The following is a 52,284-nucleotide window of genomic DNA, read 5'->3' as shown; positions in this document are numbered from 1 at the left end:
CAGCATCCACGCAAGAACAAAACGGCCATCAACATCGAATACATGAAAGCCAGCATCCGGGCCAAGGTGGAGCACCCGTTTCGCATCATCAAGCGACAGTTCGGCTTCGTGAAAGCCAGATACAAGGGGTTGCTGAAAAACGATAACCAACTGGCGATGTTATTCACGCTGGCCAACCTGTTTCGGGCGGACCAAATGATACGTCAGTGGGAGAGATCTCACTAAAAACTGGGAATAACGCCTTAAATGGCGAAGAAACGGTCTAAATAGGCTGATTCAAGGCATTTACGGGAGAAAAAATCGGCTCAAACATGAAGAAATGAAATGACTGAGTCAGCCGAGAAGAATTTCCCCGCTTATTCGCACCTTCCCTAGTAAAGTTTGTGGGGAAAAAACATTACTCTGTCCCTCGTAGAATTGAAGACTATCCAAGAGTAATGGTGGATTTAATAAATGACATTCAAACGCTGAAAAATACAATTATAAAAGACAAGCAAACATCAACAAGACTAGAGAGAAAAGAACTTACTTTAACAAAGTTTGGCGCAGACTTTATCAGGACAGTTTGCCGAAATGAATGCTAATAAAATATTCAACATGAAATAATGGCGCCTCTCAACCTTCAAGGTGAATAATGAGCAGAGTAATATTAAAAGGATTTATTATCGTCCCCCCCAACGATTTGGCTGCGGTCAAGGATGAACTTGATAACCATATCCAGTTAACCCGATCTGAAACCGGCTGTCTGATCTTTAAGGTGAACCAAGATCCTCTCAATCCCTGCCGCTTCGATGTCTACGAAGATTTTGTTGATGAGGCGGCTTTTCAAGCGCATCAGGCCAGAGTCAAATCTTCCCGCTGGGGAGATATAACCGTCAATGTCGAGCGCTTTTATACAGTGACAGAAAGTACGGTAACCGGCATGACGGCGACACAGATTACATAAATCACAGCCTTGCCGTTTTGGCCAAGGTGGCGAACCGGGTGGCGCGCAGCACTCTTCCTCCTCTCGCTACCGCGAATGCCGATTACGCTGCGCTCATCGAGCCTACGTTACTTCCACTCTTTGTTATTAAGGCCACTATGATCCGCCCATTATTAACAGCCGATCTGGATGCCGCCGTCGAGCTCTGGTATCAGGCATCGGCGCAAGCCCACGACTTTATTCCCGCCGCTTTTTGGCTCGAGCAACGGGCGGCGATGAGGGATATTTACCTGCCCGCCAGCAAGAGCTGGGTCTATGAGGAGGATGGTCAGCTGCTGGGCTTTATCTCCTGGTATCAGGGGTCTGTCGCCGCACTGTTTATCTCCCCTGGCTATCAGTCACACGGGCTGGGTCGCCGACTGCTCGATCACCTCAAGGCACACTATGACCGGCTCGAGTTGACGGTCTACGCCGAGAATAAGCAGGCGCGGCGCTTCTATTGCCGCAACGGTTTCAAAGAGGGTGAGCAGCAGTTGTGCGCGCATAGCGGCCGCCCCGAGCTGGTGATGCATTGGCAACGGGGATAAGCGGAGCGCCCATAGCGATGGCGAGCGCTCTTTACCTGTTTTTTGGCTGCCTTGAATGCCATGGCGGCATTCTCTACAATGACCCACTTTTTATTCATTTCGGGTTATATCGATGAGCGATACCAGCACCAAACCGGCTCTGCCGGATCACCTCTCCTGCAATCCCCGCAGCCCTCACTATGTGGCTGCCTGCTTCGAGCACCCGATCGGTATTCGCCTGAACGGCAAAGAGCGCACCGATGTCGAGGAGTACTGCATCAGCGAAGGTTGGGTGAAGATCCCCTCCCCCAAGGCGCTGGATCGCCGTGGTCAGCCCATCCTGATCAAGCTCAAGGGCACCGTTGAAGCTTTCTACAGCTAAACCGCGCACTGCAGTTTGATAAACAACAAGGCCACCCTCGCGGTGGCCTCGTTGTTTCCGGCATTGCTGCTGGCATCTGCGCTCGCAGAGCGGCAAGCACCAGCACGCATCTCTCGCCGGGCGGCCCTTATACCCCCAACCGGTCGCGCAGGGTATACCAGGCGGCGCCCGCGGCGGTGAAGGGGATACGGAACAGCCGACCACCCGGGAAAGGGTAGTGCGGCAGTTTGGCAAAGGCATCGAAGCGCTCCGCCTGACCGCTCAGCACCTCGGAGAGCAGCTTGCCCGCCAGATGGGTGCAGGTGACGCCGTGGCCGCTGTAGCCCTGCATGTAGTAGATGTTGGGGCCGATGCGACCAAATTGCGGCAGCCGCGACAGGGTGAGCAGGAAGTTGCCGGTCCAGGTGTACTCCACCTTGACCCCCGCCAGTTGCGGGAAAGTTTTCAGCATCTTGGGGATGATCAGCCGCTCGATATCCGCCGGATCCCGCGCGCCATAGACCACGCCGCCGCCATAGAGCAGCCGGTGATCGCCGGAGGTGCGGTAGTAGTCGAGCAGGTAGTTGCAATCCTCCAGACAGTAGTTTTGCGGCAACAGTGAACGGGCCCGCTCCTCCCCCAGCACTTCGGTGGCGATCACTTGCGTGCCGCAGGGCATGCTCTTGCCCGCCAGCTCGGGTACCAAATTGCCGAGGTAGGCGTTGCCCGCCACCACCACAAAGCGCGCCTTCACCGCCCCCTTGGCGGTCTTGATCAGTGCCGGCTGCCCCGGGGTGATGCTGGTGACGGCGGACTGCTCGAAGATCTGCCCCCCCTGCATGCGGATCGCTTCGGCCTCCCCCAACGCCAGATTGAGGGGATGAATGTGGCCGCCGCTCTTGTCGAGCAGGGCGCCGACGTAGCGATCGCTCGCGACCACCTCGCGCACCCCCTTGGCATCGAGCAGCTCCAGCTGGTCGTTGCCCCACTTCTGCCAGCGGGCGTATTGGGATTTGAGCTCGTGCAGCTGCTTCTCGGTCTCGGCGGCAAAGACGCCCCCCTCCTGCAGATCGCACTGGATGTTGTAGCGCTTGATCCGCTCGCGGATAATCTGGCCCCCCTCAAACAACATGGAACCGAGCAGCCTGGCCTGATCCGGCGGGCAGTTCGCTTCTATGGTGTCGATGTCGCGGCTGTAGGAGTTGACGATCTGGCCGCCGTTGCGGCCGCTGGCGCCAAAGCCGACCCGGGCCGCCTCCAGCACCACCACCTTGTAGCCCTTCTCCACCAGATGCAGGGCGCTGGAGAGGCCGGTATAACCTGCCCCGATGACGCAGACGTCACACTCCAGCTGCTCGGTCAATGTCGGGTAGGGCGCGTGTTTATTGGCGCTGGCTGCGTAGTAACTGTTTACATGTTCGGTCATGATCCCTGTTTCCTTACCGGTTCGGTTGCCAAACTACTGCCTGGATTAAAAACTGGCCGGGGTGTGGGCGCTGACGATGCGACAGGTCTCCCCCGACGGATTGCTGAAGCTGTGGGGCTCGCCGGTGTCGATCACATAGCTGTCGCCCGCCTCCAGCTGATAACTCTGGCCCGCCACCGTCAGGATCACCGACCCCTCCAGCACAGTGCCGACCTCTTCCCCCTGATGGGTCACCTGACCTCCGGTGTCGGTGCCGGGGGGATAGGTCTCCAGCATAAAGCCGAGCTGGCGACGGTTGTTGCCGTTGTGCACCAGCTTGAGGGAGACCCCCTGACTGCCCAGCTCGATCAGCTGATCAGCCTTGATCACCACCTCCGGAGTGCGGCTCTCCTCCTCGGCGAAGAAGCGCGACAGCGGCAGGCCGTAGATGGTGAGCAGCTTTTGCAGGGAAGCGACCGAGGGGCTCACCTTGTCCTGCTCGATCATGCAGATGGCGCCGTGGGTCAGGCCGCTCAGCTCGGCCGCTCGCCGCTGGGAGAGCCCCAGCTGATGGCGCACCGCCGCCAATCGTTCCCCCATGGTGTGCGCCCCAGCGTCTGCCGCACCCAGCCCACGGGCCACGCTCTCCCTGCTCTGTGGCCCGCTCATGGCAAGCCCCCTCTTGCTGCGCTATCTCTGCATCCTTGCATCATCAGCCTCCCCTGCTCGCGCGTGATCGCCTCGGATCACGCGTGGCCTGTTTACCCTACTGGTTAAAATAGCCGACCAGCTTTCCCTTGCCGTTCACTATGTTACACAGCGCAACCGTTCATTATTTTGCACACCTGATTTACCGTCTCCCGGTCGCTTGCCCACTTGCAGCCAGCAAGCGAACGGGGAAAAACGCGCTACACAGCCCATTTTCTAGCATGACGCCCCCCGGCAATTCAAATATATTTAACACTTGAAAAACATTTCAGCTCAAATTATGGTCTTCCTGTGCTTATTATTTTATACGGCAGCGGCGCAGGAAGGGTCGGCTCACTCCGGCAACCAGCTGCTCTGACCCACACTCGAGGCTTCTCATGTCAGGAACAACATCTCACTCCAGCTTGATCACATCCCGCGCCTATATAGATGGACAGTGGTGCCATGCCGCCAGCGGCCGCACCTTCGAGGTCACCAACCCCGCCAGCGGCACCGTCATTACCCAGGTGCCCGACATGGATGCCGAGGATACCCGCCGCGCCATCGCGGCGGCCCACGCGGCGCAACCCGCCTGGGCCGCGCTGACCGCCAAAGAGCGCAGCAACAAGCTCTACGCCTGGTTTGCCGCCATCACCGCCCACAGCGACGAGCTGGCCCGCATCATGACCTGCGAGCAGGGCAAGCCGCTGGCGGAAGCCAAGGGCGAGGTGGCCTACGGCGCCAGCTTTATCCAGTGGTTCGCCGAGGAGGGCAAACGCGCCTATGGCCGCACCATCCCGGGCTTTAGCGGTGATCGCCGGCTGGCCACCATCAAGCAGCCGGTCGGGGTCGTCGCCGCCATCACCCCGTGGAACTTCCCGATTGCCATGATCACCCGCAAGGCGGGCCCGGCGCTGGCCGCCGGTTGCACCATCGTCATCAAGCCCGCCGCCGAGACCCCGCTCTGCGCGCTGGCACTGGCGCTGCTTGCCGAGCAGGCAGGGATCCCCGCCGGGGTCATCAACATCGTCACCAGCCATCAGGCGAGCGCGGTGGGCAACGAGCTGTGCAACAACCCGACTGTGCGCAAGCTCTCCTTCACCGGCTCCACCCGCATCGGCAAGCTGCTGATGCGCCAGTGCGCCGACACAATGAAAAAGCTGTCGCTGGAGCTGGGTGGCAACGCCCCCTTTATCGTCTTTGACGACGCCGACCTCGATGCCGCGGTGGCCGGGGCGCTCGCCTCCAAATACCGCAACGCCGGGCAGACCTGCGTCTGCGCCAACCGCATTCTGGTGCAGGCCAGCGTCTACGACGCCTTTGCCGAGAAACTGACCGCTGCCGTCAGTGCCTTCAAGGTGGGGGATGGCATGGCAGAGGGCACCCAGATTGGCCCGCTGATCAACCCCGCCGCCGCCAGCAAGGTGGCCGAACTGGTGCAGCAATCGGTCGCCGCCGGTGCCGAGCTGCTGCTGGGGGGCGAAGCCCATCCCGCCGGCCCCCTCTTCTACCAACCCACCATTTTGGGCAAGGTGGCTAAAACCAACCCCATCCTGCAGGAGGAGATCTTCGGCCCGGTCGCGCCGCTGGTGCGCTTCGAGACCGAAGCCGAGGCCATCGCCATTGCCAACGACACCCCCTACGGGCTCGCCGCCTACTTCTATGGCCGCGACATCGCCCGGGTGTGGCGGGTGGCCGAGCAGCTGGAATACGGCATGGTCGGCATCAACGAGGGGATCATCTCAACCGAGCTGGCCCCCTTTGGTGGCATCAAGGAGTCGGGTCTGGGCCGGGAAGGGGCCGCCGAGGGGCTGGAGGAGTATCTGGAGACCAAATACCTCTGCTTTGGCGCCATTCGCTAGGGCAGCAGAGAGCCAAGGCATCCCATTCACAGATGCCTTGGCCACTCAATCCATCGCTTTGATAGATAGATGCAGCAGCTCACCCTAGGCGGCAGGGGGCTAAATGTGGCCCACTGTTCACCTCAAGAGGGCTGCTGCAGAGCAAACCACAGGCTGCCGATCTGCACCGATCGGCGGCAATGGGCGCCAGATCGCCCGCCACATGTTCAGGGAATATCGGGGCTGCGGCCCCTCAGGGAGGAAAGATGAGTCAGTCAGAATCAAACAAGGCGTGGCAAGCGCGCCGCGAAGCGGCCGTGGTCAACGGCGTCGGCACCCTGCTGCCGGTCTTTATCGACCGGGCGCAAAATGCCGAGCTGTGGGATGTGGAGGGCAACCGCTATATCGACTTTGCCTCCGGCATCGCCGTGCTCAACACCGGCCACAACCACCCCAAAGTGTTGGCGGCAGTGCGTGAACAGCTGGAAAAATTCAGCCACACCTGCTTCCAGGTCACCCCCTATCCCGGCTATATCGAGCTGGCAGAAAAGCTCAACGCCCTGGTGCCCGGCCCGACGCCGAAGCGCACCCTGTTTCTCTCCACTGGCGCCGAGGCGGTCGAGAACGCCATCAAGATTGCCCGTGCCCACACCGGCCGTAGCGGCACCATCGCCTTCAAGGGGGGCTTTCACGGCCGCACCATGATGGGGATGGCGCTCACCGGCAAAGTGGTGCCCTACAAGACCGGCTTTGGCCCCTTCCCGGGGGAGGTCTACCACATCCCCTTCCCCGCCGACTATCTCGGGGTGAGTGAAGAGGATGCCCTGCACGCCCTCGACCTCTGCTTCAGCGCCGATATCGAGCCGAGTCGCGTGGCCGCCATCATCATCGAACCGGTGCAGGGTGAAGGGGGCTTCTATCCCGCCTCCCCGAGCTTTATGCAAAAACTGCGCAGCGTCTGCGACCAGCACGGCATTCTGCTGATTTGCGACGAGATCCAGAGCGGTTTCTGCCGCACCGGCAAGACCTTCGCCACCGAGTATTCGGGGGTTGAACCCGACATCATGACCCTGGCCAAGAGTCTGGCGGGGGGCTTCCCCCTCTCCGCCGTGGTGGGCAAGGCGGAGATCATGAACTCGGCCAAGCCGGGCGGCCTGGGTGGCACCTATGCGGGATCCCCCATCGCCTGCGCCGCGGCACTGGCGGTATTGCAGGTGATCGATGAGGAAAAACTCAACCAGAAAGCGCTGGATCAGGGCGAGCAGATCAAGGCAGGGCTGGAACGCATAGCCGAGCGTTTTGACTGCATAGGTCAAATTCGCGGCCCCGGTGCCATGGTGGCCATGGAGCTGGTGAAACAGCGCGATGCCAGCCAGCCCGATCCCGACCTCACCAAACGACTGGTGGCCGAGGCGGGCAAGCGCGGTCTGGTCCTGCTCTCATGCGGGGTGCGCGCAAATGTCATCCGTTTTCTCGCCCCCCTGACTGCCCCTGCGGCAGTGATTGACGAGGGGCTGCAACTCCTTGAAAAATCACTGGAGGCCGTGCTGGCCTGACCAGCAGGAAAGTGACCGCTCACCTGTGCAAATAAATGCAATTTTGCCCCCTTTTTTTCTTGTCAAGGGGGCCCTGCAAATGCACAATGCGCCGCCACTGAAAGAACCGATGTAAAACAATGGCATCGGTTCTTTTTTAACCAGTGAACAAACCCATAAACGAGGCCGGATCACCCCCGGAAAAGATAGCGAGATTGGCAGCAATCTCCCGACACCACATTCTGTGAGGAACAACATGGGGCATCTCAATGCTTTCCAACCGGCCATGGCCGGTGTGCGCCGCCCTGGCGCCCTTGATTCCCGGGCCTCTCTCCCGGTTTCGTTGATGGACCGTGCCACTCTGGCACTGCATGAGGAACATGCATAATGGCGGCCCAACAGGTTGGTCTGAAAAAGACCCTCAAGCTGTGGCAAGTCGTGGTTATGGGACTGGCGTACCTCACCCCCATGGCGGTGTTCGACACCTTCGGCATCGTCACCGAGATCACCGAAGGCCATGTGCCGACCGCCTACCTGTTTGCCCTGATCGGCATGCTGTTCACTGCCCTGAGCTACGGCCATCTGGTGCGCAAGTTCCCGTCAGCCGGCTCCGCCTATACCTATGCCCAAAAGGTGTTTCACCCCTATGTCGGCTTTATGGTGGGCTGGACCTCCCTGCTCGACTACATGTTCATGCCGATGATCAACATGCTGCTGGCCAAGATCTATCTGGGCGCCCTGTTCCCTGAGGTAGAGCCCTGGACCTATATCTTCGGTCTGGCGGTGGTGATGACCGCCCTCAACCTGCGCGGCATCAAGCTGGTGGCCAACTTCAACAGCCTGATTGTGGTGATGCAGTTCAGCATCATCGCCATCTTCATCGGACTGATCGCCTGGGGCGTTCACAACGGTGAGGGGCTGGGCACCGTGGCGAGCAGCCGTCCCTTCTTCTCCGGGCAGATCCAGGTGTCGCCGCTGCTGATGGGGGCCTCCATCCTCTGTCTGTCGTTCCTCGGCTTTGACGCCATCAGTACCCTGTCGGAAGAGACCCCGGACGCGGATCGGGTGATCCCCCGCGCCATCGTGCTGACGGCGCTGATCGGCGGCGTGCTGTTTGTCACCACCTCCTACTTCCTGCAGCTCTACTTCCCGGACATCTCTCGCTTCCAGCATCCGGATGCGGTACTGCCGGAGATCGCCCTCTATGTCGGCGGCAAGCTGTTCCAGGCGGTGGTACTGGTCTGCACTACTGTGGCAGTGCTGGCCTCGGGGCTCGCCTCCCACGCCGGTGTATCGCGCCTGCTCTACGTGATGGGTCGTGATCGCGCCCTGCCCGCCCGCTTCTTCGGTTACATCCATCCGAAGTGGCAGACTCCGGCGTTCAACGTGTTGCTGGTCGGCCTGCTGGCCCTCTCTGCGGTGTCGCTGGATCTGGAGATGGCGCTGGCGCTGATCAACTTCGGCGCTCTGGTGGCCTTCACCTTCGTCAATCTGGCGGTGATTGCCCACTTCTATGTGAAGCTCGGTCGCAACAAGTGTCTCAAGGATCACCTGATGTATCTGCTGCTGCCGCTCTGTGGCGCCGCCTGCATCGGGGTACTGTGGCTCAACCTCGAGCCCTCCTCCTTCGAGCTGGGGCTGATCTGGGCGGCGCTGGGGGCCATCTACCTGTTCCTGCGCCTCACCGTATTCCGCATCCCGCTGCATACTGCCGACAAGGTGGAGATCGCCCAGTAATCGCTGGCACCCTCCTCCGATAAACAACCAAGGAGCCTGCGGGCTCCTTGTTGTTTCTGCGGTGCGCGGGTTTCCCGAAGTGCAGTTTTTGCGAGAAGTGTGACTGATTTCAAATAACTACCCACCCGCATAGTTCGCCATGCCACGGCCGTGGCCAAACTGCGCCATGAGCATAGTCATTAAAGTGAATGGATATGCAGGCAATATTTCCCTCCACGTCCCCCTCTATCTCACCCGTCAGCCGATAACATGGCATGACCCGCTCACGGGCAGGCCATGGCAAATATGATCAGGATCAATGTTGAGGCTTTATGCACCCTGCAGCGCAGATTTGCCGTTTTTTCATACGCAACGGAAGGGGACGTTTACCCCCCCGAAAAAGGGGGGGAGGCCCGGGACGAGCCGCAGGGGGCGAGTGACCACTTACCTGCCACCCGGTTATGCAAAAAAAATGCGGTTTTTCGGCCATTATTGCTTGTCAAGGGGGCTGACCGAATGCACAATACGCCGCCAATAAAGGACCGATGTTCACTGCGACATCGGTTTTTCTATTTTGAAGTGCAGTACAAACCCACCACAAGAGGCCGGAACGTTTCCGGAAGTGATATTCGAGATTGCCAAACAATCTCCCGACGTTGAGAGGATAACAATGGGGCGTTTTAATGCTTTCCTGCCGGTACAGCCCGGTATGCGCCTCCCCGGCGCCCTTGATGTACAGGCTTGCGAATCCATCGTATCCCTGCGCTCGTTGCAAGCACGTGCTGCGGCACTGATTGAGGAGAAAGCGTAATGGCATCGCAAAACGCCAAGCTGCTCAAGACCCTTACCCTGACACAAGTGATTGTGATGGGTCTGGCCTATCTGACCCCCATGGCTGTCTTCGACACCTTCGCCATCGTCGGTGACATCACCGAAGGCCGGGTCGCCACCGCCTATCTGCTGGCTCTGGGTGGCATCCTGCTCACCGCCTTCAGCTACGGTCATCTGGTACGCAAGTTCCCCTCTGCGGGCTCCGCCTATACCTATGCCCAGAAGGTGTTCAACCCCTACGTCGGTTTCATGGTCGGCTGGTCATCCCTGCTCGACTACATGTTCATGCCGATGATCAACATCCTCCTGGCCAAGATCTACCTGACCGCCATGTTCCCGGGCGTCGAGCCCTGGGTGTTCATCTTCGGTCTGGTGACCGTGATGACCTTCCTGAACCTGCGCGGCATCAATCTGGTGGCCAACTTCAACGGTCTGATCGTGGTGATCCAGCTCGCCATCATCACCCTCTTTATCGGCCTGATGGCGTGGGGCATCTACCACGGTGAAGGCGCGGGCACCCTGATGAGCAGCCGTCCGTTCCACTTCGACTCTGCCCAGATGGTGCCGCTCTTTACCGGTGCGACCATCCTCTGCTTCTCGTTCCTCGGCTTTGACGGTCTGAGCTCCCTCTCCGAAGAGACTCCAAACGCCGGCAAGGTGATCCCCAAGGCGATCGTGCTGACGGCCCTCATCGGTGGCGTCATCTTCGTGGTGGTCTCTTACTGCCTGCAGCTCTACTTCCCGAGCCTCTCCCGCTTCCAGCATCCGGATGCGGTACTGCCGGAGATCGCGCTCTACGTTGGCGGCACCTTCTTCCAGTCCGTGGTACTGGTCTGCACCACCGTTGCAGTGCTGGCCTCCGGCATGGCGGCTCACGCCGGTGTCTCGCGCATCCTCTACGTGATGGGACGTGACCGGATGATCCCGGAGCGGGTGTTTGGCTACATCCACCCGAAATACCGCACCCCGGCCATCAACGTGCTGATGGTGGGCGGTCTGGCCCTCTCCGCCGTGTCGTTTGATCTGGATACCGCGCTGGCGCTGGTCAACTTCGGGGCGCTGGTGGCGTTCAGCTTCGTCAACCTGTCGGTGATCGGTCAGTTCTGGGTGCGCGAGAAGCGCAACAAGACCCTCAAGGATCACCTCATCTACCTGTTGATGCCGCTGCTCGGCGCCGCCACCATCGGTGCCCTGTGGATCAACCTGGAGCAGAGCTCGCTGGAGCTGGGCCTGATCTGGGCTGGCCTCGGCGTGACCTATCTGTTCCTGCGTCTGGCGGTGTTCCGTATCCCGTTCCGTCAGTACGAGGAAGCGGCTGACGCCTGATCCTCTGCGGATAACGGATACACAGAAGGGGAGCCATGGCTCCCCTTCTGCTATTTCACCGGCGCTATATCGCCGATTGTCGATGACCCGCTGGCGGCCCTTGCCGCCGCCCCCCGGCAGCAAGCCGGAAGGCTGACTCATCAACCGTTATTGATCACCGCGGTCGCAGCCGCCTTAAGCGGATCATTGGCCACCGCTTTGACATCCTTGTGGGCTTTTTTCAGCTGATCTTCAGCCTTGTCGGCCTTGCGCTGGGTCGCGTTGACATCATCGCGGACGCCCTGCACGCTGTCGCTCGCCTTGTCGCGCAGATCGGCGGTGCCATTTTTCAGCTCGTCCTTCGCCTTCTCTTTCTGCTGACGCATCAGCATCTCGGTATCACAACGACCCTTGACCCCGACGGAGGCACCCATCGCCTCGTTCTTCAGCGCCTTGTCCAGATTGCACTCCGGCTGCAGCACTGACTTGGCCTGCACACCGACTGACAACAACCCGAGGGAAAGAGAGATAACCCATGCTCGCATCACGCTTATTACTCCACGACTCAAAAGAAACGCCGCAGCATAGCGTCCCGCCCGAGGATCACAAGCCTTATTGTGTCGATAGTCACCTGGCCGCCAGATTATCGGCCTGATCCGTCACCTCTTGTCGAACCGGCCCCGAAAAACCGCAGTCATCAAACCATCACAAAAGTGTCACTTTGTCATATTTCTGTCATTTACCACTGATTAAATGCGCGGGTCATCAACTACCCAAGACGGAACGACCGTCCCAAGAGGCTTTATGCAACACCATCACTCCTTGTCACAGCCGCCCGCGACCCGCGCCCTGTTCAACTGGATGAGTGTCATCGTACTGGTCTACCTGATCCTGGTCGCCGTGGCCGCCATCTCCCACGGCTTCAAAGATTTCTCCGGCGGCGCCGAGGGTGCAGCCCGGATCTTCGCCTTTGCCAACAACCCCTTTGTCGCCCTGCTGCTCGGCATTCTCGCTACCGCGCTGGTGCAATCCTCCAGCACCGTCACCTCGGTGATCGTCGGTCTGGTGGCGGGCGGCCTGCCCATCGGCATGGCCATCCCCATGGTAATGGGGGCCAACCTCGGCACCACCATCACCAACACCATCGTCTCCATGGGTCATATCCGTGACAGATCCGAGTTCCGCCGCGCCTTCGCCGCCGCCACCGTGCACGACTTCTTCAACCTGCTGGCGGTGTTTATCTTCCTGCCGCTGGAGCTGATGTTCGGCCTGCTGCAACACAGCGCCGAGTGGCTGGCCAACCTGCTGGTGGGCTCCGCCGACATGTCGATGAAGGGCATGGATTTCATGAAGCCGCTGACCGCACCGGCCCAGCAGCTGATCGATAGCGCCGTCGCCTTCCTGCCGGGCAAGGGTGCCGCCATCGCCACCATCGTCATCGGTATCCTGCTGATCCTCGCCTGCGTCACCTGGCTCGGCAAAGTGCTGCAACAGGTACTGGTCGGCCGCGCCAAAGAGCTGCTGCACAAGGCGCTGAGCCGTGGCCCGCTGACCGGCATCACCTCGGGTGCATTGGTGACCATCATGGTGCAGTCCTCCTCCACCACCACCAGCCTGATGATCCCGCTGGCCGGTGGCGGCGTGTTCAGCACTCGTCAGCTCTACCCCTTCACCCTGGGGGCAAATATCGGCACCACCATCACCGCCCTGCTCGCTGCCACCGCCATCAGCGGAGCCGGTGCCCAGCTGGCCATGACCATTGCGCTGGTCCACGTGCTGTTCAACGTCTTCGCCGTGGTGCTCATCTATGGCATCCCCTTGCTGCGTGACCTGCCGGTGCGCGCCGCAGAGGGGCTGGCCCGGGTAGGCAGCGAGAACAAGCTGCTGGCACTGGGTTATGTGGCGGGTCTCTTCTTCGCCCTGCCCGCCCTGATGATGGTGGCCGCCAAGTAAGCGCCGCCGCCATGACAAGGGGCGAGTCACCGACTCGCCCCTTTTTGCGTCTACGTCGCCGGGCTTTGCCTGCCCGCTCACATCCTCCCGCCCTGTGGCTCGCCATCAGGAGCGGTGCGCGATAAGATGGCGCCCTCATTGCACTTTTTACATTTCATGGAACAGGAAAAACCGATGAAATTCATACTGATCGCGCTGCTCATTGCCGGTGTGGCCTACTACTTCTACTCCAGCAGCAACAGCAAAAAACAGGCTGTTGAGAACGTGCGGATTGGCGCCGAGTTCCTCGCCAGCAACAAGGAGAAGCCGCTGGTGACCACTACCGCCTCCGGCCTGCAGTACGAAGTGCTGACCCCGGGCACCGGCACCGTTCATCCCACCGCCACCAGCAAGGTGAAGGTGCACTACGAGGGCAAGCTGCTGGACGGTACCGTCTTTGACAGCTCGGTCGCTCGTGGCGAGCCCATCGAGTTTGGTCTCAATCAGGTGATCGCTGGCTGGACCGAAGGGGTACAGCTGATGGTGGAAGGTGAGAAGACCCGTTTCTACATCCCCGCCAACCTCGCCTACGGCGACCGCGCCGCGGGCAAAATCCCGCCGGGATCGGTGCTGATCTTCGACGTAGAGTTGTTGGGTATCCAGTAACCGCGCAGAACGCCCCTGTGGCAATATCCCACTAAGCCTTCGTGCTGATTTTTGATGTGGAGCTGCCGGGCATTCAGTAACAGCGCGTGGCTCATTTCAAAACAGCCTGACTAAACCTGAAAGGGCCGACAAATCACTTGTCGGCCCTCTCTTTTTGCAGCCTTCCTTGCCCCCATCCCTTTCTGCATAACGGCCACCCGCCCATCTGTTGCCCACAAAAAAACCGCCCGAAGGCGGTTTTTACGATGGGATGGCAGAGGCCAAACAGGCGCAAGTCCGGTTAGATGGACTGCTCCTCGCCACCCAGGGCGGCAAACAGCGCCGGGATAAACTGGGCCAGCTCGGAGGTGACCAGCGCGAAGTCGGCATCCAGACGGGCGGCCGGATCTTCGCTGGTGACGTCGTCGTTCTGTTCGCGCAGCTCTTCGCTGAATTTCAGGCGCTTGATGGAGAGATCATCCCCCAGCACGAAGCTGACAGTCTCGCCCCAGTTGAGGGCCAGCTTGGTCACCAGCTTGTCGTTGGCCAAGTGGTTTTTGATCTCGTCGGTCATCAGATCCTGCTGTTTGCAGCGGATGATGCCGCCGTGCTCCATGGCACTGCGCAGCTCGGCTTCGTCTTCCAGAGTGAAGGAAGCGGGCAGATTGCCCTCGTTCAACCACTCGGTCATGGTGATCTCGGGCGGGTTCTTGAGGGCCACCGGCACCACCGGCAGGGAGCCGATGGATTTGCGCAACAGCGCCAGCAGATCGTCCGCCTTCTTGGCAGAACCTGCGTCCACCACCATTAAATTGTCGGCCGGATTGATCCAGGCGAAGGTCTGGCTGGTACGACTAAAGGCACGGGGCAGCAGGGTGTGGAGGATCTCCTCTTTCAGCGCTTCCTTCTCTTTCTTCTTGAGGGCGCGTCCCTGTTCGAACTCGATCGCTTCTACCTTCTCGGCCAGCATCTCCTTGACCACGCTACCGGGCAGCATCTTCTCCTCTTTGCGGGCGCAAATGAGGATGTGGCCGGAGGCAGAGTGGGTCAGGGTTGAGCCGAATTTGCCAAGGGGCTTGACCCACCCGAAACGGGAGATGTCCTGACTGCCGCAAGGGGTGAAGGCACAGGCTTCCAGCTGGGTTTCCAGCTGATCCACGGTCAGGTCAAAGGGGCGGGTAAAGCGATAAATCTGCAGGTTTTTAAACCACATGGCGTCCTCGGTCTCTAGATTGTCCGGCGGGCATTGTACTAGAGAGGCGCTTTGTGATCAGCCAATCATTCTCGCTAAATAAAGGGCGATCGACCTCACAGGGTCTCATTTATAACACCTGAGCCCTTGCCAAGTTCCCCTAGACTGCGAGAGTGCCAGTTGTTAACAAGGATGAAATTATGTTACGGCCAAGTCGCCCGGAAGACATGGAAGAGGTCGTTGAAATCTGGCTGCTGGCCTCCCTGCAGGCCCACGATTTCGTCGATGCCTCCTGCTGGTGGCAGGCCCAGGAGGATCTGCGTACCCGCTATCTCGATCGCGCCGCCATCTGGGTGTTCGAGGAGCGCGGCGATCTGCTCGGTTTTATGGCGCTGGTAGATAACTATCTCGCCGCCCTGTTCGTGCGCCCCGACCGTCAGGGCCGCGGCGTCGGCCACGCCCTGCTGCAGGAGGCGAAGCGTCAGGGGGCGTCGCTCCACGCCCGGGTCTTTGTCGAGAATGATCAGGCGGTGCGTTTCTATCGCCGCCACGGTTTTGTCATCGAGGCCGAGGAGTCCGATCCCCTCACCGGCCACCCCCAATACCGGATGTGCTGCGAACCGGCCTGAATCGATGCCAGCCCCCTGTTTTACTTGAAAAAAGCACGGGGCATCCTCATCTTGTCTTCATCGGGTGCCGCGGGCACCATCCCTGCAACCGGGCTGCTTTCCAATGAAAATCCTCCATACCGCCGACTGGCACCTTGGCCATCAACTTCATGGCCATGACCGCCGTTTTGAACACGATGCCTTCCTCGACTGGCTGAGCGACACCCTCAAGGCGCGCGAGATCGACGCCCTGCTGGTGGCGGGCGATCTGTTTGATACCGCCAATCCTCCCGCCAGCGCCTGGCAACAGCTCTACCGTTTTCTGGCGCGGCTGCGCGCCGAGATGCCCCACCTCAACATGGTGCTGATCGGCGGCAACCACGACTCCCCTTCCAAGCTGGATGCCCCCCACGAACTGCTGCGGGCCTTCGATCTGCATCTGGTGGGCAGCATCAGCCGCGACAGTGAAGGCAAGCTCGAAACCGACCGCCTGCTGGTACCGCTGCAAGACCGGGAGGGCAACATTGCCGCCTGGTGCGCCGCCGTGCCGTTCCTGCGCAGCAGCGACTTGCGGGTGGAGCCGTTGGCAGAGGGGCAGGACAGGCTGATCGAAGGGGTACGCCAAGTCTACGCAGAAGTGTTGGCCGAGGGGCGCGACCGCTGCGGGGCGGATCTGCCGCTAATCGCCATGGGCCACGCCTATCTGGCGGCAGGCCAGCTCTCGGAGCTTTCTGAGCGGCGGGTGCTCGGCGGCAACCAGCACGCCCTGCCTGTCGACCTGTTTGCCGCGGCTGATTACACGGCGCTCGGTCACCTCCATCTGGCCCAAAGCCCGGCCGAGGGGGTGCACTACAGCGGCTCGCCACTACCGCTCTCGCTTGCCGAAGCCAACTACAACCATCAGGTGCTGGAAGTGACCTTTGCAGAAGGCAAACTGGCCGGGCTGGAGCGGATCCCGGTGCCGCGCGCGGTGGAGATGATCCGCCTGCCCCAGAGCACCCTCGACGACGCGCTGAACGCCATCGCATCGCTCGAGCTGCCAGCTTGTCCACAAGAGGCACAACCCTTCCTCGAAGTGCGGCTGCTGCTGCCCAAGCCCGAGGCCCGCATCCGCGAGCGCATTCTGGCGGCCATCGCAGACAAACCGGTGCGTCTGGCCCGCATCAACACCCAGTATCAGGGCTCGGGGGAAGGGCTGGCCGATGGTCGCGAGCGGCGCAGGCTCGATGAGCTCTCCCCCACCGAGGTGTTTCGCCTCTGCTATCAGCGCCAGTTTGAAGGGGAGCCCGAGGCTGGGCTGGTTGCCTCGTTTGAAGAGATCCTGGAGCAGGTGAAGGAGTCAAACCAATGAAAATCTTGTCTCTGTCAGGTGAGAATCTAGCCAGTCTGACCGGCCCCTTCACCATCGACTTTACCAGGGGGGCGCTCGGCGCCGCCGGTCTGTTTGCCATCACCGGCAACACCGGCGCGGGCAAGAGCACATTGCTCGACGCCATTTGTCTGGCCCTCTACGACGAGATGCCGCGCTTTATCGCCAATCGCAAGAACGTGGCCGAAGTGGGCCGCATGGATGATGAGGAGAAACTCAAGGCCAACGACGTGCGTGGCATTCTCAGCCGCGGCCACGCCAGCGGTTTTGCCGAGGTGCAGTTTCGTGGCTGCGATGGCCGCATTTGGCTGGCCCGCTGGGCGGTGCGCAGGGCGCGCAACCGCTCGGAGGGGCGCTTTCAGGCGCAGGAGCGCACCCTGACCGATGTGGAGTCAGGGCAGGTTTTCTCCGGCAGCAAGCGGGAGCTGCAGGATCGCATCGACGAGCTGGTGGGTCTCTCCTGGGAGCAGTTCCGCCGCGCGGCGATCCTGCCACAGGGGGAATTTGCCGCCTTTCTCAAATCGGATGCCAACGAGCGCTCCGCCCTGCTCGAACGGATGACCGGCACCGAGCTCTACTCCGCCATCTCCATTCAGACCTATGAACGGGCGCGGGAAGAGCAGCAGAAGCTGGCCACCATCGCCCAGCGCCTCGGCGACGTGGCGCTGATGGACGAAGCGACCCGCGAACAGTGGGTAAGCCAGCAGGTGAGCCTCTCCACCACCCTCAAGCACGAGCAGCAACAACAGCAGCTGATGCAGGACCTGCGCGATCTCAACAGCCGCATTGCCGCCCAACTGCAGGGCTGCGCCGAGGGACAGGCGGCGCTCGATGCCGCCCTGCAGGCCCACGGCGCCGCGGCCCCCGAGCGCGAGGAGTTTGCCCGTGCCGAACAGGCCCAGGTGGCCCGCGCCGATCACGACGAGCTGGCCCGCCTCACTCTGGAAGTGCAGCAGCAGGAGAAGGTGATCGCCGAGCTGGGGCCGGAGCTGGCCAAGCTCGAGGAGCAGACCCAACAGAGCGCGCTGACCGAGCAGCAGCTGCTGGCGGAGAAGATCGCCGCCGAGCGGGAATGGGGTGCCCTGCAACCCGAACTCAAGCGGGCGCAGGAGCTCGATACCCGCATCCGGGAAAAAGTGCAGCAGTTGCAGAAGATCCAGCAGGAGGGGGCGCAAGAGCGAGAAGTGCAACTCACGCTGGAGCAGGGCTGGCGCGAGCAGAGCCGACAGGTGGAGCTGCTCAAGCAGCAGCACCAGCAGTGGGGCCTTTGGCTCGAAGAGCACAAGGAGCTGGCACCGGTTGCCCGCCAGTGGCAGCCCCTGCTCACCGCCATGCAGGATTGGGCCGAGGATGCCGACAAGCTGCAACAGCTGCTCACCCTGCGGGATCACAAGCTGCGCGCCCTGCAACAGTTGCAGCGCCAGCTGGAGCAAGGTCAGCAGGAGCGCGACTACTGGCAGCGCGAGCAGGAGCGGCTGCAACAGCAACAGAACGAGCTGCAGGAGCAACAGTGGGAGAGCCGCCTCGCCAAGGCGCAGGAGCAGTGGCAGCAGCAGACTGAACAACTGGGTCAGCTGCGCCAGCTGCTGGAGCTTGCCGATTATGGCCGTAACCACGGCGAACAGCATGGCCGCTTGCAGCAGGAGATTGCCCAGCTGGAGCAGGCGCTGGGCAAGCTCGCCACCCTAAGCGAAGAGCTGGCACCGGCCCGCGAGCGGCTCGCCCTGCAGCGGGATGAGGCGCGCCACGCGCTGGAGCAATCCCGCGCCATCGCCAGCTTCGAGCAGTATCGCCATATTCTGAGCGATGGCTCCCCCTGCCCGCTGTGCGGTTCCGAGGAGCATCCCTACAGCCAGAGCCAACCGCAGGTGGCGGGCATTCTGGGTCAGCTGGCGGAGCGGGCCAGAAGCCTCGAACTCGAATGGGAGCGGCTCAACCATCAATACATTCAGTGCGAGAGCGAGCGTCAGGAGCTGGCACGCCAGCTGGCGGTTCGCCAGCAGCACCTACCGGAACTGGAAGCCCGCGCCGAACAGTTGACCCAGCGCTGGCAACAGCTGGGGGGCGATACCCTGCTCGGCCATCCGCTGCCACTACGCCAGAGCCCGATTGAGTGGAACGAGCTGATGAGCACCCTGCTCGGCCGTGGCCAGGCGCTGGAGCAGGGGTTGGCCCAGAGCCAGCAGCAGCTGCGTCAGGCCCAGCTCGGTCAGCAACAGTTGCAAGGGGTGCGTCAGCAACTGAGCCAGCTGGCGGCCCAGCACCAGCAGTTTGACCAGCAATGGCAGGAGGCCGACCGCCAGCGCATCGCGCTGGAAGGGGAAGTGAAGGGGATGGGCGAGCAGGAGGCAACCCTGCGCCAGCGCCTCGAGCAGGGTGCCCAGCGCCTCGACGAACAGATGGGCGGCCAACCGTGGCGCCAGTGGCTCGGCAGTCAGCAGTGGCACGAGTGGCAGCGAGCATGCGAAGCCTGGTTGCACGGCCAGAGCGAGTGGGAGCGGCTGGCCAGCGAGATCGCCAGCCTGACCCCGGCCCTGAGCGCACAAGAGGCGCGCCTGCAGACCCAGCGCGAGCTGCTGCACAAGCTGGAGCGGGGCTACAAGGAACACGAACAGCAGCGGCAGGGGCTGCTTACCAGCCGCAGCGGCTGTCTCGGCGGCGAGGAGATCCCGCAGGTCGAGAGCCGCTGGCAACAGCGGCTGCAACAGCTCGCCAGCGAACTGGAGTTGATGCAAAGCGGCGCTCGTGCTCTGCGCGAGCGGCAGACCGAGCTCAAGACCCGCCTCACCCATGTGGAGCAGGAAAAGCAGACCAGCAGCCGCCGCAAGCGGGAAGTGCTGGGGCGCTGGGCAGCCCACGCCAGCAACCTCGGCATCAATGAGTATGACCTGCGCCGCCTGCTCGCCATCACCCCCGATGAGCTCAAGGCTCGCCGCACAGCCCTGCAAGGGCTGGAAGATGCCCTTGGCGAGGCGCGTACCCGTCTTGCCGAGCGGCAACGGGCGCTGGCGCTGGAGGAGAGCAAGCGGGATCGCTATCGGGAGCACCACCCCGAGCTGGCCGCCCTGCCGGATGCAGCGCTGAGCGAGCAGCTGGCAGCGCTTGATGCCCGCTGCCGTGCCCTTGAAGAGCAGCTGTTCGAGTGCAAGAGCAAGCTGGCACAGGCCGAAGCCGCCGCCCTCAAGGCGGGCAGCCTGCAACAGGAGCTGGCCGCCCAGCAGGCGGTGGCCGACCACTGGCAGCAGCTGTGCGATCTGATTGGGCAGGCCAACGGTGCCAAGTTCCGCACCTTCGCCCAGAGCCTCACCCTCGAGCGTCTGCTGCTGGAGGCCAACGCCCAGCTCGCCGAGCTGTCGCCGCGCTACCGGCTGGAGCGGGTGCCCGGCACCGATCTGGCGTTGCAGGTGGTGGATCTCGACATGGGGGACGAAGTGCGCTCGGTGGACTCCCTCTCCGGCGGCGAGAGCTTCCTGGTGTCGCTGGCACTGGCGCTGGCCCTCTCCAGCCTCTCGTCACGGCAGACCCAGGTCGAGTCGCTGTTTATCGACGAGGGGTTCGGCACGCTCGATCCGGACAGTCTGGATCTGGCGCTCGCCAGCCTCGACTCCCTGCAGGCCGCCGGTCGCCAGATCGGGGTCATCTCCCATGTCCAAACCCTGGTGGAGCGGATTGGCGTGCAGATCAGGGTCGAAGCCCTCGGCGGCGGCGAGAGCCGGGTAGTGATTCCCTGAGAGCCTTCGGCTCAATCACCAGAACCATCGGCTCAACCCCCACGCGGTAAATAACAAGACCCCGCCAATTGGCGGGGTCTTGTTGAGAGGCTATCAGCCGAAGCGGTAGGCGCCCATATAGAGGCTGCCGCCATCCCAACTGTCGTGCAGCCGGGTCGGAGCCACACCATCGGCCGCCCCCAGCGCCACAAAGAGCGGGCGCAGGTGGTCGTCGTGGGGATGGGACTCCACCGCTCCGGGAGCCTGCTGGCGATAGTCGAGCAGCGCCAGCCGATCCTCCTCGGCCATTTTCTGCTCCAGCCAGTCGACAAACTGGCTCGCCCACTCCGGCACTGGCGAGCCTTCCGGTGCCAGCGCCCGCAGGTTGTGGGTGATGGCGCCGGAGGCGAGGATGCCAATCCCCTGACTGCGCAGCGCCCCCAATACCTCTCCCAGTTGCCACAACTGGGCCGGGGTGAAGCTGGCGGGAATGGAGATCTGCACCAGCGGGATCTCGCTCTCAGGGTCAATCAGGGAGAGCGGCGACCAGACCCCGTGATCCAGCTCGCGCCGCACCGGGGTGGCGGTCAGTCCGGCCAGCGCCAGCTGGTCGCTCACCCCTTGCTGCAACCACTCGGGGCTGCTGGCAGGCCAGCGCATCCGGTAAAGGGGTTCGGGAAAGCCGTAAAAGTCGTACATCAGGGCCGGTTTGGGCTCGACGTTGATCTGCAGCTCGCGGCTGAACCAGTGGGCGGAGATGACCACCAGCCCCTTGAGCTTACCCAGACGCAGGGTTCGCAGAAAACGGGTGGCGGGTTGCTCACGCAGCACCAGATCCGGTGCGCCGTGAGAGATAAACCAGACGGGGGCGAGGGACATAAAGCGAACTCCAACAAGGTATCAGGGGCGATACCGGAGGGGATATCGCTGTTGGAATCGATTATCACCCCACGATTTCAGGTGAACAATCCAGCAAGATAGATAAGCACTATCAACCAATGGTTGATAATTTCACTCCTTCTCTCCTTCCTTCACACCTTCACGACCGGAAAACGGTAATAGATATCAAGGCTGCGGCGCATCCGGCAGCGGTCGGGGAGCCCGAAGCGCCATCCGGGTCGCAGCATGGTGATCCTGCCACTCTCGCCACGCCAACCCCTCGGCGGCCGCCTCCCCTTTCACCGGATGGAAGAAGATCGCCAGCAGACAGGCATTGTCAGGCCAGTCGCGGGCTGGCAGTGCCTGAACCAGCAGCAGAGTGGTGCCCAGCAAGAGCAGAGTCCATCCGGTTTCATAGCTGTTTTTCATCCCGACCTCCTTCACCCGTGCGCCAATGAACTAACATTTTTGCGCAAGCCGGTGACATGACTGTGACAGCGGGCGGGTGGTCATTTTACAACATCTGAACCTCAACCCGGCCAAACAACCACAGATGGCAACATTTGTATCCCTTCAGCTCTAACCTGTGGCCATATGCTCTAAAATGTGACTCACAGGAAAACGTTATCCCTGAAAAGAAAACGTTATCTGGTCAAAACGTTGTTTCTGGATCATAAAAAGATTCCAAAAACTGGTGTATATTGCTCGGCGGAAATTCCTTAACCATGAAGATTGACATGAAAAAGACCAAAATTGTCTGCACCATCGGTCCGAAGACCGAATCCAAAGAAATGCTGGCTAAAATGCTGGACGCTGGCATGAACGTCATGCGCCTGAACTTCTCCCACGGTGACTACGCCGAGCACGGCAGCCGCATCAGCAACCTGCGCGCTGTGATGGCCGAGACCGGCAAGCACGCAGCTATCCTGCTGGACACCAAGGGTCCGGAAATCCGTACCATGAAGCTGGAAGGCGGCAACGACGTCGCGCTGGTCGCTGGCCAGACTTTCACCTTCACCACCGACCAGACCGTGGTTGGCAACAAAGACAAAGTGGCTGTGACCTATGCAGGTTTCGCCAACGATCTGCGCGTCGGCAACCGCATCCTGGTTGATGACGGCCTGATCGGTCTGGACGTTATCGAAATCACCGAGCGCGAAGTTGTCTGTAAAGTGCTGAACAACGGTGACCTGGGCGAGAACAAAGGCGTTAACCTGCCGGGCGTCTCCATCAAGCTGCCGGCCCTGGCCGAGAAAGACAAGCGCGACCTGATCTTCGGTTGCGAGCAAGGCGTTGATTTCGTTGCTGCTTCTTTCATCCGTAAGAAAGAAGACGTTCTGGAAATCCGTGAGCACCTGAAAGCCCACGGTGGCGAGAACATCCAGATCATCTCCAAAATCGAAAACCAGGAAGGTCTGGACAACTTCGACGAGATCCTGGCTGTTTCCGACGGCATCATGGTTGCTCGTGGCGACATGGGTGTAGAGATCCCGGTTGAAGAAGTTATCTTCGCCCAGAAGATGATCATCGCCAAGTGCAACAAAGCCCGCAAAGTGGTTATCACTGCCACCCAGATGCTGGACTCCATGATCAAGAACCCGCGTCCGACCCGCGCTGAAGCTGGCGACGTGGCCAACGCCATCCTGGACGGTACCGACGCAGTGATGCTGTCCGGTGAATCCGCCAAGGGTAAGTACCCGCTGGAAGCCGTGACCATCATGGCCACCATCTGCGAGCGTACCGATGCCGTGATGCCGTCCAACCTGTCTGCTGCCAACGACAGCAACAAGCTGCGCATCACCGAAGCCGTATGTAAAGGCGCCGTAGAGACCTCCGAGAAGCTGGACGCCCCGCTGATCGTGGTTGCTACCGAAGGCGGCAAATCTGCCAAGGCTATTCGCAAGTACTTCCCGAAAGCCTGGATCCTGGCTATCACCACCAACAAGAAAACTGCTGCCCAGCTGGTGCTGACCAAGGGTGTGGTTGCTCACGTGGTTGACAGCATCGCCTCTACCGACGATTTCTATCGCATCGGTAAAGAAGCCGCACTGGAAATCGGCATGGGCCTGAAAGGTGACGTGGTTGTGATGGTCTCCGGTGCTCTGGTACCGAGCGGCACTACCAACACCGCTTCTGTTCACGTTCTTTAATCAGAGCTGAACAACATGAAAACGGCGCCTGCGGGCGCCGTTTTTTTTATCCCTCCCCCCTGCTTACCTGACAAGCCCGGTGTTAGAATCCACGCGAATTTAATCTATGCGGGAAATCTCCCGAATATCGCGTAATAACCCGGAAGTTATATGCCCTCAATACGTTTTAAAAGAGTCTCGGCCACCCTGTTGCCGCTGCTCTGTTTAATCGCCAGCCTCTGCGTCCCGCAAGCCATGGCGCAAGATGCCCCCTCTCGCAATTCCGTTCAGCGAGCGCTGGATGGTCTGGGTAAATCAGAGACCCTGACCGTCAGTCAGCAAGCGGATCAGAAGTTGCTGACCGAGACCCTTGCCCTGCTCGACAGCATCGACAAGGAAGAGGCGAAGGCCAAGACCCAGGCACAGCGGATCCGCAACCTGCCCACCGAACTCAAAGAGATCAGCGCCAAGCTCGATGCCCTGACCAAGGGCAAGAGTGTCGAGCAGATCAAGAGCGAATACGCCAGCATGAGTCTGGCGGAGCTCGACAGCCGTCAGCCGGAAGTGCTGGCCAACATGCAGGAGGCCCAGGAGGCCCTCGGCACCATCGGCAGCCAGCTCACCAGCCTGCAGACCCTGCCGGAGCGGGCGCAGGCCAGAATGAGCCATGCCTATCAGCGCAGTCAGGAGATCCGCAGCCGTCTCAACGCCGGTGAAAGCGTCTCCAGCGCCGAAAAGATGAAGCTCAATGCCGAGCTGGCGCTGATCGATCTGCAACTGGCCCAGTTGCAAAAGGATCTGGATAACCGCACCAGCATGCAGGATCTGGCGGTCAAGCAGCGCGACTATCAGAGTGCACGCCTCGCCATCGAAGAGCAGAAACTGCAGTTGCTGCAGGAGCAGAGCAGCGCCAAGCGTCTCGGCGACACCGAGAAGACCGCCGAGCAGACCGGTGAGCTGGTGGCGACCGAAGACAGCCCGCTGGTGCAAAAAGAGCAGGAACTCAACCACCAGCTCAGCCAGCAGCTCATCACCGCCACCACCAGTCTCAACTCGCTGGTACAAAAAAACCTGCAAGCCAAGAGCTGGCTGGAGCGCGGTACCCAGACCGAGCGCAACCTGAACGAACAGGTGCAGATGCTCAAGGGCAACCTGCTGCTGTCGCGCATCCTCTATCAGCTCTACCAGCAGCTGGAAGCGGCCCCCTCTATCGCCGTCAAGAATCTGGAAGAGCAGATCGCCGACCTCCACCTGGCCCAGTTCGAACTGAGCCAGCAACGTGACCTGCTGTTCCAGAAGAACCTCTATCTGGACAACCTGATCGCAGGCAGCAAGGAGCCGGTCAGCGAAGAGGACAAGGCCAACCTTGCCAAGCTGCTCGACACCCGCATCAATCTGCTCGATCAGCTCAACCGCCAGCTCGACAGCCAGCTCACCAACGCCATCAGCCTGCAGCTGACCCAGCAGCAGCTGGCGCGGATCTACAAGTCCATCGAATTTACCCTGCAACAACATATCTTCTGGGTAAGCAGCAACAAGCCCATCGACAGCAAGTGGTTTATCAGCTGGCCCGCCCAGGCCTACAAACAGGCCTCCGACTGGGTACTGAAACCGGACTGGAAACGCTGGCGCGAAGAGTTGCTGGGGATCTCCCTGCTCGCCTTCCCGCTGTTGCTGATAGGCGGCCTGCTGGTCTGGAAGCGCCCGACACTGGTTGAACGACAGAAGAAGATTGCCAAGGACCTTGGCCGTTTCCGTCAGGACAACCAATGGCACACCCCTGTCGCGCTCTTCTACACCGTGCTGCATCGCCTGCCGGGCAGCCTGTTCATCCTGGCTGGCGGCTTGCTGCTCACCTATTGCGGTCTGCTCAGCCCCAAGCTGATGTTCCAGATCACCCTGAACCTCGCCCTCGGTTACCTGGTGTTCAGCGTCTATCTGGCGGTCATGCGTCCGGGTGGCATCGCCGAAACCCACTTCCGCATTCCGAAAGCGGAGCTGCAAGCCAAACGATCCAGCATGCGCTACCTCTGGTTGCCACTGCTGCCGCTTATCATGCTCGCGACCAAGGCGGTGGTTGAACCCTCCACTCTGGGCAATGATGTGATCGGTCAAGCCATGACCCTGCTCCTGTTGGGACTGGCCGCCTATCTGGTGTTCCCCATCTCCCGTGCCCGCATCAAGGGCGAGGTGAGCATACAGAAGTCGCTGATCGCCATCGCCCTGGCGCTGGCACCGGTGGCGCTGATCGTGCTGGCGATGCTCGGTTACTACTACACCGCGCTGAAGCTGACCGGTCGCCTGATCGAATCCTTCTACCTCATCATCATCTGGAGCCTGGTCTACCGCACCGCTCTGCGTGGTCTGGAGCTGGCAGCCCGTCGTCTGGCCTACCGCCGCGCGGTAGCCAAGCGCGAGCACAAGTCTTCGGAAGATGCGGAAGGTGGCGAGTCCGTCGAAGAGCAACCCATGGATCTGGAGGATGTCAGCCAGCAATCCCTGCGTCTGACCCGTACCGTGCTGCTGCTGATCTTCGGTGTCGCCTTCTACTGGCTCTGGTCCGATCTGGTGGCGGTATTCTCCTACCTCGACAGCATGGTGCTGTGGCACCGCAGTGAAGGGACCGGCGCCAACGCCGTACTGTTCCCTATCAGCCTGAGTGACGTGCTGATCGGCTTCCTGCTGCTCGGCGGCGCCTGGTCACTGGCGCGCAACCTGCCCGGTTTGCTGGAAGTGCTGATACTCTCCAAGCTCAATCTGGCCCAAGGCACTGCCTACGCCATCACCACCATGCTCAACTACGTGCTGATCGGCTTCGGCTCCCTGACCGCCCTCTCCATGATGGGTGTGCAGTGGGACAAGCTGCAGTGGGTAGCGGGTGGTCTGTCGGTCGGTATCGGTTTCGGTATGAAGGAGATCCTCTCCAACTTCGTCTCCGGCATCATCATCCTGTTCGAGCGTCCGGTGCGGATCGGTGACACCGTCACCATCGGCTCCTTCTCCGGTACCGTCTCCAAAATCCGTATCCGCGCCACAACCCTGACCGACTTCGACCGCAAAGAGGTGATCATCCCCAACCAGCAGCTGATGACCGAGCGGCTGATCAACTGGTCGCTGAGTGACACCGTCACCCGGGTGATCGTGCGGGTGGGCGTAGCGTACGGCTCGGATCTGGAGCTGACCCGCACCCTGCTCAAACAGGCGGCCGATGAAAACAGCCGCGTGCTGAAAGACCCGGCCCCCATCGTCTACTTCCTCACCTTCGGTGCCAGCACCCTGGATCATGAGCTGCGCTTCTTCGTGAGCGAACTCGGTGATCGCAACCCGGCGGTGGACGAGTTGAACCGTAAGATCGACCAGCTGTTCCGCGAGAACGGCATCGAGATCGCCTTCAACCAGATGGATGTCTACATCAAGAACATGCAAGGTGAAGAGCAGAAGGTGGAGTCCAACTCCGCCGCTCTGCAGCCGCCCGCGGAAGATGGCAAACAGCCAGCCTGATAGCGAACGGCAATGATCTGATGGCAACAGCCGCTCACCCAGGTGAGCGGCTTTTTTATACCCTCAGGTCAACGAGGCGGTTGGCGGGTAACGGGTCTGCGGAAACAGATGGCCAAAATGGCTCGCATGAAGACCTTTATCTTCGAGTACACAGGATTGTTCATGACATCGCGTCAGCCGACACCATAAAGCGGTTTACCACCACACGGCTCTCACCTATGGTAAAGCATGCAAAAGATGCATCGAGGAGTCGCTTTTCCCATGAATGACCGAGAACTGCAACAGATCCTGTTTCGCTCCTTCGATGTGATCCCGCTGCCTATTCTGGTGTCAGAATCCATTGCCCGTCACGATGGCCGCTCGCCCGACATGATCCTGCAGCGGCGCCACCGCTTCCTGAACAAGGCCTTCCTTGAGCAGCTCGGCTACGACCTTGCCGAGCTGCCGGACATGGCCTCCTGGTTTCGACTCGCCTACCCGGATGAAGGGTATCGCCGCACTATCATCGACTCCTGGCACTCGCAGGTGGAACAGAGCTTGTCGCAAGGGCTGGAGGTCGCCGAGATGCCTGCGCTGATCCACTGCAAGGGCGGCCAGTCGCGCTGGTTTATCGTCACCGCCCAGCTGGGGGCCGATGCCATCCCGGATGGCCATATCGTCACCTTCCGCGATATCCATGACCTGCAGTGCATGGTGGAAGAGGTGAGCCGCCTCTCCTGCACCGATCCGCTCACCGAACTGACCAACCGGCGCGGTGCCCAGCAGCAGTTGCAGGCCCTCTGGTTGCAGGGTGAGCCCCTCTCGGTGGTGCTGGGGGATATCGACCATTTCAAGCAGGTCAACGACCGCTACGGCCATCCTGCGGGCGATGCCGCGCTCTGCGCCGTCGCCCACGCCATGGCGAGTCAGCTGTTGCCGGGTGAGAGTCTGGCTCGCTGGGGCGGGGAGGAGTTCCTGCTGATCCTGCCGGGTTGCGACATTGAACAGGCGGCACGGCGCGCCGAACAGCTGCGCCAGCATGTCAGTACCACCCACGTACCGTGGCAAGGGGATCAGCTCTCCCTCACCATCAGCCTGGGATGTGCCAGCATGAAGGGGCAAGAGGGCATCGACTACCTGCTGATGATGGCCGATCGGGCCCTCTATCAGGCCAAGGAACAGGGCCGTAACCGGGTTGTCATCTCGACACAATAGCCTGGTGACCAGAAGGGGAAGCCGACACGCGACCATAAAAAAACCGAAGCACCAGGCTTCGGTTTTTTACTGCAGCAACTGGCGTGAGCCAGCCGGGCATTACTTCTTGATACGGATAACCGGGGTCTCGCCCACAGTCACGGCACCCGTCATTTTGATCAGCTCTTTGATCTCGTCCATGTTGGAGATGACAACCGGAGTCAGGGTAGACTTGGCTTTCGCTTCCAGAACGGCCAGATCGAACTCGATGATGGTGTCGCCGCGCTTGACCTGTTGGCCTTCCTGAGCGATACGGGTGAAGCCTTCGCCTTTCAGTTCAACGGTGTCGATACCGAAGTGAACGAACAGCTCGATACCGGAGTCGGATTCCAGAGAGAACGCGTGGTTGGTCTCGAAAATCTTGCCGATGGTACCATCGCACGGCGCAACCATCTTGTTGCCAGCCGGCTTGATAGCGATACCGTCACCAACGATCTTCTCGGCGAAGACAACGTCAGGCACATCTTCGATCGGCACGATTTCGCCAGACAGCGGAGCAAAGATTTCGATGCCGCCGGTGTCAGAGCTATCGTCGGAAACCAGTTTCTTCAGTTTGTCGAACAGACCCATATAAAGCTCCTAGAGATGATTTGTCGCTGTTTGCAGCCGATCTTAGCAGACTGCCTTCTGCTTAATAAAGTTATCTACGCATGCTTCGATTTCAGCGGCGGTGGCAAAGCTCAGTGCTTGATCAGCCATGGCCTTCACATCTTCGAAGTTGGTGTTGCGGATAAGCTTCTTGATACGCGGTACAGAGATGGCGCTCATTGAGAACTCATCCAGACCCATACCCAGCAGCAGCAGGGTGGCGCGCTCGTCACCAGCCAGTTCACCACACATACCGGTCCACTTGCCTTCGGCGTGGGACGCATCGATAACCATCTTGATCAGCGTCAGGACGGAGGGTGACAGCGGGTTGTACATGGCGGAGATCATCTCGTTACCACGATCGACAGCCAGGGTGTACTGGGTCAGGTCGTTGGTACCGATACTGAAGAAATCCACTTCCTTGGCCAGATGATGAGCCATCACGGCAGCGGCCGGGGTCTCGATCATGATACCCACTTCGATGGATTCATCAAAGGCTTTGCCTTCGGCACGCAGTTCGGCCTTCAGCGTCTCTACGGTAGCTTTCAGGCTACGGAACTCTTCGACGGAGATGATCATCGGGAACATGATGCGCAGTTTGCCAAAGGCAGAGGCACGCAGAATGGCCCGCAGCTGAGCGTGCATGATGTCTTCGCGGTCGAAGAAAATACGCACGGCACGCCAGCCCAGGAAGGGGTTCATCTCTTTCGGGAAATTCATGTACGGCAGCTCTTTGTCGCCGCCAATGTCCATGGTACGCACGATGATCGGTTGATCCGGCATCGCTTCGGCCACTTCTTTGTAGGCTTTGAACTGCTCGTCTTCGGTCGGCAGCGCGTCACGGTCCATGAACAGGAACTCGGTACGGTACAGACCCACGCCTTCGGCGCCATTGCGGATGGCACCTTCGGTATCCTTGACGGTACCGATGTTGGCGCACACTTCAACCTGATGACCATCCAGCGTGATGGCAGGCAGGTCTTTCAGCTTGGCCAGCTCATCTTTCTCGGCCTGGAACTGAGCCTGGAACTTCTTGGCTTCGCTCAGCTGTTCAGCGGTCGGATTGATGATGATCTGGTTGTTGATCGCATCCAGCACCAGCATGTCACCGTTCTTGACGCGCTCGGTGATGTCGTTGGTGCCCACGATGGCCGGCAGCTCCAGAGAGCGGGCCATGATGGAGGTGTGAGAGGTACGGCCACCGATGTCGGTAACGAAACCCAGCACATATTTCAGGTTGATCTGAGCGGTTTCAGACGGGGTCAGGTCTTTGGCGACCAGAATGACCTCTTCGTCGATGGTGCTCAGGTTGACAACGGCGATGCCCAGTACGTTCTTGACCAGACGGGTACCGATGTCACGGAAGTCGGTTGCGCGTTCGCGCAGATAAGGGTCATCCAGTTCGGCCATCATCTTGGCGTACTGTTCGATCACCTCATAGATGGCTTTGTCAGCGGAAGCCTTGTTCTCTTTGATGAAGGATCTGATATCCCCTTCCAGCTCCTCATCTTCGAGCAGCATGATGTGGCCTTCGAAGATGGCCTCTTTTTCCTCACCGAAGGTACGACCGGCCATCTCTTTGATGGCTTCCAGCTGAGCAGCTGACTTGGTACGAGCTTCGAGGAAACGGTTGATCTCGGCATCAATCTGCTCGGCGGGAATCTTGCCCTGATTGATAACGATTTCATCTTCTTTAAGAAGAAGCGCCTTGCCGAATGCGATACCGGGGGACGCAAGAATGCCAGATATCATAATCCTTCCTATTAAAACGACTGTGGGGGAGGAATAAAGCTGGATTACTCCAGCTCGTCCATCAGGGCAACCAGCTTCTCAACAGCTTGTTGAGCATCCGGGCCGTCAGCCTGGATAGTCACGTTGGTACCCTTGGTCAGGCCCAGGGTCTGCAGCTTGAACAGGCTCTTGGCGCTGGCGGACTTGCCACCGGAGACCACAGTGATCTCGCTTTGGAATTCTTTGGCTTCTTTCACGAACTGAGCTGCCGGACGGGTGTGCAGGCCGTTTTCAGCAGTAATAACAACAGACTTCTCGTACATGGTTTCACCCCATATTATTGATATTTTTTGGTGGATTGGTCGTTTTTGAAGCGCCCTGACCCACCGTGTCAGTATGGATATGTTGTAAAGTAACGAAAGCAGACCCGCAATGGTTTAATCCAGGTCAAGTTTCTGTGCAGTAATCGGCGCGCTGGTTGGCAATTTTCAGTTATTGGGCTACAAGCCGCATCAGGACTGGCCTGAAATTATTTTATAACGAAAAATAACACTTTGTTACTTTGTGATACCCAGCCAGCAAACACCGCGTGACGCCGCACAGGATATGAGATTTACCGCGGAATGTCTGCTTTTTTTCTCACTCCGGAACTTGTTATTTTACCCCAAAAAATAAGGATCAAGTGACACTAACAGGGGTTGAGTCTAGCCCATAAAGAAGCGGCGCTCCTGAGAGCGCCGCTGTTTTGAAAGATTCCGATCAGTTACTGCTGCAGTTCCTGCTCGCTGAACACCCCGGCAAACAGGGCGCTGGAGAGGTAACGCTCCGCCGCGCTCGGCAGGATGACCACAATGGTTTTACCCGCAAATTCCGGCAGCTCGGCCAGACGGCTGGCAGCCACCACCGCAGCACCGGAGCTGATACCGGCCAGGATCCCCTCCTCCTCCATCAGGCGGCGGGCCATCTCGATGGCTTCGTCGCTGGTCACCTTCTCCACCCGATCGATGAGGGAGAGGTCGAGGTTACCCGGGATAAAACCGGCGCCGATCCCCTGGATCTTGTGGGGGCCCGGTTTGATCTCTTCCCCAGCCAGCTTCTGGCTGATGACCGGCGACTCGGCCGGTTCGACCGCGACAGAGACCACCGCCTTGCCCTGGGTCTGCTTCAGGTAGCGGGAGACACCGGTAATGGTGCCGCCGGTGCCGACGCCAGCCACGAACACATCAACCTGACCATCGGTGGCATCCCAGATCTCGGGGCCTGTGGTCTTTTCGTGGATCTCCGGGTTGGCCGGGTTTTCAAACTGTTGCAGCAACACATACTTGCCCGGCTCGGACTCGAGGATCTCGTTGGCCTTGGCAATGGCCCCTTTCATGCCGAGCGGCCCTTCGGTCAGCACCAGATTGGCACCGAGTGCCTTGAGCAGCTTGCGGCGCTCCAGACTCATGGTGGCCGGCATTGTCAGGGTGATGGGATAGCCGCGAGCGGCCGCGACAAAGGCCAGAGCAATACCCGTGTTGCCGCTGGTGGGCTCGATGATCTCCTTACCCTTGGTCAGGATGCCGCGCTTCTCGGCATCCCAGATCAGGTTGGCACCGATCCGGCACTTGACGCTGAAGCTGGGGTTACGGCTCTCGATCTTGGCCAGCACGCGGCCTTTGGTAACACGGTTGAGACGAACCAGCGGGGTGTGACCGATAGTCTGGCTGTTGTCCTCAAAAATTTTGCTCATGGTGCTATCCCTGTGTTTGTTACGACGATGAAACAAGATTACCCTGTGGTTTCTGAATGAGAAGTGACTATTCGTTATAACCATATGGTATTACAACATATAGAACTTATTCTCTCTGGCCCCTGACTCCGGGAGCCAATCGTCAAAGGAACCGACGTTATGGGATTTTCAGGAAGCAGCCAGTATCTCGCCTCCGATGCATTGAAGATGGCGGTCAATGCCGCCATCACCCTCGAAAAACCGCTGCTGATCAAAGGGGAGCCGGGCACCGGCAAGACGGTGCTGGCGGAAGCGGTCGCCGACCATCTCGGCACAGACCTCATTGCCTGGCATATCAAGTCCACCACCAAAGCCCAGCAGGGGCTCTACGAATATGATGCGGTGGCCAGGCTGCGGGACTCCCAGCTCGGCGACCCCAGAGTGGCCGATATCAGTCACTACATTCGTAAAGGCAAGTTGTGGCAGGCCTTCAGCGCCGAGCTGCGACCTGTGCTGCTGATCGACGAGATAGACAAAGCCGACATCGAATTCCCCAACGATCTGCTGCTGGAGCTGGATCGGATGGAGTTCGACGTCTACGAGACCGGCGAGCGAGTCAAGGCGCGCCAGCGGCCGGTGGTCATCATCACCTCCAACAACGAAAAAGAGCTGCCGGATGCCTTCCTGCGCCGCTGTTTCTTCCACTACATCCGCTTCCCCGACAAGGCCGAGATGCAGGCCATCGTCAAACTCCACTACCCCGACCTCAAGGAGAGCCTGCTTGGCGAGGCGATGGATCTCTTCTTCGAGCTGCGCGAGGTAGAGGGGCTGCGCAAGAAGCCCTCTACCTCGGAGCTGCTGGACTGGATCCGCCTTCTCTTGGCCGACGATATCGCCCCCGAGGCAATGCGTGCCCGCGAGCTAGGCAAGCTGGTTCCCGCGCTATATGGCGCCCTGCTCAAGACCGAGCAGGACCTGCATCTCTTCGAGAAGCTCGCCTTTCTGGCCCGGCGCGGCAACTGACCCATGCTGATCGACTTTTTTACCCACCTGCGCCGCCACAAGCTCCCCTGCAGCCTGCGTGAGCTGCTGGACTTGCACGCCGCACTGGCTGCCCGGCTGGTCGCTGTCGATATGGACGAGTTCTACCAACTCTCCCGCTGCCTGCTGGTAAAAGACGAGGCACACTACGATCGCTTCGATCGCGCCTTCGCCGAATACTACGAAGGGCTGGAAGCCATTCCTCTGCTGCCGGAGAGCCTGCCGGATGAGTGGCTGCGCAAGGAGTTCGAACGGCTGTTGAGCCCAGAGGAGAAGACGCTGCTCAAATCCCTTGGCGGACTCGATACGCTGCTGGAGACCCTCAACCAGCGGTTAAGCGAGCAGAAAGAGCGCCACGCCGGCGGCAACAAGTGGGTGGGAACCGGTGGCAGCAGCCCGTTTGGCCACGGAGGTTTTCACCCCGAGGGGGTGCGCATGGGTGGAGAGGAGCAGCACGGCAAGGCGGCCAAGGTGTGGGAGGCCCGTCACTATCGCCACTTCAGCGACGACTCACCGCTCGGCCAGCGTGCCATTCAGCTGGCGCTGCGCAAACTCCGACGCTGGGTGCGCAAAGGCAATCCCGACGAGCTGGATCTCGACGACACCATAAAAAGTTCGGCCCGCCAGGGCTGGCTCGATGTGAAGCTGCGACCCGAGCGCCACAACGGGGTCAAGCTATTGGTTTTCTTCGATGTGGGAGGCTCCATGGATGCCCATGTGGCCGAGGTGCAGCGCCTCTTCTCCGCCTTGCGCCACGAGTTCAAGCATCTGGAGTACTTCTATTTTCACAACTGCCTCTACGACTTCGTCTGGAAGGACAACAACCGCCGCTTTGAGGAGCGGTTCGATATTCTGCGGCTGCTGCGCACCTACGGCAGCGACTACCGGGTGATCCTGGTGGGGGATGCCACCATGGGCCCTTACGAGATCACCTGGCCCGGCGGCAGCGTCGAGCAGTGGAACGAGGAGTCGGGTCAGGTGTGGCTCACCCGATTGCAGCAGCACTTTCCCAAACTGGTGTGGATCAATCCCACCCCGCGCCGGGAGTGGCTCTGGCATTCCTCCATCAAACTGATGAATGACGTGGTTGGCGGACGGATGCATCCGCTGACCCTGGCGGGTCTCGCTGCGGCGATCGACCAGCTGTAACCCTCTCTACCCTATAAACCGACAAGCCGGGAACGCACCCGGCGAGGAGCAAAGATGACCTCTATCGTGATCAGTGGCTCAGGCCTCTATACCCCACCCTTTGCCGTCAGCAATGAAGAGCTGGTGGCCGCCTTCAACCAGTATGTGGATCTCTACAACGAGGAGAACGCCTCCGCCATCGACGCCGGCCAGCTCTCCGCCAAGCAGCACTCCAGCTGCGAGTTCATCGAGAAGGCCTCCGGCATCAAGAGCCGTTATCTGGTGAGCCGCGAAGGGGTGCTCAACCCCGATATCATGCAACCGCTGATGGCGGAGCGGCCCGACGAGATGCCCTCCATCATGGTGGAGATGGCGGTGGCCGCCGCCGAGCAAGCGCTGATCGCCGCTGGCCGCGAACCGGGCGAGATCGATCTGGTCATCGTCGCCGCCTCCAACATGCCGCGCCCCTACCCGGCGCTGGCCATCGAGCTGCAGCACTATCTGGGGGCAGGCGGCATGGCCTTTGACATGAACGTGGCCTGCTCGTCCGCCACCTTCGGCATCAAGACAGCCGCCGACATGCTGGCGGCAGGCACCGCCAACGTGGCGCTGGTGGTCAATCCGGAGATCTGCTCGGGGCACCTCAATTTTCGCGATCGTGATAGTCACTTTATCTTCGGCGATGCCTGCACCGCGGTGCTGCTGGAGCGGGAGGCCGATTGCAAGGTGGCCAATCCGTGGCAACTGGTGGCCAGCAAGCTGGTGACCCAGTACTCCAACAACATCCGCAACAACTTCGGCTTTTTAAACCGGCTGAACCCGCGTACCCGCTACGGCGACGACAAGCTGTTTCGCCAGCAGGGGCGCAAGGTGTTCAAGGAGGTGTTGCCGCTGGTGTGCGACCAGATAGCCAACCAGCTCGATGAGCAGGGCTGGCACGCCGAGAGCCTGAACCGGCTCTGGCTCCATCAGGCCAACCTCACCATGAACCAGTTCATCGGTCGCAAGCTGCTGGGCCACGATGCCAGCCAGCAGGAGGCGCCGGTCATTCTTGATAGCTATGGTAATACCAGCTCGGCGGGTTCCATCATCGCGTTTCATCTGTACAATCGCGACCTTCCTGCGGGGGCCCGCGGCGTACTTTGCTCATTTGGTGCTGGCTACTCCATCGGTAGCTTGCTGCTGCGACGCCTGTAATGGCGGGCCTCCCGCCGACATAACAATAACCAGCAACATGGGTGGGAATATGCAGAGGATCACGGGGCGCTGCGCCCTGCACTACGGGGTAACCCTGTCACTATTTTGTCTCTATGGCTGGCAGGTTTGCCCGTTTCTCGAGAGTCTCACCCTGCCCCAGTTGCTGGGGCCAACGCTGGTGACGTTCGCCATCATGTTCGCCGTGCGCAACTGGCTGCTCTCAAGGCGGCCCCTGCCGCGCAACGAGCTAAACGGGTTCGGCCTGGAGGTCGGTTTCTACCTGCTGGGGGCGCTGCTGCTCTCGTGCTACAACGCTCTGACCCACGACTTTCCGCTGGAGAGCCACCTCAAGGTGCTGCTGGGGATGACCACCCTCGGCTTTCTGGTGGCCGCCGATCTGACCCTGGAGCGGGGCTGGCATCGGGCCAGAGCGCGGCAAGCCGAGCAGAGCCTGGCGCTGAGCCACCCGCTGGCCATGCCGCTGCCACGCAAATTCACTCTCTTTACCCTGGCGACCCTCACCCTGCTGGGGAGCGTCTTCTTCTTGCTGTTCAACAAGGATCTGGAGTGGCTGGCGACGGTGGAACGCAGCCTGCCGAGGGCCGATGCCCAGCACTACATCCTGTGGGCGATCGCCTTCGTGATGACGGTGACCTTCTGCTATCTCGCCCTCATCATCCACGGTTATGGCCGCAATCTCGGCCTCTCCCTGCGCCAGCAGACCCGCACCATGGCCAGAGTGCAGTGCGGTGACTTCGACGCCCGGGTGCCTGTCACCCGGGATGACGAGTTCGGCCTGATTGCCGCCAGCACCAATCAGATGATCGGCGAGCTGAAATCCCGCAGCGACGAGCTCAACCTGACCCGTGACGTGGCCATCCTCGGCCTCGCCTCGCTGGCGGAGACCCGGGACAACGAGACCGGCGCCCATATCATCCGCACCCAGCACTACGTGAAGGCACTGGCGCAATATCTCAGTCGCAACGACCGAGATCGCTACCCGCTCGATGACGCCACCATCGACCTGCTGTTCAAGTCGGCGCCCCTGCACGATGTCGGCAAGGTGGGCATTCCCGACGCCATCCTGCTCAAACCGGGCAAGCTGACCGACGAGGAGTTCGCCATCATGAAGCGCCACCCGCAGATCGGCGCCGAGGCGCTGGCCAGTGCCGAGGCGCAGCTGGGCTCCAACTCCTTCCTGCGGCTGGCACGGGAGATCTCCCTCACCCACCACGAAAAGTGGGATGGCAGCGGCTATCCGGCAGGGCTGGCGGCGGAGGATATTCCTCTCTCCGGGCGCTTGATGGCGGTGGCGGATGTCTACGATGCCCTCATCTCGAAGCGGGTCTACAAACCCGCCTTCAGCCATGAGGAGGCGAAAGAGATCATCGTGAAGGGGAGCGGCAGCCATTTTGATCCCGGCATCGTCGCGGCTTTTCTCGCCTGCGAGACGCAGTTCAGGGAGATTGCCGCGCAGTTTCAGGATCACCACTGAGCAGGCGCATCCCGGCCCTGTGCCGTGATCGCTGGCAGGGCACACGTGTCATAAAATGCGCGCAAGCGGCATGTGCCACGTCGGGCCGATATTGATATTTCCCTTTATTTACAGATGTTTTTTGTCATTTTGTGATCCGGGTTCGTACCGATGACGCAACCGGGATCACAAGATGGCAGGAAAAGGCCGCAATTTGCCCTCCTGCGCCAATGATGGCTTCCAATGAAAGCGAGGTTTGCTATCATCCGGAGACATTTTTCATCTGTCGCCGGCTACAAAAGAATACCCTCATGTACACACAGTTCTTCGGCCTCTCGGAACACCCGTTTTCCATCTCGCCCAATCCCAAATACCTCTATATGAGCGAGCGCCACGGCGAAGCCCTTGCTCATCTCAACTATGGATTGCAGGATGGCGGCGGCTTTGTGCTGCTGACCGGCGAAGTGGGCACCGGCAAGACCACCGTCTCCCGCTGCCTGCTGCAACAGCTGCCCGCCGAGACCGAGATCGCCTACATCCTCAACCCCTCCCTGACCGAACGGGATCTGCTGGCCGCCATCTGCGACGAGTTTCAACTCCCCTATCCCGAAGATGCCGGGATCAAGCGGCTGTTCGACCTTATTCGCGATCACCTGCTAGCCAACCTGGCGGCAGGCAAGCGCAGCGTGGTACTGGTGGATGAGGCGCAGCACCTGCTGCCCGGCGTACTGGAGCAGTTGCGTCTGCTCACCAACCTCGAAACCGATGAACGAAAACTGCTGCAAGTGGTGCTGATCGGTCAGCCCGAGCTGCAACAGATGCTGCGCCAACCCCTGCTGCGTCAGCTGGCCCAGCGCATTACCGCCCGCTATCACCTGCTGCCGCTCTCCCACAGCGACGTGGATGCCTACGTCCGCTTCCGGTTGCAGGTCGCAGGCTGCGTGCAACCCATCTTTACCCCGCGCGCCATCAAGACGCTCCATCGCCTGAGCGGCGGCATCCCCCGTTTCATCAACCTCATCTGCGACCGCGCCCTGATTGCCGCCTTCGCCCGTGGCAGCTACAAGGTTGTCCACGGCGATATCAGCCAGGCCGCCTTCGAGGTCAATGGGGTTCGTGACGAGGGGCGCTGGGCCTCCGGTCTGATGGTGACGCTGGCGGGCGCCCTGCTGGTGGCCGCAGGCTGGTGGGGCTGGCAATTTTTCGGCGTGTTCCCCACCCGTCCGGTAGTCAAGGTCGAGGTGCCGGTCACCATCGACGAGACTGCCGAGCAGCAGGAGCAGCTGACCGAGGCGATCAATCAGGCCATCGACCCCGACAGCGCCATGCAGAATCTCTATCGGGTCTGGGGTTATGAACCGGAACCGTTCGAAGCAACCTGCGATAACGCGCCCCGTGCCGGTCTGCGCTGTCAGGAGGGAGAGGCAAGCCTTGACGAGCTGCGCGCCCTGCAGTACCCAGCCATGATCACGCTCACTGACCAGACTGGCGGCCTCTACTACGCGACTCTGGTCAATCTGGGGCCGAACAAGGCCAGCCTGATGATCGGTGACCAAAGCTGGCAGGTGGATCGCCAGTGGCTCAGCGACAACTGGGGCGGCAGCTACACCCTGCTCTGGCGCATGCCGAAAGGGGGCGTCAGCCTGATCGCCAGCAATGCCGGTCAGACCCAGATCCAGTGGCTCGACAACGCCCTCAGCCGTGCGCTGCAACAACCCGAGCGCAAGGTGCGCCGTTTCGATGGCGAGCTCAAGAACAAGCTGCAGCAGTTCCAGCGGGATCAGGGGCTCACCCCTGATGGCATCGCGGGCAGCAACACCCTGCTGCGTCTCAACGCCCTCTCCGGTGAACCCATGCCCAGACTGGAGGAGGCCTCCTGATGTCTACCCTGCTCAAGGCGCTGCGCCGTGCGCAGCAACCGCAACTCTCCGCCCATATTCCAGCCATGGGCTTGCCCATGCCCCGGGAAGAGGAGCGCAGCCCACGCCGCATCGGCTGGCTGCTGGCCCCCCTGGCCCTGTTGCTGGGGGCGGGCGCCAACTATGGCTGGCATCTGCTCCACCTGCGCCCTATCGAGGAGAAAGTGGAGGTGAAAGAGGTGATCACTCCGCCCTTCGTGCGGGTCGAACCCAAGGCAATGGTGACCCGTCCACTGCCCCCGCCCCTGCCGGAGCCGGTGGCCCAACCCAGAGCAGTGGCCAAAAACGAAGGGACCAGTCAGGGGAATACCCCCGCGCTGAGTCTGGCCGAGCAGCTGATGAAAGCCCTCAATGAAACCCCATTGCAGGAGACGCCACACGCCGCCAGCCAGAACGTGCAACCAGCCCAATTGATGGCGCTGGGCTCGGCGCCCCAATCGGTACGCCAGCAGGTGCCGCAATTGAGCTACGGCTCTCATGTGTTCTCCTCCAACCCCGCCAAGCGGGCTGTGGTGCTCAATGGCCGGGAATACCGGGAGGGGAGCGAAATCGCCCCGGGGGTCGTGCTCGCTACCATCGACCAGCAATACATAGTGCTGCAGGTCGCCGGACAGAGCGTTACCCTCAAGGCGCTGCAGGATTGGCGAGGATGAGTACGCACCGTACCCTGATGTTTGCTGGCAAGCAGGATGCACCTCACCTGAGTGACACTTTTGTGAGCATTCAAAGGTTTACGGTGTGATGAAATATCCATTTTTACGGTTTGGCGCGCCCGGACCCGTTGTGTCGCAGCCACTGGCCGTACACAATACGCAGCCGCCCCAGAGCCTGGAATTTGTTGATTAATATGACGCTACGATTCAGGGATGACATCTTGACCATGCTGCTGGCCCAGTGCCGGCGGCTTCCCATGACCAGAGTCACCCAGGTGGCCTTTCTGGCGCTGCTGATCATGCTGGCCCAGCAGAGCGCCGCCCTCACCTGGCGTCTGCTCACCCTGGCAAGCCCGCAAACCAGCCAACCGTGGCAACCCTCCGCCGTGGCGGTCAACGGCCAGAACAACCCGCGCCTTGAACTGGGCGAGGTGAGCCGACTGGCGCTGTTTGGCAAGGCGATCCCCAAGGCGCAAGCCAAAGCCGCCGTGGCCGCCAATGCGCCGCGTACCCAGCTCAATGCCCAGCTCAACGGGGTGTTGGCCAGCTCGGATCCCGCCAAATCGATCGCCATCATCGCCATGTCCGGCATCCAGAACTCCTACGGGGTCGGTGACATGATTGACGGCACCCAGGCGCGGATCCGGCAGGTCTATCCAGATCGGGTGATCATCGAGCGGGATGGCCGCGACGAGACCCTGATGCTGGATGGCGAGGAGTATGGCAAGCCGCTGCCGCAGACCAACTCCGCCCCCCTTGGCTCCCTGCGCAGCGAGCTGATGGCCGATCCGGGCAAGATCACCGATTACCTCAATATTTCACCGGTTCAGGTGGATGGCCGCATGACCGGCTATCGCCTCAACCCGGGCAGCAATCCTGAGTTTTTCAACCAGAGCGGGCTGCAGGCCAATGACCTGGCCATCAGCATCAACGGGCTGGATTTACGGGACAACATGCAAGCCATGCAGGCGATGCAGCAGATGGCTGGCGCAACGGAAATGACAGTGACCGTCGAGCGACAGGGCGAACAGTTCGACATCTATGTGCGCTTGTCAGAATAATGATTTGGAGTCGTACCAATAATGACCACTAAAGGGAAAAGCTGGCGTCTGGCCACTATCGCAGCGGCACTGATGATGGCGGGCTCAGCCTGGGCCACTGAATACTCTGCCAGTTTCAAGAACGCCGACATTGAAGAGTTCATCAATACGGTGGGCAAGAACCTCAATAAAACCATCATCATAGAGCCCTCGGTGCGCGGCAAGATCAACGTGCGCAGCTACGACCTGCTCAATGAGGAGCAGTACTACCAGTTCTTCCTGAGCGTGCTCGACGTCTACGGCTTTGCCGTGGTGCCGATGGACAACGGGGTGCTCAAGGTGCTGCGCTCGCGGGATGCCAAGACCTCCGCCATTCCGGTGGTGGATGGCAGCAACCCGGGCATGGGCGACGAGATGGTGACTAGAGTCGTGCCGGTGCGCAACGTCTCGGTCCGTGAACTGGCGCCGCTGCTGCGCCAGCTCAACGACAACGCCGGTGGTGGTAACGTGGTGCACTACGAGCCCTCCAACGTGCTGCTGATCACCGGCCGCGCCGCCGTGGTCAATCGTCTGGTAGAGGTGGTGAACCGGGTCGACCGCGCAGGCGATCAGGATGTGGACATCATCAAGCTCAAGTTTGCCTCGGCGGGGGAAATGGTGCGGCTGGTAACCAACCTCAACAAGGATGGCAACCCGCAGGGCGGCACCGCCTCCCTGCTGCTCTCCCCCAAGGTGGTGGCCGACGAGCGCACCAACTCTGTGGTAGTGAGTGGTGAGCCGAAAGCGCGCGCCCGCATCATCCAGATGGTGCGCCAGCTCGACCGCGACCTGCAGAGCCAGGGCAACACCCGGGTCTTCTACCTCAAATATGGCAAGGCCAAAGACATGGTCGAGGTGCTCAAGGGGGTCAGCTCCAGCATCGAGGCCGACAAGAAGGGCGGCGGCGCAACCACAGGTGGCGCCAGTATCGGCGGTGGCAAGCTGGCCATCTCAGCCGACGAGACCACCAATGCGCTGGTCATCACCGCCCAGCCGGACGTTATGTCCGAACTGGAGCAGGTGGTGGCCAAGCTCGATATCCGCCGCGCCCAGGTGCTGGTGGAGGCGATCATCGTCGAGATGCAGGATGGCGACGGCCTCACCCTTGGCGTCCAGTGGGGCAATGCCAACGGTGGTGGCACCCAGTTCACCAACTCCGGTCTGCCCCTCGGCAGCGCCATTGCGGCGGGCAAGGATTACCAGAATGGCAAGACCGACACCGCTGCCGGTCTGCTGAAAGAGTTCAACGGCATGGCCGCCGGTTTCTATCACGGCGACTGGGCCATGCTGGCCACGGCGCTGGCCTCCAATACCAAGAACGATATTCTCTCCACCCCGAGTATCGTCACCATGGATAACAAGGAGGCCTCCTTCAACGTCGGTCAGGAGGTCCCGGTCCAGAGCGGTTCGCAAAGCTCCACCACCAGCGATCAGGTGTTCAACACCATCGAGCGCAAGACGGTGGGCACCAAGCTGGTGGTGACCCCGCAGATCAACGAAGGGGATTCGGTGCTGCTCAATATCGAGCAGGAGGTCTCCAGTGTCGCCCAGACCCAGGCGACCGGTACTGCCAACCTTGGCCCCACTTTCGATACCCGTACCGTCAAGAACGCGGTGCTGGTCAAAAGCGGCGAAACCGTGGTGCTGGGCGGTTTGATGGACGAACAGACCAAGGAGCAGGTCTCCAAGGTGCCCTTGCTTGGCGATATCCCGGTGCTGGGCTATCTGTTCCGCTCCACCTCCAACACCACCTCCAAGCGCAACCTGATGGTCTTTATCCGGCCAACCATCTTGCGTGATGCGGACGTCTATACCGGTGTCTCCAGCAACAAGTACTCCCTGTTCCGCGCCGAGCAGCTCAATGCCGCTTCGCAGGAGGGGTATCTCACCTCCCCCGCCCGTCAGGTATTGCCTGCCTACGGCCAGGATGTGATGGTGTCGCCAGAGCTGCAAAAAGAGATCCAGAAGCAGATCAACGAGATGCGGAGCAGACAGCAAAGCACTGTCGAGACCACCACCCCGTTTGTGCAGAGTAAGCCCTGATGAGTGCCTACCATCTGGATGGAAGTGTCGGGCCTGCGCCACTGCCCGAGCTCCCCTTTGTCTTTGCCCGCAATTTCGGGGTGATCCTGATTGAGCGGGAGGGCGCCCCCGTGCTGCAGTGCCGCCCTGGCGTCACCCCGCAAGCCCTGCTGGAAGTGCGGCGGGTCGCGGGTTGCAGCTTCGCGGTGGAGCAACTCGACAACGAGGCCTTCGAAGAGCTGCTGATGGCCCACTACCAGCGCGACTCCTCCGAGGCGCGCCAGCTGATGGAAGATCTCGGCAACGAGATGGACTTCTTCGCCCTGGCCGAAGAGCTGCCGCAAAGCGAAGATCTGCTGGACGCCGATGACGACGCCCCCATCATTCGCCTCATCAACGCCATGCTGAGCGAGGCGATCAAGGAAGAGGCTTCCGATATCCATATCGAGACCTTCGAGCGGGCACTGGTGATCCGTTTTCGTATCGATGGGGTACTGCGGGAGATCCTGCGCCCCCATCGCAAGCTGGCCTCGCTATTGGTCTCGCGGATCAAGGTGATGTCGCGGATGGATATCGCCGAGAAGCGGGTGCCGCAGGATGGCCGTATCTCGTTGCGTATCGGCGGCCGCGCCGTCGACGTGCGGGTCTCCACCATGCCGTCCAGCTACGGCGAGCGGGTGGTATTGCGTCTCTTGGACAAGAACAACGTGCGCCTCGAGCTCAAGCAGCTGGGGATGACCGCGGCCAACCGCACCATCATCAGCGAGCTCATTCGCAAGCCCCACGGCATTATTCTGGTCACCGGCCCGACCGGTTCCGGTAAATCCACCACCCTCTATGCGGCGCTGTCTGAAATCAACTCGCGGGATCGCAACATCCTGACAGTGGAAGACCCCATCGAATATGACCTCGAAGGGGTGGGCCAGACCCAGGTCAACACCAAGGTGGACATGACCTTCGCCCGCGGCCTGCGCGCCATTCTGCGCCAGGATCCGGACGTAGTGATGGTGGGGGAAATCCGAGACCTCGAAACCGCCCAGATTGCGGTGCAGGCGTCGCTGACCGGCCACCTGGTGATGTCGACCCTGCACACCAACACTGCCATCGGCGCCATCACCCGGATGCGTGACATGGGGATCGAGCCCTTCCTGCTCTCCTCGTCGCTCTTGGCGGTGCTGGCCCAGCGACTGGTGCGCACCCTCTGCCCCGATTGCCGCGCCCCGCGCCCCATTACCGAGCAGGAGCGCCTCGCCATGGGCATCGAGCTAGCCCCCGACCAGCAGGTGTGGCGTCCGGTCGGATGCGAGCTGTGCAACCACACCGGCTACCGTGGCCGGACCGGCATCCACGAGCTGGTGGTGATCGACGAAGCGGTGCGAGAAGCCATTCACAGCGCCAGCGGCGAGCTCGCCATCGAGCGGCTGATCCGCGGCCACACCCCCAGCATCCGCCGTGACGGCATCGACAAGGTCCTCAAGGGGCAAACCAGCCTCGAAGAGGTGCTGCGCGTGACCCGGGAAGATTGAGATGGCGGCATTCGAATACAAGGCCCTCGACAACAAGGGACGCAGCAAGAGCGGCGTAATGGAGGGCGACTCGGCCCGTCAGGTGCGCCAGCTGCTGCGCGAACAGGGGCTCACTCCCCTCGAGGTGAACGAGACCACCGAGAAGGCGAAACGGGAAGCGACCCGCTTCGCCCTGTTTCGTCGTGGTGCCAGCACCGCTGAGCTTGCCCTGATCACTCGCCAGCTGGCGACTCTGGTGGGCGCCGGTCTCACCATCGAAGAGGCGCTCAAAGCGGTAGCCGAGCAGTGCGAAAAGGCCCACTTGCGCTCTCTGGTGGCCACTGTGCGCAGCAAGGTGGTGGAAGGCTATTCGCTGGCCGACTCGCTGGGGGCTTTTCCCCATGTGTTCGACCAGCTGTTTCGCTCCATGGTGGCGGCCGGTGAAAAATCGGGCCATCTGGAGAAGGTGCTCAACCGCCTCGCCGACTACACCGAGCAGCGCCAGCATATGCGCACCAAGCTGTTGCAGGCGATGATCTACCCCATCGTGCTTACCTGCGTGGCTATCGGGGTTATCTCGATCCTGCTTACCGCCGTGGTGCCCAAGGTGGTGGCCCAGTTTGAACACATGGGCCAGCAGTTGCCGGGCACCACCCGCTTTCTCATCGGCACCAGCGAACTGATGCAGGCCTACGGCCTCTGGTTCCTGCTGCTGATCTTCCTTGGCAGCTTTGTCTGGCGCTGGTGGCTCACCGATGAAAAGCGCCGCCGACGCTGGCATCAGGTGCTGCTCGGCCTGCCGGTGATTGGCCGGGTCAGTCGCGGTCTCAACACCGCCCGCTTCGCCCGCACGTTAAGCATCCTCAACGCCAGTGCGGTGCCGCTGCTGGAGGGGATGAAGATCTCCGGCGAAGTGCTCTCCAACGACTTTGCCAGAATGCGCATTCTCGAGGCCGCCGAACGGGTGCGCGAGGGGACCAGTCTGCGCAAGTCGCTGACTGAGACCAAGATTTTCCCGCCCATGATGCTGCATATGATCGCCTCCGGCGAGCAGAGCGGTGAGCTCGACAGCATGCTGGAGCGGGCGGCAGACAACCAGGATCGGGAGTTTGAATCCCAGGTCAATATCGCCCTCGGGGTGTTCGAACCCATGCTGGTGGTCTCCATGGCCGGGGTGGTGCTGTTTATCGTGATGTCGATCCTGCAGCCGATCCTCGAGCTCAACAATATGGTGAATATGTAAGTTTCCGGTGTTCGGTGGCGCCGCTGGCGGCCCGTCGAACCCACCCAGTGATCACTCTCTGATGGGCCATCCCATCTCATTCGTTACGGAGCAACTCATGAACAAACGTCGTCAATCCGGTTTTACCTTGCTGGAAGTCATGGTGGTCATCGTGATCCTCGGCATTCTGGCCAGTCTGGTGGTGCCCAACCTGATGGGCAACAAGGAGAAGGCTGACCAGCAGAAAGCGGTCTCCGATATCGTGGCGCTGGAAAACGCCCTCGACATGTACAAGCTGGACAACAACCGCTACCCGACCACCGAACAGGGTCTGGACGCGCTGGTGACCAAGCCTTCCATCGATCCGGCGCCGCGCAGCTACCGCGATGGCGGCTACATCAAGCGCCTGCCGCAAGATCCCTGGGGCAACCCGTACCAGCTGCTGAGCCCGGGCCAGTTCGGCAAGATCGACATCTTCTCCATGGGTCTGGATGGTGAAGCCGGTACCGATGACGACATCGGCAACTGGAACCTGAAGGATTTCCAATAAGTGATATGTCGCCACCGCACTCCTTGTGAGCTGACTGCATGAAGCGATCTCTCTCCTTTCATCGCCAATCCGGCTTTACTCTGCTGGAAGTGTTGCTGGTCGCCATGCTGATGGGACTAGTGGCCACCGCCGTCACTCTCAGCATGGGAGGCGCCAGAGGAGATCGGGAGCTGGACAAGCAGGCGCGTCGCCTGATGGCGACGCTGCAGCTGGCGCAGGAGTATGCGGTGATGGATGGTCGGCTGGTAGGCATTCGCATCGAGGATAACGGCTGGCAGTTTATGCAGCGTCAGGCCAAAGATCGCAAGTGGCTGGCCCTGACTGGCGACAAGCAGCTGGGGCCGGTGCAACTGGCCGAGAACATGACGCTGGCGCTGGAGCTGGAAGGCTTTGGCTGGCAGCCCGATCCCGACGAGAAAACCGAACAGAAGCGCGACGAGAAGGAGCGCACGCCGCAGTTGCTCATCTTCCCAGGCGGCGAGCTGAGCCCGTTCGTGCTCACCTTCACCCAGCAGGATGACGATGCCCGCTACACCCGCATCGTCAAGGGGGACGAGTTCGGCCGCCTCACCCTGCTCACCGGCGATGAAGATGAAGAGGTGAGCCAATGAACGCCCGCGGTATGACGTTGTTTGAGAGAGGAGTCATGGTGGCGCTACTTCTGTGTCAACAACACGTTCAACGGGTGGCACGATGAAAGCGCGCGGCATGACCTTGCTCGAAGTGATGGTGGCGCTGGCGGTCTTTGCCATCGCCGGACTTGCGGTAATGAAAACCGCCAGCGAACACCTCTCTGCCCTCAACTATCTGGAGCAGAAGACCCTGGCCACCTGGGTGGTGGAGAACCAGCTGGTGCAACAGAAGCTCGAGAACAAGTGGCCCGGCGACAGCTGGGTGGAAGGGGATGAGCAGATGGCGGGCAGCACTTGGTACTGGCGCTATCGCGGCGCCGCCACCGCCGACAACAACTTCCGGGCGCTTGATATGGAAGTGCGCACCGAGGCCAAGGCCGAGAACCCGGTCGCCATGATGCGGACCTATATCAGCCGATGACCCAGAGCAACACCCGCCCTTCCCGCCACCGTGGCTTTACCCTGCTTGAGATGCTGGTGGCGATCGCCATCTTCGCCAGCCTCAGCATGGGTGCCTATCAGGTGCTGCAGGGGGTGCTCACCAGCGACGAGGTGACCAAGCGCAAGGAGGCCCGCCTCAACGAATTGCAGCTCGCCTTCACCCTGCTGGAGCGAGACGTCACCCAGATGGTGCCGCGCAGCGGTCGCATCGAGGGTGAGAACAACAAGGTGCTGCTGGCGGCCTCCCGTTTCGGCCAGCAGAGCGATGACTGGGGCATGGCCTTTATGCGCAGCGGCTGGCTCAACCCGGACGGCATGCTGCCCCGCTCCCATCTGCAGCGGGTCGGCTGGCGCCTCAAGGATCAGAAGCTGGAGCGCCTGAGCTACCTCTATCCGGATCCGGTGATCGGCACCGAGCCGCGCATCCAGCCGGTGCTGGCAGGGGTCACGGCGTTTCGCCTCTACTTCTTCGACAAGGGCAACTGGAAGGAGGAGTGGACCCAGCGCAGTGTGCTGCCCCACGGGCTGGCGGTAGAGCTGGATCTGGACGATTACGGCACCATTCGCCGTCAGTTCCTGATTGGTGCTGGTGGCCAGCGCGCCGAAGAGAACAGCCAGAGCAGCAACCCCGATCAAGGGGGCGGCAGCGACAGCAATAACGGGAACAACGGCGGCAACGGCAATACCAATGGCGGTAATGGTGACAGCCAGAACGGCGGGGGCGCCAATGCGGGCTAATCTCGCCGCTCCCGGTCGCCAGCGCGGTATGGCGCTGCTGGTGGTGCTGCTGATCCTCTCGGTGATGGTGATCATCGCCAGCAACATGAGCGGCCGCCTGCAGCTTGAGCTGCGCCGCACCGCCAACATCACCACCGGCAAACAGGCGTGGTGGTATGCCCTCTCGGCGGAAGCGCTGGTGAGCAAGGTGCTGACACAGGATTTCAAGGACAACCCCGAGGTAGTCAACCTCAGCCAGAACTGGGCACGCAAAAATACGGTGTTTCCGGTAGACGATGGCCAGCTGAAGGGCGAGGTGACCGACCTGCAATCCTGCTTCAACCTCAACAGTCTGAGCGTGGCCTCCAAGGCGGGGAGCGGCGAGGAGCTGGAACAGCAACCCTATCCGGTGCAGGTGTTTCGCGAACTGCTCAAGCAGCTGGCGATGGATGATTACGAGGCGGCCCAGCTCACCGATGCCATCCGGGACTGGACCGACAAGGATACGGTGCTGGTCTCCAGCCTTGGCGCAGAGGACGCCTATTACGAGGGGCTCAAGCCACCCTACCTCACCGCCAACCAGTGGATGCTGGGCAAGGATGAGCTGCGGGCGGTGCGCGGGGTGACAGCCAGGGTCTATGCCAAGCTGGCCCCCTACGTCTGCGCCCTGCCCAACGACAAGTTGAAGATCAATATCAATACCCTGGCGCCCGAGCGCCCCGAGCTGCTGGTTGCCCTCTATCTGGGCAAGATAGGGCAGGATGATGCCAAACGGGTATTGAACGAACGACCGCAGAAAGGGTGGAAAGAGAGCAAGCTGATGACGGACTTGCTCGCCCCGCCCGATACGGTCAAAGGACTGAAAGAGGCGCTGGTGGTGAAAAGCGACTTCTTCGAAGCCCGTATGGTAGCGGAAGTGGGCGATAACCGGGCCTGGCTCGAAACCCTGTTCCAGCGGGGCAAGGACAATAAACTGGTCATGCTGCGCCGCCTCAGTAGCGGCGCCGAATAAACAGCGCACCGGCGGGCCCTCGCCCGCGGGTACGAGAGATGTTGGCTGCAGCCTGCGGGCTGCGCACCGGTTGCCAAGGCGTACAACGCCCTGCGCAAACCGGTATCGCAGGAGAGAGATGCGTGAGCGAAAGTCTGGTCATCCGACTGGGGACCAATAAACAACAACCCGTGGCCTGGCTGGTCTGGTCCGGTCAGGAGCAGGAGATCATCGCCTCCGGCACCCTGCCCTCGGCCGATGCCTTGGGCGAGCTGCAGGAGCGGGCCGGTGGCCGCCCCGTGGTCACGCTGGTGCCGGGCAGCGATCTGATCTTCCGGCGCGTCACCCTGCCGGGTCGCTACAACCGCCAGTCGGCGGCGGCCCTCCCCTACCTGCTGGAGGAGCAGATCGCCTCCGATGTGGATGAGCTCCATCTGGTGGTGCTGGCTCATGAAGGTCAACAAGTCGACCTGATGGCGGTGGATCGGCAGAAGATGGGCGAGTGGCTCGGCTGGCTCGATGCCGCTGGCCTCAAGAGCCTGCAACTGCTGCCCGATGTGCTGGCGCTGCCACAGGCCGCAGATGGCTGGTCTGCCCTGCAACTCGGCAACGAGTGGCTGGTACGCCAGGGCCCCTGTCAGGGGATCGTCGCCGACGAACCGCTGCTGGCCATGTTGCTGGCAACCGAAGCCGAGCCGGTCACCATCCACAGCCACACTCCGGTGCCCGCCATTGCAGCCGCCAACTGGCAGGCCGCGGAGCCCGAACTGCCCATGCTGCTGCTGGCCAAGGGGGCACTCACCTGCCGCGCCAACCTGCTGACCGGCCCCTACCGGCCGCAGACCGAATATGCCCGCTACTGGTTGCAGTGGCGCAAGGTGGCCATCACCGCGGGTCTGTTGCTACTGGTGGCCCTCGGCCAGCGCGGGGTGCAGCTCTATCAGCTCACCGAGCAGGACAAGACGCTGAAAGCGGAGATCCGTGCCGTCTATACCCGCATCTTCCCGGGGGAGAGCCGCATCGTGAACGTGCGCAGCCAGATGACCCAGCACCTGCAACTGATGGGACAAACCCCGCAAAACGGCGTGCTGCTGATGCTCACCGAGCTGGCCCCCACCTTTGCCGAAGTGCCCGGCCTCAAGCCACAGGTGATGCGCTTTGATGCCAGCCGCCGCGAGCTGCGGCTGCAGGTGACCGCCCCCGGCTTTGCCGAGATCGAGCGGTTCCGTGAGCTGGCCGGCAAGCAATTCGAGGTACAGCAAGGCGAGGTGCGCAGCACCGAGGGCAAGGTAGAGGGCGCACTGGTGCTCAAGGGTAAATCATCATGATGGAAAAATTGCAGGGCTGGTGGCACGGCATCACCGCACGGGAACAGCGGCTGGTGGTCGCGGGTGGCGCCCTGTTGCTGGTCGGTCTCTTCTACTGGAGCGTCTGGCAACCGATCAATAATCGCATTGCCGAGCGGGAGCGGCAGGTGCAGAACCAGCAGCAGACCCTCGCCTGGCTCAAGGAGAAGGGGGAAGAGGTGCTGGCCATGCAGGGTGGCGCGGGTCGCCAGATCGACACCAGCGGCACCCTGGAAGGGGTGGTCAACCGCACCGCCTTCAATCACAAGATCAAGATTGCCCGGCTGCAACCCCAGGCGCAGGAGCTGCAAGTGTGGATCGACACGGTCCAGTTCGATGACTTGCTGCTCTGGCTCTCCACCCTGGTGGAGCAGCACGGCATTCAGGTGCAAATCATCGAGATCGCCCGCGAGGATCTGGCCCCGGGTCTGGTCAAGGTCAGACGTTTGCAGTTGAGTCGCCCCCAATGAAACATCCCATTGTCACACCCCGCCGGTTGCTGCTCTCTCACCGCCATGTAGCCGGTGCGCCGGGCCGGGTTTCTCTCTTGCAGTTGAGTCGTTTCCTATGAAAAAGCGCATCCTGATTGCCAGCCTGTTTCTGGCCGCCTATCTGGTCTTCCTGCTCGCCACCCTGCCTGCGGCGCTGGTGGCGCGCTATCTGCCGCTGCCTGCCAACGTCGCCAACCTGCTGAAACTGGAAGGGGTGAGCGGCACCCTCTGGAGCGGCCAGATCGCCCGGCTGCAATATGCCAGCGAATCGGTGAACCAGCTGCGCTGGGATCTCAACGGCTGGTCGCTGCTGCGCTTCGCCCCCGAAGTGGCCATTCGCTTTGGCGATCGCAACGGCCTCAATGGTCAGGGCGTTGTCGGCTGGAATGGCGCAGCCTTCGGCCGGGATCTGACTCTCAACGCCCCGGCACCCTGGTTGATGACGCGTATTCCGATGCCGCTCCCCTTCCCGGTCACCCTTACCGGTCAACTGCAACTGAAAGTGGATCAGTTTGCCCAAGGCAACCCCTGGTGTGACAACCTCTACGGCAACCTCGACTGGTACAACGCCAGTGCCGATACCCCGGCAGGCAAGCTGGAGCTGGCCGACCCCGAGGTGAAACTCACCTGCCTCGACTCCAAACTGGTGGCCGAACTCAAGCAGAGCTCGGATGCCGTCCAGACCAGCGGTCGCCTCGAACTGCAACCCAATGGCCAGTACCTGTTCCAGGGTAATCTGAAGCCGGGGGCGGCACTGCCGGAACAGATGCAGCAGGGGCTCCCCTTCCTCGGTCAACCAGACAGTCAAGGGCGTTTCCCGCTGCGCTATCAAGGCCGGATCTAATTCACCGTCCCACCGACCCCGGCGCTGCTCCGGGGTCGGCGCTTTCTTTCCTATCCCCTATCCATTGCAATCCTGTCCATTTCTCTCCTATTCGTTGCTATCTTGTCCGTGCCCTACCCCGATATTGCTCGCCATGGCCCGCGTCGCTTGGCCATGGCACCTTTGTCGCGCCACTTCCCTTATCACCATGACGATGCAATACCTCCCTCTTGTTCAACAGCCATTCAGGTCAATGAGAGCTCACAGACTAAAAAACCAGCACAATCATTTAGACGACCAAAACATCAATCAGGTTCTATTCAGCTTAAAATACCTGGTGATGCCTGTTATTGATTTTTTATCTCACAGGAAAATAAAAACACATTACAAAAACCATAACAACTTGAAAAATAACAATAAAATTATGACATGGATCTTGTAAAACCCCATTTCTCACTCATTCCCCCGAAATCAACCATCAAGAAATGTGAACCACAACAAAACAGATGGTCAATCAGAGACGATCGATGCAACTCTCGAAATACCAGATGAAACCTATAAGTAGTTACAATGAGGCTCAGAGATCCCCTCATTTTTAGAGACTCAAATAATTCCAAGTGTGCGGGTATATAAGCGGTGTTGCTTCAGGTAGT

At 60.8% G+C, this 52,284-nt stretch carries 43 protein-coding genes and 1 pseudogene; 34 read left to right on the top strand and 10 right to left on the bottom strand.

The genetic code is table 11. The features are described 5' to 3' along the window. From OKC27_RS17195 to OKC27_RS17180, 4 genes are all read left to right on the top strand, one after another. The coding region (locus OKC27_RS17195) for an IS5/IS1182 family transposase (RefSeq protein ID WP_032299746.1) at nucleotides 1–225 on the top strand (225 nt) is incomplete at its 5' end. 409 nt (nucleotides 226–634) lie between these two features. After that, nucleotides 635–946: a putative quinol monooxygenase gene (locus OKC27_RS17190; RefSeq protein WP_201933783.1), complete on the top strand. Its 312-nt coding sequence runs from the start codon at nucleotides 635–637 to the stop codon at nucleotides 944–946. A gap of 137 nt (nucleotides 947–1,083) precedes the next feature. After that, a complete protein-coding gene (locus tag OKC27_RS17185) occupies nucleotides 1,084–1,512 on the top strand; it encodes an N-acetyltransferase (RefSeq protein WP_201933786.1) in 429 nt (142 codons plus the stop codon). Between the two features lie 112 nt (nucleotides 1,513–1,624). Continuing rightward, on the top strand, nucleotides 1,625–1,873 hold the full coding sequence (locus OKC27_RS17180) for a DUF3297 family protein (RefSeq protein ID WP_005338226.1): 249 nt from the start codon (nucleotides 1,625–1,627) through the stop codon (nucleotides 1,871–1,873). Between the two features lie 127 nt (nucleotides 1,874–2,000). Here the strand turns inward: OKC27_RS17180 and OKC27_RS17175 are convergent, their stop codons facing one another. Together OKC27_RS17175 and puuR are read right to left on the bottom strand one after the other, a co-directional pair. Further along, nucleotides 2,001–3,278, bottom strand: coding sequence for an NAD(P)/FAD-dependent oxidoreductase (locus tag OKC27_RS17175; protein ID WP_201933789.1), 1,278 nt, complete (start codon nucleotides 3,276–3,278; stop codon nucleotides 2,001–2,003). Nucleotides 3,279–3,323: 45 nt separating this feature from the next. Beyond that, nucleotides 3,324–3,926: an HTH-type transcriptional regulator PuuR gene (puuR, locus tag OKC27_RS17170; RefSeq protein ID WP_201933790.1), complete on the bottom strand. Its 603-nt coding sequence runs from the start codon at nucleotides 3,924–3,926 to the stop codon at nucleotides 3,324–3,326. A gap of 416 nt (nucleotides 3,927–4,342) precedes the next feature. Between puuR and OKC27_RS17165 the strand changes: the two genes are divergently transcribed. From OKC27_RS17165 to OKC27_RS17150, 4 genes are all read left to right on the top strand, one after another. Next, complete coding sequence (locus OKC27_RS17165) at nucleotides 4,343–5,806, top strand: NAD-dependent succinate-semialdehyde dehydrogenase (protein WP_270806521.1); 1,464 nt, start codon at nucleotides 4,343–4,345, stop codon at nucleotides 5,804–5,806. Nucleotides 5,807–6,051: 245 nt separating this feature from the next. Beyond that, nucleotides 6,052–7,341 (top strand): 4-aminobutyrate--2-oxoglutarate transaminase, encoded by a 1,290-nt coding sequence (gabT, locus tag OKC27_RS17160; RefSeq protein WP_201933792.1) that lies wholly within the window; start codon nucleotides 6,052–6,054, stop codon nucleotides 7,339–7,341. A 366-nt stretch (nucleotides 7,342–7,707) separates the two neighbouring features. Continuing rightward, nucleotides 7,708–9,057: an APC family permease gene (locus OKC27_RS17155; protein WP_182970647.1), complete on the top strand. Its 1,350-nt coding sequence runs from the start codon at nucleotides 7,708–7,710 to the stop codon at nucleotides 9,055–9,057. Nucleotides 9,058–9,846: 789 nt separating this feature from the next. After that, nucleotides 9,847–11,193, top strand: coding sequence for an APC family permease (locus tag OKC27_RS17150; protein ID WP_042063535.1), 1,347 nt, complete (start codon nucleotides 9,847–9,849; stop codon nucleotides 11,191–11,193). 140 nt (nucleotides 11,194–11,333) lie between these two features. Here the strand turns inward: OKC27_RS17150 and OKC27_RS17145 are convergent, their stop codons facing one another. Further along, the gene (locus OKC27_RS17145; protein ID WP_182970646.1) at nucleotides 11,334–11,717 is read right to left on the bottom strand and encodes a hypothetical protein; all 384 of its coding nucleotides are present in this window, start codon (nucleotides 11,715–11,717) and stop codon (nucleotides 11,334–11,336) included. Between the two features lie 259 nt (nucleotides 11,718–11,976). Between OKC27_RS17145 and OKC27_RS17140 the strand changes: the two genes are divergently transcribed. Both OKC27_RS17140 and OKC27_RS17135 read left to right on the top strand, forming a co-directional pair. After that, a complete protein-coding gene (locus OKC27_RS17140; RefSeq protein ID WP_270795971.1) occupies nucleotides 11,977–13,125 on the top strand; it encodes a Na/Pi cotransporter family protein in 1,149 nt (382 codons plus the stop codon). 174 nt (nucleotides 13,126–13,299) lie between these two features. Then, the gene (locus OKC27_RS17135) at nucleotides 13,300–13,770 is read left to right on the top strand and encodes an FKBP-type peptidyl-prolyl cis-trans isomerase (RefSeq protein WP_182970645.1); all 471 of its coding nucleotides are present in this window, start codon (nucleotides 13,300–13,302) and stop codon (nucleotides 13,768–13,770) included. 280 nt (nucleotides 13,771–14,050) lie between these two features. Here the strand turns inward: OKC27_RS17135 and rdgC are convergent, their stop codons facing one another. Further along, nucleotides 14,051–14,962 (bottom strand): recombination-associated protein RdgC, encoded by a 912-nt coding sequence (gene rdgC / locus OKC27_RS17130; RefSeq protein ID WP_058054337.1) that lies wholly within the window; start codon nucleotides 14,960–14,962, stop codon nucleotides 14,051–14,053. 179 nt (nucleotides 14,963–15,141) lie between these two features. Between rdgC and OKC27_RS17125 the strand changes: the two genes are divergently transcribed. The 3 genes from OKC27_RS17125 to OKC27_RS17115 all read left to right on the top strand — a co-directional run bounded on the left by OKC27_RS17125 (nucleotide 15,142) and on the right by OKC27_RS17115 (nucleotide 20,649). Beyond that, nucleotides 15,142–15,570: a GNAT family N-acetyltransferase gene (locus OKC27_RS17125; protein WP_042061919.1), complete on the top strand. Its 429-nt coding sequence runs from the start codon at nucleotides 15,142–15,144 to the stop codon at nucleotides 15,568–15,570. 103 nt (nucleotides 15,571–15,673) lie between these two features. Further along, on the top strand, nucleotides 15,674–16,900 hold the full coding sequence (locus tag OKC27_RS17120; protein WP_182939169.1) for an exonuclease SbcCD subunit D C-terminal domain-containing protein: 1,227 nt from the start codon (nucleotides 15,674–15,676) through the stop codon (nucleotides 16,898–16,900). Continuing rightward, nucleotides 16,897–20,649: an AAA family ATPase gene (locus OKC27_RS17115; protein ID WP_270806520.1), complete on the top strand. Its 3,753-nt coding sequence runs from the start codon at nucleotides 16,897–16,899 to the stop codon at nucleotides 20,647–20,649. The genes OKC27_RS17120 and OKC27_RS17115 overlap by 4 nt, the downstream gene beginning before the upstream one ends. A gap of 93 nt (nucleotides 20,650–20,742) precedes the next feature. On the opposite strand, the gene OKC27_RS17110 is transcribed toward OKC27_RS17115, so the two are convergent. Together OKC27_RS17110 and OKC27_RS17105 are read right to left on the bottom strand one after the other, a co-directional pair. Further along, complete coding sequence (locus OKC27_RS17110) at nucleotides 20,743–21,507, bottom strand: DODA-type extradiol aromatic ring-opening family dioxygenase (RefSeq protein ID WP_182939167.1); 765 nt, start codon at nucleotides 21,505–21,507, stop codon at nucleotides 20,743–20,745. Nucleotides 21,508–21,693: 186 nt separating this feature from the next. Next, entirely contained in the window at nucleotides 21,694–21,936 is a 243-nt protein-coding gene (locus OKC27_RS17105; RefSeq protein WP_270693733.1) for a hypothetical protein, read from the bottom strand. Between the two features lie 308 nt (nucleotides 21,937–22,244). Here OKC27_RS17105 and pykF point away from each other — a divergent pair, with 308 nt between their 5' ends. From pykF to OKC27_RS17090, 3 genes are all read left to right on the top strand, one after another. Then, entirely contained in the window at nucleotides 22,245–23,657 is a 1,413-nt protein-coding gene (gene pykF, locus OKC27_RS17100) for a pyruvate kinase PykF (protein WP_182939165.1), read from the top strand. A gap of 150 nt (nucleotides 23,658–23,807) precedes the next feature. Continuing rightward, nucleotides 23,808–27,137 carry a mechanosensitive channel MscK gene (mscK, locus tag OKC27_RS17095; protein ID WP_182970643.1) on the top strand — a complete coding sequence of 1,110 codons (3,330 nt, stop codon included), beginning with the start codon at nucleotides 23,808–23,810 and terminating at the stop codon, nucleotides 27,135–27,137. A gap of 261 nt (nucleotides 27,138–27,398) precedes the next feature. Beyond that, nucleotides 27,399–28,331 carry a GGDEF domain-containing protein gene (locus OKC27_RS17090; RefSeq protein WP_182939163.1) on the top strand — a complete coding sequence of 311 codons (933 nt, stop codon included), beginning with the start codon at nucleotides 27,399–27,401 and terminating at the stop codon, nucleotides 28,329–28,331. A gap of 99 nt (nucleotides 28,332–28,430) precedes the next feature. On the opposite strand, the gene crr is transcribed toward OKC27_RS17090, so the two are convergent. The 4 genes from crr to cysK all read right to left on the bottom strand — a co-directional run bounded on the left by crr (nucleotide 28,431) and on the right by cysK (nucleotide 32,421). Beyond that, entirely contained in the window at nucleotides 28,431–28,940 is a 510-nt protein-coding gene (crr, locus tag OKC27_RS17085) for a PTS glucose transporter subunit IIA (protein ID WP_042061931.1), read from the bottom strand. Nucleotides 28,941–28,982: 42 nt separating this feature from the next. Then, on the bottom strand, nucleotides 28,983–30,710 hold the full coding sequence (gene ptsI / locus OKC27_RS17080) for a phosphoenolpyruvate-protein phosphotransferase PtsI (protein ID WP_182939162.1): 1,728 nt from the start codon (nucleotides 30,708–30,710) through the stop codon (nucleotides 28,983–28,985). 44 nt (nucleotides 30,711–30,754) lie between these two features. Then, nucleotides 30,755–31,012, bottom strand: a complete 258-nt coding sequence (locus OKC27_RS17075) for an HPr family phosphocarrier protein (RefSeq protein ID WP_005338266.1) — start codon at nucleotides 31,010–31,012, stop codon at nucleotides 30,755–30,757. A gap of 440 nt (nucleotides 31,013–31,452) precedes the next feature. Further along, nucleotides 31,453–32,421, bottom strand: a complete 969-nt coding sequence (gene cysK, locus OKC27_RS17070; RefSeq protein WP_182970642.1) for a cysteine synthase A — start codon at nucleotides 32,419–32,421, stop codon at nucleotides 31,453–31,455. Nucleotides 32,422–32,580: 159 nt separating this feature from the next. Here cysK and OKC27_RS17065 point away from each other — a divergent pair, with 159 nt between their 5' ends. The 18 genes and pseudogenes from OKC27_RS17065 to exeN all read left to right on the top strand — a co-directional run bounded on the left by OKC27_RS17065 (nucleotide 32,581) and on the right by exeN (nucleotide 51,652). Continuing rightward, a complete protein-coding gene (locus OKC27_RS17065; RefSeq protein ID WP_213393617.1) occupies nucleotides 32,581–33,423 on the top strand; it encodes an AAA family ATPase in 843 nt (280 codons plus the stop codon). A gap of 3 nt (nucleotides 33,424–33,426) precedes the next feature. Further along, the gene (locus tag OKC27_RS17060; RefSeq protein ID WP_213393616.1) at nucleotides 33,427–34,590 is read left to right on the top strand and encodes a vWA domain-containing protein; all 1,164 of its coding nucleotides are present in this window, start codon (nucleotides 33,427–33,429) and stop codon (nucleotides 34,588–34,590) included. A 54-nt stretch (nucleotides 34,591–34,644) separates the two neighbouring features. After that, nucleotides 34,645–35,766: a beta-ketoacyl-ACP synthase III gene (locus OKC27_RS17055; protein ID WP_213393615.1), complete on the top strand. Its 1,122-nt coding sequence runs from the start codon at nucleotides 34,645–34,647 to the stop codon at nucleotides 35,764–35,766. 49 nt (nucleotides 35,767–35,815) lie between these two features. Further along, nucleotides 35,816–37,261 (top strand): HD domain-containing phosphohydrolase, encoded by a 1,446-nt coding sequence (locus OKC27_RS17050; protein ID WP_270693727.1) that lies wholly within the window; start codon nucleotides 35,816–35,818, stop codon nucleotides 37,259–37,261. Between the two features lie 290 nt (nucleotides 37,262–37,551). Beyond that, a complete protein-coding gene (locus OKC27_RS17045; protein WP_270806519.1) occupies nucleotides 37,552–39,120 on the top strand; it encodes an ExeA family protein in 1,569 nt (522 codons plus the stop codon). After that, nucleotides 39,120–39,812 (top strand): GspB family T2SS assembly factor variant ExeB, encoded by a 693-nt coding sequence (gene exeB / locus OKC27_RS17040; RefSeq protein ID WP_201944647.1) that lies wholly within the window; start codon nucleotides 39,120–39,122, stop codon nucleotides 39,810–39,812. Before OKC27_RS17045 ends, exeB begins: the two co-directional genes overlap by 1 nt. A gap of 227 nt (nucleotides 39,813–40,039) precedes the next feature. After that, complete coding sequence (exeC, locus tag OKC27_RS17035; RefSeq protein ID WP_279487300.1) at nucleotides 40,040–40,873, top strand: GspC family type II secretion system variant ExeC; 834 nt, start codon at nucleotides 40,040–40,042, stop codon at nucleotides 40,871–40,873. Nucleotides 40,874–40,894: 21 nt separating this feature from the next. Continuing rightward, nucleotides 40,895–42,934 (top strand): GspD family T2SS secretin variant ExeD, encoded by a 2,040-nt coding sequence (gene exeD / locus OKC27_RS17030; protein WP_064338465.1) that lies wholly within the window; start codon nucleotides 40,895–40,897, stop codon nucleotides 42,932–42,934. Then, on the top strand, nucleotides 42,934–44,439 hold the full coding sequence (gene exeE / locus OKC27_RS17025) for a GspE family T2SS ATPase variant ExeE (RefSeq protein WP_058057784.1): 1,506 nt from the start codon (nucleotides 42,934–42,936) through the stop codon (nucleotides 44,437–44,439). The genes exeD and exeE overlap by 1 nt, the downstream gene beginning before the upstream one ends. 1 nt (nucleotide 44,440) lies before the next feature. Then, entirely contained in the window at nucleotides 44,441–45,661 is a 1,221-nt protein-coding gene (exeF, locus tag OKC27_RS17020; RefSeq protein ID WP_005338296.1) for a GspF family T2SS innner membrane protein variant ExeF, read from the top strand. A 97-nt stretch (nucleotides 45,662–45,758) separates the two neighbouring features. Further along, a complete protein-coding gene (gene exeG / locus OKC27_RS17015) occupies nucleotides 45,759–46,190 on the top strand; it encodes a GspG family T2SS major pseudopilin variant ExeG (protein WP_005338297.1) in 432 nt (143 codons plus the stop codon). Between the two features lie 38 nt (nucleotides 46,191–46,228). Then, complete coding sequence (gene exeH, locus OKC27_RS17010) at nucleotides 46,229–46,801, top strand: GspH family T2SS minor pseudopilin variant ExeH (RefSeq protein WP_139462869.1); 573 nt, start codon at nucleotides 46,229–46,231, stop codon at nucleotides 46,799–46,801. A gap of 82 nt (nucleotides 46,802–46,883) precedes the next feature. Further along, nucleotides 46,884–47,243: a GspI family T2SS minor pseudopilin variant ExeI gene (gene exeI, locus OKC27_RS17005; RefSeq protein WP_139462868.1), complete on the top strand. Its 360-nt coding sequence runs from the start codon at nucleotides 46,884–46,886 to the stop codon at nucleotides 47,241–47,243. Further along, nucleotides 47,240–47,878, top strand: a pseudogene (gene gspJ, locus OKC27_RS17000) (type II secretion system minor pseudopilin GspJ); the annotation flags it as partial. The gene exeI and the pseudogene gspJ, both read left to right, overlap by 4 nt. A gap of 112 nt (nucleotides 47,879–47,990) precedes the next feature. After that, complete coding sequence (gene exeK, locus OKC27_RS16995) at nucleotides 47,991–48,992, top strand: GspK family T2SS minor pseudopilin variant ExeK (protein ID WP_213393613.1); 1,002 nt, start codon at nucleotides 47,991–47,993, stop codon at nucleotides 48,990–48,992. Between the two features lie 122 nt (nucleotides 48,993–49,114). Next, entirely contained in the window at nucleotides 49,115–50,299 is a 1,185-nt protein-coding gene (gene exeL, locus OKC27_RS16990) for a GspL family type II secretion system protein ExeL (protein ID WP_213393612.1), read from the top strand. Continuing rightward, complete coding sequence (gene exeM / locus OKC27_RS16985; RefSeq protein ID WP_213393611.1) at nucleotides 50,296–50,787, top strand: GspM family type II secretion system protein ExeM; 492 nt, start codon at nucleotides 50,296–50,298, stop codon at nucleotides 50,785–50,787. The genes exeL and exeM overlap by 4 nt, the downstream gene beginning before the upstream one ends. 97 nt (nucleotides 50,788–50,884) lie before the next feature. After that, a complete protein-coding gene (gene exeN, locus OKC27_RS16980; protein WP_213393610.1) occupies nucleotides 50,885–51,652 on the top strand; it encodes a GspN family type II secretion system protein ExeN in 768 nt (255 codons plus the stop codon). The last annotated feature ends 632 nt before the right edge of the window (nucleotides 51,653–52,284 follow it).

Source organism: Aeromonas sp. QDB62, from assembly GCF_027705695.1.
Classification (GTDB): Bacteria; Pseudomonadota; Gammaproteobacteria; order Enterobacterales; family Aeromonadaceae; genus Aeromonas; species Aeromonas allosaccharophila.
This window is presented reverse-complemented; position numbering and strand designations above follow the sequence as displayed.

Bases quoted from the DNA above. Each gene is read 5' to 3' on its own strand.
- OKC27_RS17190 (WP_201933783.1), top strand. From the start codon at position 635: ATGAGCAGAGTAATATTAAAAGGATTTATTATCGTCCCCCCCAACGAT.
- OKC27_RS17185 (WP_201933786.1), top strand. From the start codon at position 1,084: ATGATCCGCCCATTATTAACAGCCGATCTGGATGCCGCCGTCGAGCTC.
- OKC27_RS17180 (WP_005338226.1), top strand. From the start codon at position 1,625: ATGAGCGATACCAGCACCAAACCGGCTCTGCCGGATCACCTCTCCTGC.
- OKC27_RS17175 (WP_201933789.1), bottom strand. From the start codon at position 3,278: ATGACCGAACATGTAAACAGTTACTACGCAGCCAGCGCCAATAAACAC.
- puuR (WP_201933790.1), bottom strand. From the start codon at position 3,926: ATGAGCGGGCCACAGAGCAGGGAGAGCGTGGCCCGTGGGCTGGGTGCG.
- OKC27_RS17165 (WP_270806521.1), top strand. From the start codon at position 4,343: ATGTCAGGAACAACATCTCACTCCAGCTTGATCACATCCCGCGCCTAT.
- gabT (WP_201933792.1), top strand. From the start codon at position 6,052: ATGAGTCAGTCAGAATCAAACAAGGCGTGGCAAGCGCGCCGCGAAGCG.
- OKC27_RS17155 (WP_182970647.1), top strand. From the start codon at position 7,708: ATGGCGGCCCAACAGGTTGGTCTGAAAAAGACCCTCAAGCTGTGGCAA.
- OKC27_RS17150 (WP_042063535.1), top strand. From the start codon at position 9,847: ATGGCATCGCAAAACGCCAAGCTGCTCAAGACCCTTACCCTGACACAA.
- OKC27_RS17145 (WP_182970646.1), bottom strand. From the start codon at position 11,717: ATGCGAGCATGGGTTATCTCTCTTTCCCTCGGGTTGTTGTCAGTCGGT.
- OKC27_RS17140 (WP_270795971.1), top strand. From the start codon at position 11,977: ATGCAACACCATCACTCCTTGTCACAGCCGCCCGCGACCCGCGCCCTG.
- OKC27_RS17135 (WP_182970645.1), top strand. From the start codon at position 13,300: ATGAAATTCATACTGATCGCGCTGCTCATTGCCGGTGTGGCCTACTAC.
- rdgC (WP_058054337.1), bottom strand. From the start codon at position 14,962: ATGTGGTTTAAAAACCTGCAGATTTATCGCTTTACCCGCCCCTTTGAC.
- OKC27_RS17125 (WP_042061919.1), top strand. From the start codon at position 15,142: ATGTTACGGCCAAGTCGCCCGGAAGACATGGAAGAGGTCGTTGAAATC.
- OKC27_RS17120 (WP_182939169.1), top strand. From the start codon at position 15,674: ATGAAAATCCTCCATACCGCCGACTGGCACCTTGGCCATCAACTTCAT.
- OKC27_RS17115 (WP_270806520.1), top strand. From the start codon at position 16,897: ATGAAAATCTTGTCTCTGTCAGGTGAGAATCTAGCCAGTCTGACCGGC.
- OKC27_RS17110 (WP_182939167.1), bottom strand. From the start codon at position 21,507: ATGTCCCTCGCCCCCGTCTGGTTTATCTCTCACGGCGCACCGGATCTG.
- OKC27_RS17105 (WP_270693733.1), bottom strand. From the start codon at position 21,936: ATGAAAAACAGCTATGAAACCGGATGGACTCTGCTCTTGCTGGGCACC.
- pykF (WP_182939165.1), top strand. From the start codon at position 22,245: ATGAAAAAGACCAAAATTGTCTGCACCATCGGTCCGAAGACCGAATCC.
- mscK (WP_182970643.1), top strand. From the start codon at position 23,808: ATGCCCTCAATACGTTTTAAAAGAGTCTCGGCCACCCTGTTGCCGCTG.
- OKC27_RS17090 (WP_182939163.1), top strand. From the start codon at position 27,399: ATGAATGACCGAGAACTGCAACAGATCCTGTTTCGCTCCTTCGATGTG.
- crr (WP_042061931.1), bottom strand. From the start codon at position 28,940: ATGGGTCTGTTCGACAAACTGAAGAAACTGGTTTCCGACGATAGCTCT.
- ptsI (WP_182939162.1), bottom strand. From the start codon at position 30,710: ATGATATCTGGCATTCTTGCGTCCCCCGGTATCGCATTCGGCAAGGCG.
- OKC27_RS17075 (WP_005338266.1), bottom strand. From the start codon at position 31,012: ATGTACGAGAAGTCTGTTGTTATTACTGCTGAAAACGGCCTGCACACC.
- cysK (WP_182970642.1), bottom strand. From the start codon at position 32,421: ATGAGCAAAATTTTTGAGGACAACAGCCAGACTATCGGTCACACCCCG.
- OKC27_RS17065 (WP_213393617.1), top strand. From the start codon at position 32,581: ATGGGATTTTCAGGAAGCAGCCAGTATCTCGCCTCCGATGCATTGAAG.
- OKC27_RS17060 (WP_213393616.1), top strand. From the start codon at position 33,427: ATGCTGATCGACTTTTTTACCCACCTGCGCCGCCACAAGCTCCCCTGC.
- OKC27_RS17055 (WP_213393615.1), top strand. From the start codon at position 34,645: ATGACCTCTATCGTGATCAGTGGCTCAGGCCTCTATACCCCACCCTTT.
- OKC27_RS17050 (WP_270693727.1), top strand. From the start codon at position 35,816: ATGCAGAGGATCACGGGGCGCTGCGCCCTGCACTACGGGGTAACCCTG.
- OKC27_RS17045 (WP_270806519.1), top strand. From the start codon at position 37,552: ATGTACACACAGTTCTTCGGCCTCTCGGAACACCCGTTTTCCATCTCG.
- exeB (WP_201944647.1), top strand. From the start codon at position 39,120: ATGTCTACCCTGCTCAAGGCGCTGCGCCGTGCGCAGCAACCGCAACTC.
- exeC (WP_279487300.1), top strand. From the start codon at position 40,040: ATGCTGCTGGCCCAGTGCCGGCGGCTTCCCATGACCAGAGTCACCCAG.
- exeD (WP_064338465.1), top strand. From the start codon at position 40,895: ATGACCACTAAAGGGAAAAGCTGGCGTCTGGCCACTATCGCAGCGGCA.
- exeE (WP_058057784.1), top strand. From the start codon at position 42,934: ATGAGTGCCTACCATCTGGATGGAAGTGTCGGGCCTGCGCCACTGCCC.
- exeF (WP_005338296.1), top strand. From the start codon at position 44,441: ATGGCGGCATTCGAATACAAGGCCCTCGACAACAAGGGACGCAGCAAG.
- exeG (WP_005338297.1), top strand. From the start codon at position 45,759: ATGAACAAACGTCGTCAATCCGGTTTTACCTTGCTGGAAGTCATGGTG.
- exeH (WP_139462869.1), top strand. From the start codon at position 46,229: ATGAAGCGATCTCTCTCCTTTCATCGCCAATCCGGCTTTACTCTGCTG.
- exeI (WP_139462868.1), top strand. From the start codon at position 46,884: ATGAAAGCGCGCGGCATGACCTTGCTCGAAGTGATGGTGGCGCTGGCG.
- exeK (WP_213393613.1), top strand. From the start codon at position 47,991: ATGCGGGCTAATCTCGCCGCTCCCGGTCGCCAGCGCGGTATGGCGCTG.
- exeM (WP_213393611.1), top strand. From the start codon at position 50,296: ATGATGGAAAAATTGCAGGGCTGGTGGCACGGCATCACCGCACGGGAA.
- exeN (WP_213393610.1), top strand. From the start codon at position 50,885: ATGAAAAAGCGCATCCTGATTGCCAGCCTGTTTCTGGCCGCCTATCTG.